The sequence below is a fragment of the Mesorhizobium alhagi CCNWXJ12-2 genome (assembly GCF_000236565.1).
In the GTDB taxonomy this organism is placed as follows: Bacteria; Pseudomonadota; Alphaproteobacteria; order Rhizobiales; family Rhizobiaceae; genus Allomesorhizobium; species Allomesorhizobium alhagi.
This window is the reverse complement of the sequence record NZ_AHAM01000168.1, coordinates 1-54,738: the sequence shown is the minus strand read 5'-3', so window position 1 is coordinate 54,738 and position 54,738 is coordinate 1. Positions and strand designations below refer to the sequence as shown.

Genomic DNA, 54,738 nt, shown 5'->3' with positions numbered 1-54,738 from the left:
CCGAAATCGTAGCCTTCGGCGGCTTTCACCGACGGCCCGATGTCCATCAGGACGCCGGCTTTCTCAAAGGTCGGCGCCGCGTCTTCCATCATCCAGCCGAGATCCGGCGGATTGCCGCCGGCGATCTGGAAGGTGAGCTTCTGGGTGTAGTCGGCCGCCGGGATGGTCTCGAACTTCACCGTGACGTCCGGGTGCGTGGCCTTGAAGCTTTCGGCAATGCCGTTCAGCATCTTCAGATGCGCCTCGTTGCCGGACCAGACGGTGAAGCGAAGCTCCTCCGCCAGTGCGGACGTCGACATCAGGCCGATCGCCAGTGCCGATGCTGTCAAATATGTTCTTGCGGCTTTCATGTGGTCTCCTCCCTGGATTCGATAGCCGTTTTTACGAACCCGCGGCGGCGGCTTGCCGTGCGGGCGTTCTCCTGAAATGCGGCTGGGCGAAGCCGCGCACGCCGGCCTCGACGGCAAGGACCGACCCGGCCAGCGGCTCGCGTGCAAGCTGGGCGGCATCGAGCCCGGCGCTCATCGAGGTGACGAAGATGGTCGAGAGATCATCGCCGCCGAAAACGGGCTTGGTCGGGCGCGATACAGGCAGGTCAATCGACGCGATCTCGTTGCCGCCGGAGTCGAGCCGAGTGATGCATCCGCCCTCGACAGCCGCGAACCAGTAGCAGCCGTCGGCGTCGACGCAGGCGCCGTCCGGCCGCCCGCGCGACGGTTTGTGGAAGACGCGGCGATTGGCGAGCACGCCCGTACTGGCATCGAAATCGAACGCCCAGATCGTACGGACCGCGGGGTGGCTGTCGGCGAGGTAGAACGTCTTGCCGTCTGGAGAGATCGCGCAGCCATTTTGCGTGCGAAGACCCTCGACCGTCGCCACGGCCTTGTCGCCGTCAAACGCGTAAAGGGTCCCCACCGGCTCGCGTTCGGGCGGCATGTGCATTGTGCCGGACCAGAATCGGCCGGCCGGATCGACAACGCCGTCGTTCATGCGCATTTCTGGACGCGGCGTGGTCACCTCGGCGATCAGGCTCAACGCGCCAGTCTTGGCATCAAAGCGATACCAGCCGGCGCCGGCCGCGACGATGACCGAGCCATCCTCATCGAGCGCCAGCGCCCCGGGCATGATATCCAGATCGAAGCTGGCCAGCCGTCCGCTCGCCACATGCTTGCGGCGCAGCGCCTTGCCTTCGATATCGACCCACCACAACGAAGCCGAGCCGGCATCCCAAAGCGGGCTCTCGCCGACCCGGTCGCGCCCGTCGTGGAAAACGGAGATTTTCGGCACGCCGGTCATGCCGTCTCTCCGGGCAGCGCGCCGGGCGCATCGCCTATCGTCCAGCCGCCATCGACCGGAATGTCGGCGCCGGTGACGTAGCTCGCGGCATCGCTGCAGAGGAAGACGAAAGCGCCGACGAGATCGTCCGGACGGCCCTGCCGCCCCACCGGAATTTTCGCCATCACGGCGCAACGGAACGCGGCATCGGCGTAGCGATGCGCCGTCGCTTCGGTTTCGATCGCGCCGGGCGACACGACATTCATGGTCACGCCGTGGCCCGCGACCTCGCGGCCGATGGCGCGTATGGCGACCAGTTGCGCCGCCTTGATGGAGGCGTACACCACGGTTTCCGCGCGCGGGCGCGTGGCCATCACGCTGCCGGTCGCAACCACCCTGCCCCAGCCGCGCTCCGCCATGGCCGGCACGAGCCGGCGCGTCAGCATCAGCAATGAAGTGAAATTCGCCGCGACATGCGCCGCAACATGTTCCAGCGACGTCTCCTGCCAGGGCATCCGCCGCTCGATGGCGGCATTGGCGATCAGGATGTCGATCGGGCCATGGTTCGCCAGCACGTCATCGGCGAACACCGACACGGCAGCGGTATCGGTGAAATCCGCCTCCACGACAGGCGTGCCTCGACCGATCTCATCTGCGACCTTGGCCGCGCCCTGCGCATCGCCGAAGTGGTGCAGCACGATGCCCGCTCCATGCTCTGCCAGGCCAAGCGCGATCGCCCTGCCGATGCCTGAGCTGGCGCCGGTCACCAGCGCCCGCTTGCCTTCCAGCGAAAAACGGTCCGCGCTCATCGTTTCGCAGCCGCAAGCTTGTCGGCGACTTCGAACGAGGCGATGTCGGCCGCCTCGAAATGAACCCTGATCTTCTGTTCGGCAAGATCGGCATCGCCTGCCACGATCGCCTCGTAGATCGCCTGATGGCGTTCGATCGTCGCGTTCCAGTCCGCGTCGGTGCGGTTGGCGCGGCGCGAGAAAAGCTCCGAGACCTCGCGCTGCACGGAGCGCAAGCCTTCCATCTGGACGCGGATCATCGAATTGCCTGTCGCCATGGCGAGACCGAGGTGGAACAGGATGTCCGCCTCGGTGAAGCCGGACGGTTCGCGAAGCGAGGCGCGCATGTCGGCCAGAGCCTGCTTCATCGCGTCCAGCCCGGCCTGGTCGCGGCGCTCCGCGGCAAGCCGCGCAATGCCGGTTTCGATCACCCGGCGCATCTCGTTGGCTTCGCGCAGCCGCTCCAGGCTCGATCGCACCGCATAGCCGTAGATGCGCTCGAGCGGTTCGCCGTTGAGCGCCTTGGCGCGTGCGACCTTGCCCTGTTGTGTGGAGATCAGCCCTGCGGAGGTAAGCTGGCGCAGCGCCTCGCGGGCGATCGGTTTCGAGACGCCAAACTCCCTTGCGATCTCGCCTTCCGGTGGCAGCGCCTCGCCAGGCGCGATCCGGCCGTCGAACAACGCGGCCGCGATCGCATCCGACACTGCGTCCGCCAGCCGCAGCGGGCTCGCGAGCTTGGCGGAGAAGATCGGCTTTCGTGTCGGACTTGCGGTCATTCGCATCCTCGATTGCGCAACAGCTAGCACAGCATTTTATAGCTTAGCAACTAAGTTTATCAGTTGCCAAGCTGCTTGGCGCTCGCTAGAAACTCCAGCGTCGGCCATCGGGGTGGCCGCGATGCGACACGCGGGAGAGAACGAGTTGACGGTTGGCGGCAGCGACAGGGCGGACATCCGCATCACCGATGTGATTGCGCATCCGCTGACGCAGAAGCTGCCGCAGCCGACAGTGACGTCCTGGGGGGAGTACACCGAGGTTTCGATCGTGCTTGTCGAGGTGCGCACGGACGCCGGCATCACCGGCGTGGGTGAGGCGCTGGCGCGATTTTCGCCGAAAGCCTACGCCGATCTCATCGAAACATCGCTCAAGCCTCGGCTCGTCGGCGGCAACCCCACCGATATCATGGCGCACTGGCGGACCATGCGCCGCGCCCTGTCCGGCCGCTCCGGAGGCATGCTGTTCGAGGCGATCGCCGGCGTCGACATCGCTCTATGGGACATTCTCGGCAAGATTGCCGGCCTGCCGGTACATCGCCTGCTCGGCGGCGTCGGCCGCACCGAAGTCCCGGTTTACGCCGCCTCCGTCAATTGGGGCAGCGACGAGTTCATGGATCGCGAGCTCGACCGCTATCTCGAAAAGGGATTTCCGCGCATCAAGGTCAAGATCGCCAACCCGGTGAAGGAAGCGCGGCGGCGGATCGAGCGATTGCGCAAACGGGCGGGCGATGACATCGAACTGTGCGTCGACGCCAACTGGGCCTACACGCTGGAGGAAGCGGTAGAGGTCGGCCGCGCGCTTACCGACAACGCCTATTTCTGGTTCGAGGAGCCGCTCCGCCCCGAGGACGAACGCGGCTACGAGGAGCTGCATCGCCGTTGCGCCACGCCGCTCGCGGCAGGTGAAAGCAATTACACCCTCGATCAGGCGATGCGGCTGGTCGAAAATCGCACGCTTTCCTACCTCCAGCCCGATGTCGCGCGCGCCGGCGGCATCACCGAGACGCGCCGCATGGCTGAATTCGCGGCGGCCCACGATGTCCAGTACGCGCCGCATATCGGCATGTCGGGCGTCGTGTGCGAGACTGCCAGCGTGCATCTCGCCGCTGCGATGCCGAATCTGCGCGCGATGGAGTGCGAGACAGATTCCAGCCCGTTCAAGACCGCGATCACTGGCGCGGCGCCGGGCGCCGACCGGCAGAAGAACGGCCTCCTGCCGGTGCCGACCGGGCCGGGCCTCGGCATCGAGATCGATTGGGACGCAGTGAAAAAATTGAGGGCCGGATGAAAGCACCTGCCGGTCTTGCCGCGGCCGACATGGCCGAAGCGATGCGCCTCGCTATATTGCGCGCCGATCCGGCTCTGAGCCGTTTCGATCCCCTCCCCCGGATCATCTCCTTCGACGATTTCTCGCGCGGGCATTGCGGCTGGTCGCAGCTTGTCGGCAATTACGAGGACGACCTCGATACGATGCTGCCGGGCTATGCGCAGCATTCCAGCGCCATGCTTTCCACGCTCGGCCATTGGGATGCCGGCTCGCACGGCGGCATGGACTCTTCCTACGCGCTGAAAATCGCGACGCGGGCCAGGCCCGGCGCGCAGAACGTCGCCATCAAGCGCCACACCTTCCGCAAGCGCGGGCCGATCCGCTTCGAGCTCTATTTCACCTTCAAGCCGGAAGCGAGCGAGCTCAAACTGTCGGAAACCGACGTGCGTTCGATCGGCTTCCTGTTCGATCTGCAAGGCGGCGACCGCGACGGCGACGGCGAGCGGGTGATGCCGCATCTGCGCTTTCTCAACGCCGCCGACGGCAAGCATCTGCAGAAATGGCAGTACAAGCGCGAGACGACGCGGTTCAAGCCGGTCGGCGCCGGCGAAAAGACGTTGAGCCATTATCACCTGGCGCCCGAAGGCTGGCTCGACCTGCCGGATGGCGGGCAGCGGCTCTGCTACAACGAGATAGCGACCAAGGTGAACTGGAGCTATCTGCGCTTCGATTTCGACCTGGAATCGATGCGGGCGCTGGGCCTCTACTGCAACGACCGAAGCTTCGACCTGTCCGGTTTCGAGTCCATCCGCATCCCGGCGATGAAGAACCTCTGGTGCATGCTGAATTTCTGCCTGTTCGCCGAAACCGACGTGGCAAAGCGCGCCTTCCTCTACGTCGATTCCATCTGCATATCGGGGGACTTCTGATGCTGCCCGAGAACATCACGGCAGTGATCGCCCGCAACGAACGCTGGACCGGCAACGCGGCCAGCGAACCTTACGAAGCCGGCTGGGCGCGCGAGGCGGTGTTCTTCATCCGGGCGCTCAAACAGCCGATCGGCGCGTCGCCGAAAGGCTGGATCGAGATATCGCCGGACGGCATGCATTGGCTGCGCGAAGGCGCCGAATTCCAGATGCCGAGCCAAAAGGACGCGATCGCGGCCGCTAGACTGACATGCTTCGGCAACTGGCTGCGCGTGGCGACGCAATTCGAGCAAGGGGCGGAATGTACCGTGCTCGTAACGGTTCATCTCAAAGCCTGAAATACGCAGTGAAATTTGAGTGTCGCACCATAGCGACCGCTTTCGCGGTTGGCGGCGAATCGAAAAAAATCGGGCGTGTATGTCACATTGGCAGATCCTGCCTCGTCATGATGTCGGAACCAACAGAAGGAAACGAACCATGACTGCCAAACTTGATCCCTTCGCCGTAGCCCCCTCGCTCATGAAGAGCTGGATGGGTACATCGCTCGCCATCCATTCGAGCCTGGAACCGAGCCTCGTCGGGCTCGTGGAGATCCGTGCCTCCCAGATCAACGGCTGCGCCAACTGCCTCAACATGCACACAGCAGCAGCGCGCGAGAAGGGAGAAACCGAACAGCGTCTCTACCTGCTGTCTGCCTGGCGCGAAGCTCCATGCTATACCGAGCGCGAACGCGCCGCGCTCGGCTGGACCGAGGCGCTGACGCGGCTCTCCGAGGGACACACGCATCAAAGCGCCTATGAAGCCTTGAGCCAAGAGTTTTCGGAAGAGGAGCAGGTGAAGCTCACGCTGATGATCAACATCATCAACGGATGGAACCGCCTCGCGGTCGGCTTCGGGCTGTTCGTCGATCCGGCGGCCGCAAAGTCCATTCAGGCTAAGGCGGCCGCCTGATGGAAGGCGTCAGGCACGAGGATGCAGCGGCGAGTTTCGACCCGCTGCGTCCAAAGCTCATGCGCGTCGCCTACCGCATGCTTGGCTCCGTGGCTGACGCCGAGGACGTTGTGCAGGAGGCCTTCATCCGCTGGATGAGGGCCGACCGCGGCGAGGTGCGTGAACCCGAGGCGTTCCTGCGCCGCACTGTCACGCGGCTTTGCCTCGATCAGCTCAAATCAGCGCGGCGCCAGCGCGAGACCTATGTCGGCCCCTGGCTTCCCGATCCCGTCATGGAAGAGCAGGAAGAGGAAGACGTCACCTTGCCGCTGATGCTTGCGCTGGAGCGCCTTTCTCCGCTCGAGCGGGCGGCCTTCCTGCTGCATGACGTGTTCGGGCTGGGGTTCGAGGAAGTCGCGGCCACCATCCAGCGCGACCCCGCCGCTTGCCGTCAGCTTGCCGCCCGCGCACGCACCCATGTCCGCGAGGCGAGGCCACGTTTCCAGGTGGAAAAACAACGCAGCCTCGAGCTCGCCGAGGCTTTCTTCAATGCCTCTCGTAGCGGCGACATGAAGTCGCTTGGTGCGATGTTGGCGGCCGATGTCAGCGTCCATGCCGATGGCGGCGGCAAGCGTCCAGCAGCCATGCAGCCGATCTTCGGCTTTGATGCCGTCATGAAGGTTCATGAAAATCTGGCGGCTCAGTTCCAGAAGAATGGCTCGAAACTTGTTCGTGCCGGTTTCGTCAACGGCTTGCCCGGTTTCATTACGCTGGAGGCCGATGGCGAACTCCAGACGACCGCGCTCGAAATCGAGAACGGAAAGGTTGCAGCAATCTATGTGGTGCGGAACCCCGACAAGCTTAAACACCTGCATTAAGGGGCAACGGCCTGGCGATCATCAGCGGGCGTGCCTCTGACGCAAGGCCATCTTCCGTCTCGATGCGGATCAGCAGATCGCCGTAGCCAAAAAACTGCCCAATATTGCACACCCCGCCTGCGACCCTGACGTGCCGGATACGGGCTGCCCATTACTGAGGCTATCGCCCGAATCCTGCGCTTGTCGGCAGCCAAAGCGACAGTTGCGGGAAGGCCCAGATCAGCACGAGCCCGCCGATCAGCAGCGCCACGTAAGGCGAGGAGCCGAGGATGACTTGCGACAGCGGCGCGTTGGTGATGCCCTTGATAACGAACAGGTTAATCCCGACCGGCGGCGTGATCAGCGCCAATTCCAGATTGATCATCAGCATGACGCCGTACCAGATCAGATTGACGTCCAGCGCCACCATGGCCGGCAGAACGATCGGCGTGGTGATCAGGATTATGGCGATCGTCTCGAGGAACATGCCGAGCACGAAGATCGCCAGCATGACCACCAGGATGAAGCCGGTCTGCGACAGGCCGAGCGCAGTCACGCCCTCCATGATCTCGGCCGGCAGGCGGATGATTGTCACCGCATGGCCGAACAGTCCCGCGCCTGCGATGATCATGAACAGCATGGCGCTGGTGCGCATGGTCTGCCAGGTGCAGTCCCAGAGATCCGCCATTGATACGTTGCGATAGACCAGAAGCGCGACGAGAAGCGCATAGACCGCGCCGACAGCCGCCGCTTCGGCCGCGGTGAAGATGCCGAGATAAATGCCTCCGAGGATTATGGGCGGCATCATCACGGCCCAGATCGACTTTACGAAGGCGGCAAGCACCACCCTCGTTCCGGGCCAGGCCTGCGTCTTCGTCTCGCCATGTGCGTTTGCCTGGAACCACGAGAATACGGCGAAGACGGCGGCCATGATCAGTCCGGGGATCATGCCCGCCAGGAACAGCGCGCCGATCGAGGCGTCGGTGACGATCGCATAGAGGATCATCGGCCCCGACGGTGGGATCAGGATGCCGAGCGTGCCGCCGGCGGCGATGATGCCGTAAGTGTCGCGCGGGCGATAGCCGAAGCGCTGCATCTGAGGGATCGCGGTCGAGCCGATCGTCAGGGCGGTCGCGACCGACGAGCCCGAAATCGTGGAGAAGATCGTGCACGACAAGATGGTTGCGAAGCCCAGCCCGCCCTTGATGTGTCCAACCAGCCTGTTGGCCATGTCGTAGAGATCGTCGACCACCTTCGCCTTGATCATGACATGCGCCATGAAGGCAAACATCGGGATCGTGGCCAGCAGCGGGTTGTTGAGGCTGGCGAAGATCGTGTCGGCGATCGAATCAATCCTGCCCTCGTAGATCATCAGGACAGCAGCGGAGGACAGGCCCAGCGCCGCGAAGATCGGCATGCCCGTCAGGAGCAGGAGGACGAGAAAGCCGAGGATCAGAAAGGTCGTCATGGCCGCGTCCCGCCGAACAGCCTGAGCATCGCGGCCAATGCGGCGAGCCCGAGCAACACGGCGCCGGCGACCATGGTCGATTGCGGGATCCACATAGGCAGGCTGAGATAGCCGGTCGAATAGGCGCCGAACTGGCGCGAGAACATGACGGTATGCCAGGAGGTGACGAGCAGCAGCGCGGCGAAGACGATCACGCTGGCGAGCGACCACAATTCGAGCCACCAGCGCGCCTTGGGCCTGACATGGGCGAACAGCACGTCGATCCGGATATGGTCGCCGCGTCTCAAGGCCTCGGCCGCTCCGAACATGACGATGGCGACCACCAGGAAGCCGGTCGCCTCGTCGACGCCCATGAGCGGCCTGCCGAGAAAGTAGCGGTTGAAGACGCCGACGGCGGTGATCGCCAGAACCACCAGGATCAGCAGTGCACTCAATGCTCCGCCGAGGCGCGAAATCGCCGCAGCGGCGCGTTCGGGAAACGAGGAGGCGCGCGGCGCCTCCCCGTCGGTAGACATGTCTCCCGACACGGCGACTACTGGATCTTCTCGATCAGTCCGAGCAGCACTTTGCCGTCCTCGCCTGTTTCCTCCGCGAAACCTTCGGCAAAGGCCGGCTGCATCGCCGCCTTGAATGCCTCGTTCTCGGCGTCGGTGGCGATGTGGACCTTGACGCCCTTTTCCTCCAACTGCTTCGGCGCGTCCGCCGCGGCCTGGATGGAGGCTTCGAGTGCCCATTGCGAGGCGGCTTCACCGGCCTGCTTCAGCGCCGCCTTGGACTTGTCGCTCAAGCCTTCATGCCAGGCCGGATTGACATAGCCGTGCAGATAGGCGGCCAGCACAGGCACCACCGTCATGTGATCCTGCACCTCGAAATATTTGCGCGAATAGGCGGCGGCGACGTCGGTTATGGCTGCGTCGATGACGCCGGTCGCCAGCGCCTGGTAGACTTCGCTGCCAGGCATAGCGGCGGTGGTCGCGCCCATTGCCGTCAGGCCGCGATCGAAAGCAGGCCCGATGCCGCGCATCTTGATTCCCTTGAAGTCGTCCGGCGTAACCAGGGCCTTACCCTTGGAGGTAAACACGCTCGTATTGGTCTGGAACATCCAGGCGATGTTCTTGACGCCCTTTTCAGCGAGCTTCTCCTCCAGGAAGGCGGCAGCTTCGGATGTCGGCCATTTCTTCCATGCCTCGATAGAGGACATTGTGTAGGGGCCGACCGTGACGTTCATGATCGGCAGCGTCTTGCCCCATTGGAAATTGAGCGAGAACGCGCACTCGATGTCACCCTTGGCGACGGAAAGAATGTTGTCGTTGGCCTTGACCAGGCTGTCGGCCCCGAACACCTGGACGTCGAGTTCGCCTTCGGAGAGCTTCTCGACCTCCGCAGCCCATTTGTCGACGACGATGGCGATATGATGCGCGGGCGGCAATTGATGGCTGCAGCGCATGGGCGTTGCCGCCTGCGATACGGTGACGGCCGAGGTCGAGAGCAGCAGCGTGGCTGCGAGCATTGCTGTGTAGCGGTTCATGGTATTTCCTCCCTTGGTTTCTTGGATGACGCTCCGGGCCTCACTCCCGGTCAGGCGCGCCAGTCGAGCGCGCGGGGCAGGCCCGCGCGCGCGATGGCGCCATAGAACTTCTCCTCCGGCATGGCGTGTTTCGGCACGGACCGGGCGGCGGCCAGCGCGTCGAGATCGATGCCGGTCGCGAATCCCTTGGTCTCGCAGAGGAAGACCAAATCCTCGAAGACAACATTGCCTGTCGCGCCCGGCGCGAACGGGCAGCCGCCGAGCCCCCCGAGCGACCCGTCGAGCACGCGGCAGCCGGCGTCGAGCGCAGCGGATGCATTGGCGATCCCCATGCCGCGCGTGTCGTGAAGATGGACGATGAAGGCACCGCCGGAAAGCCGCGCCATGGCTGCCGAGAGCTCCGCCACCTGGCGGGGCCCCGCGAAGCCGACCGTGTCGGCGATACCGACGATGTCGGCCCCGGCCTCAATGCAGGCCCCGGCCAGCCGCAACACTTCGGCCTGATCGACCTCGCCGGCGATGGAGCAGCCGAACGCCATGGCGATGCCGGCGTTCACGATCGCCTTGTGGCCGCGCTCATCGCGCATCCGCGCCGCCATGCGCACCAGGTCGATAGCCTCGGCGCGCGAGCGGCGCATATTGGCCTGGCTGTGCTCTTCGGTCGCCGAGATCACGCAGACGATTTCGTCCACTTCCGTCTCGAATGCATCGGCCACGCCACGCTCGTTGAGCGCCAGGGCCGCCGAGCGCGCGCCTTCGAGCCGCGAGACGGCGTCGACCAATTCGCGAACGTCCGCGAATTGCGGCATGCGGCTCGCCGGCAGGAACGAGCCCACCTCGAAATGGCGCACGCCGGCGGCATGCTCGCGCGCCAGCCATTCGCGCTTCTCGTCTGTCGACGGCCAGTTCTTCACCAATTGCAGCCCATCACGCAGGCCAACCTCGCGCAGGCTCACTCGATCGGCAGGATAGGCTACGGCAACCTGGCTCATGCCGCTTTTCTCGCTGCGCCCTGCGCCTTGCCGATCGCCTCAGCGTCGAGACCGAGCGATCCCAACACCGCGCCCGTATCCTGTCCCAGCGCCGGCACGTCGCCGCCGCCCGTCAGCATGATCCCATCGACGTCGAATGGCAGCGAAGGCGCTCGGAAGCTCTGGCCGTCCGGCAGTCTCGATGTCGCCAGTCCTCCCGGCCGCATCACGTGCGGGTCCGAATACATGTCCGACGGCTTGGCGATCGGCGAATATGGAATGCCGAGCTTTTCGAAGGCCTCAGCAAGCTGTTCCGACTGACGCGATGCGATGGCCCTTGCCACTATAGGGATCGTCCGGGCGCGCGCGTCTATCTGATCCATGCGCGCCTGCAGCCCGGGATCGGCGAGCAATTCGTCGAGCCCCAGCAACTGGCACAGCGCCGTCCATTGCCCCTCGGTGACGGCGCCGACGAACATCTGGCGGCCGTCAGCCGTATCGAAGATGTCATAGACCGGCCAGGAGAAGGTCCTCTCGGGCATCGGCGGCGGGTTGGTGCCCTCGAGTTCGAACTGCACCATGTGCTGAGCGACCAGAAGCAGGCAGTTCTCGAACAGGCCGACGCGCAGGCTGCGGCCCTTGCCGGTCTCCTTGCGCTCCATCAGCACCGCCAGCACGGAGAATGCACCGAACAGCCCGCCCATGATGTCGTTGGCCGAGGAGCCGACCCGCAGCGGCCGTCCGGTCGGCCCGGTCATGTAGGCGAGGCCCGTCATCATCTGGACTACTTCGTCGAGCGCCGTGCGATCCTGGTACGGACCGCTGAGAAAACCCTTGTGCGAGGCGATGATCAGGCGCGGATGGCGCGTACGGAGTTCGTCGAGATCGGCGCCCATCTTCGACAGTGAAGCGTCCCGGAAGTTTTCGACAAAGACGTCGGCAGTGGCGAGCAGCGCGTCGAGCGCGCGGCGCCCCTCCTCCGATTTGAGGTCGAGTTGCACAGACTTCTTGCCGCGATTGAACAGCGGGAAAAACGGACGGCCCATGCCGGTCAGGTTTCGCGTCTTGTCGCCCTCCGGCGGCTCGACCTTGATCACCTCCGCGCCGAGCATGCCGAGGAACATGCCACAGGACGGGCCCATGATCATGTGGCTCATCTCGACTACCCTGATCCCCTCAAGGGGCCGGAAGCTCTGGTCCATTTCATTCTCCTCGAACGCCGTACGCTAGCGTTGCGGACGCCGTCGGAAAATCATAATGTTTCTAAGCCACCTTTCGAAAATTCAGAAACCACCGATGGACTCGCGTCAGCTTCGCTACTTTGCCGCCATATACGAGCAGGGGACGCTGTCCAATGCGGCCGGGACCTGCCGCGTCGCCGTGTCCGCGCTCAGCCATCACCTCGCCAATCTCGAGGCGGAGTTCGGCGCGCCGCTTTTCGTGCGCAAGCCGCGCGGCCTGCAACCGACCGCGGCCGGCGAACGGCTTTATGTCCACGCCAAATCGATCCTCAAGGCCATGTCCGCTGCGGAGAAGGACATCCGCGAGGCCGGCACCGAGATTGCGGGTGAGGTCTCGGTGGGCATGGCCTATTCGGCGGTCAAGGCGATCGGTGTGGATCTCGCGCGGCGCATCGTGTCCGACTATCCCAAGGTCCGGCTTTCCCTGTCGGAGAGTCTGTCCGGTTCGACGCTGATGCATCTGATGGCATCGGAGGTCGACATCGCACTGGTCTACAATCCGCCTGCCGACCCGCGCCTGAAGACCCAGGCCGTGCTGGAGGAGCAGATGGTGCTGGTTGGCACTCGCGCCATCATCGGCGATAGAGATACGCCGGTCCGGTTCGCCGATATCCTCGACCTGCCGATGATCCTGCTCAGGCAGGGCATCTCGGCACGTGCTCTGATGGACGACACCAACCTTCTCAGGAAACTCGAAGGCCGCGCCAAGCTGCAGATGAACTCGGTCCACGCCATCGGCGCCTCGCTCGCCGCCGGCCTGGGCTGCGCCATCGGCACCAAGCTGTTCATGTACGAGCACATTGAGAGCGGCCTGCTGCATTATCGCCCGATCGTCGAGCCGGAATTGTCGCGCACGCTCTATGTCTGCGAGATGGCCGACCGCCCGGCGACCTATGCGCTGGAAGCCGTCCGCAGCCTGATCCTCGACCTCGTGCGCCGCTCTGTCATGGACGGGCGCTGGGAGGCGCGCATGGTAATGCCTTAGTCTCTCGACGAGCGCTGTTGCGATCTCTTGCTGGCCTAAGATGGGGTGTTCGTCTCTGGCTGAACGCCCGCTTCCGAGACGCCAATTGGCGGCCGGAATGTCCGATGACGGCTAAGCTGCTATCGACGCAGTCGCTGCCGTTCCATCCGCGACGCCATCCACCATTACGTGACCGATGCCCCGCGAGCATCGCTCGACCCGCGCCTCGACGCGATACACATCGCGCAAGAGCGCCGGCGTGACAACATCTTCCGGCGTACCGCAGGCGAACATCCGGCCCTCGGCGATGACAATGCATTTGTCGGCGAAGCGCAGGGCCTGATTGAGGTCGTGAAGTGCGATCAGCACGGCAATGCCGTGCGTGCGCGCAAGCCCGCGCATGAAGCTCAGCACCTCGACCTGCCGGTGCAAGTCGAGCGCGGACGTCGGCTCGTCCATCAGCAGGATTTCAGGTTCGCGGGCAAGGGTCTGGGCGATGCTTACCACCTGCCTTTGCCCCCCGCTCAGTTCTCCGACATTGCGAAAGGCGATATCCGAGATGCTGAGTGCGGCCAGGATGCCGTCTATGAGAGCGAGGTCGCCGTCGCCGACCGCCCAGGCCGAGCCCTGCTTGCGGGCGAGCAGGATCGATTCATAGACGGTCAGCACCGCGTTGGCTGCCGTATCCTGCGGCATGTAGCAGATGCCGTCCGGTCCCTTCGCCGCTCCCTCGAGACAGACGCTCCCGGGGCCCTTCAAAAGGCCCTGGATGCGCTTGAAGAGCGGCGACTTGCCCGCTGCGTTGGGCCCGATGACGGCGACCACCTCGCCACCTCGGAAGGTGGGAGTTGAAATGCCCGAAAGCACGAGCCGCGCCCCGTGAAAAGCTCCGAGACCATCGAGCCTGATCGTTACCATGAGCGTCTCACATTCGAGAGGATCAGCGAGATGAAGAAGGGAATGCCGACAAGCGAGGTGACGATGCCGATCGGGAAGATCGTGCCTGGAATGAGCGACTTGCTGACGACCGAACTCGCCGAAAGAATAAGCGCCCCCGAGAGAGCCGAGGCAGGCAGAAAGAAGCGCTGATCCTCGCCGATCAGCATGCGGGCAATGTGCGGGCCGACCAGGCCGATGAAGCCGATCGTGCCGACGAATGCGACGGGAATGGCGGCGAGCAGGCTCACCATCATCATGGTTTCGAGCCTCAGGCGCGAGACCTTGACCCCGAAGCTTGCGGCCTTGTCTTCACCCAAGCGCAGAGCCGTCAGCGCCCAGGCGCGGCGTGCGAATATCGGAAGCGTTGCGAGAAGGATGAGACTGGTGATGATGAGCTTGGGCCAGGTGGCCTTGGTGAGGCTTCCCATCGTCCAGAACACGACAGCGGCGAGCGCCTGCTCTGAGGAGAGATACTGGACGAGCGACAGCAGCGCATTGAAGGTGAATACGAGCGCGATGCCGAGAAGCACGATGGTTTCGACCGTCACGCCGCGCTTCAGGCTCAGCAGGTGGATGACGAGCGCGGTCAGCATCGCAACCACGAAGGCGTTGAGCGGCACGACATACTCGATTGCCGCGGGGACGAGCGCGACGCCGAAGGCGAGCGCCAGCGCGGCGCCGAAGCTGGCAGCCGCCGAAATGCCGAGCGTGAACGGGCTTGCGAGCGGATTGTTGAGGATGGTCTGCATCTGGGCCCCGGCGACCGAGAGCGCTGCGCCCACGACCACTGCCATCAGCGCGATGGGAAGCCGGATTTCCCACAGCACCACGCGTACCTGAAGCGGCACGCTGTCGGGAGAAAGGAGCGCCAGCACCACCTGGTCAAGGCTGTAGCTCGCGGGTCCGATCGCGAGGTCTATACAAAGGCTCAGGAGCAGCGCCAGTGCGAGCCCCGCGAGAATGAGTTGCTTGCGCAGGACGAGGGCGCGGTAGAGGCCCCGCCCTTCTTTAGCTGACAGTGCCGCAGGTTCACTGTTCATCGGAGAGCGAGACCCAATGGCCGGGCCTATAGTCTACCGGCAGGAACTTCTCGTGCAGTTCCTTGAAGGTCGCCTCGGCGTCCAGATCGGCGAACAGGTCGGGGTGCAGCCATTTGGCCATCTGCTGAATGGCGACGAACTGATACGGGCTGTTGTAGACCTGGTGCCAGATGGCGTGTATCTGTGCGTTCTCCACCGCCTTGACGCCCGTGAGGGCGGGCCGTTCCGTCAGGCCCTTGAGTTTCTTCAATGCTTCCGCTTTGTCCGCGCCGGGGCCGACGCCGACCCATTTGCCGCCCGGCACATAGGCGTCCCAATTACCGCCCGTCACAATCACCTGGTCGGGATTGCTTGCGATGATCTGTTCGGGATTAAGCGCGCCAAAGGTGCCCGGGATCAGCTCCGCCGCGATATTCCGGCCGCCGGCCATCTCGACGAACTTGCCGAAATTGTCGTTGCCGAAGCTCATGCAGCAATCGTCGGAATAGCCCCCGGCGCGCTCGATGAAGACGGTCGGGCGCTTTGGATCATTCTTTGCGATCACCTCGGTGACCCGTGCGATCTGGGCCGCGCGGTAGGCGATGAACGCCTCGGCCCGCTCTTCCTGGCCAAAGAGCTTGCCGATGAGGCGCATGCTCGGCTCGGTGTTGGTGAAGGGATGCTCGCGGAAGTCGACATAGACGACAGGAATGCCGACGGCGGCGAGCTTTTCGATGTATTGCGCGTCTTCGGTCGCCTGCTTGGACTCGATGTTCATGATCATCACGTCCGGCTGAAGCGCGATGGCCTGCTCGACATCGAGTGTGCCGTCCTTGAAACCGCCGAAGGTCGGGATTTCCGCCATTTTGGGGAATTTTTCGAGGTAAACGGCGTAATTGTCGGGGTCGGCTTGGGAGAAATCCTGGCGCCAGCCGACAATCCTTTTGAATGGGTTGTCGGTATCGAGCGCGGCGATCAGGTAGATCTGCCGGCCTTCGCCGAGGATGACGTTCTCGACCGGCGTCTTCACCTCGACCGTGCGGCCGGCGATGTCGGTGACGGTCTCGGCGTGCGCGCCGTAGGTTAGTGGCATGAACGCCGCGAGGGCGACTGCGGCTGCAAATATCGACTTCAAAATCATTTGTGCTCTCGCAAATTCAGTTTGCAGGCCCGGCTTAGAAAACATGAATTGCGTAATCAAGAATTATCTTTTAGAGCAATTCCAATTTACCGCTTTTGGGGAGAGCGTTTCGGGCGATGACGGCTCACGCAAACTATTCGTTGCGCGACGAAATCCGGGATTATTGGTCCGACCGCGCAGAGACGTTCGACCTGCAAGTCGGCCACGAGATTTTTTCCGAGCAGGAGCGCGCCGCCTGGCATGCGCTCATAAGCAGGCACCTTGGACCCGGCGCCGGGCGGGCGTCTCTGGATCTCGCCTGTGGGACAGGCGTTATTTCGCATCTGATGCACGATCTGGGATTTGTGGTGACGGGCCTCGACTGGTCGGAAGCCATGCTCGCCAAGGCGCGCGCCAAGGCACAAAAACGCGGCGCTGGTATACGCTTCATCATAGGGGATGCCGAGCGGACGCTTGAGGACAGAGCGAGCTACGATGTCATCGTCACTCGTCACCTGGTCTGGACGCTGCTCGATCCGAAGACCGCGTTTGCCGAATGGTTCTCGCTGCTGAAGCCCGGCGGCAAGCTGCTGGTGATCGACGGCGATTTTGCCAGCCGCAACTGGGCGACGAATTTGCGGGAACTTTGGGAGAAGCTCACAACCGGCAAGTCGCGGGTCGTGGACAATGAGGGCGCCGTCATGGCCAGGCGCCACCTGAGCATTCTTGCCCGTGTCTATTTCTCGGGCGGCGCACGGGCGGAAGAGATAGGTCGTTTGCTGACCGAAGCCGGGTTCGAGCAGCCCCTCGTCGACTGGAAACTGGGCGCGGTCCATCGCGCCCAGGCTCGACAGCTGAGTTGGCCCAAGGCTCTCGAACGTGCCACTCAACATCGCTTTGCAATCTGCGCGACGAAGCCGGGACAAAAATCAACAACCGTTCCATGCCATCGGGAAACGGCACCACCCGTTGCCGTCCCTTCTCCTGTCGAAGTAGAGCAGCATCGCAGCTCCACGCCCCTTTCGAGTGATTGCTATTCCTTGAGATGGCAAGGATGTCGCCCCGTTTGCGGATTTCCGGTCCGGCATGATCTCCGCCATCCGACCGGTGCTCCGGCAGTCCGTTCCCGTCGCCTCCAGTTGGCCGCAAGGCCAACCCGTGCGGATAGAGGTTGGAAATGGGAGCCGTCAGACCTCGACGGGTGACGCCATGGTTGTGCCGGTCGCCCCTCCCCGGTCAACCACTCGCGAGATCGAGGGCTGTTGCGGCCACCTCAGCAGCGCCTGGTGGCCCGCGGGGGCCAGCCCGTAAACGCCGCGCTCGACACAGACGAACCATCCATAGACGTTCCGGCGCAGGATCTTGTAGGCATTCGGCAAATCGGGCCGCAAATCCCGCGGCCGCCTCGGCCCGTCGGCCAGCGCTGCCGCGCACCGCAGGGCCTCCTGCCGATAGGCCGTCATGATCGGGTTGCGCGAGCCGCCGCCGGCGACGGGATCGCCCTGACGGCGTTTGTGCTCGTCGATCAGCCGCGAGCGCCGTTTGGGATCGCGTCGCGGCAAGGGCGCGGCCGGGCTCAGCAATATTTCGACACCGTCAGTGGCAGTGACGCCGAGCAGTCCTATTCCGAGGCGGCGACATAGGTTTCGAAATCTGGCATCGCTCTCGCGGCCTTTTCCGCGGGCCGACATCCTTGCCGCCAGCCAGACTTCGTCGGCGGCAGCCATTCGGTCGACGCCCTGCAGGATGAGTTCAAGATTGAATTGCAGCTTGAGTTCGCACACCACCACGATGGGCGGCGAATCCTCGCTCAGCGCCAACAGATCGCATCCGCCGATTTCGCCCTTTACGGTGTAACCCAGGCGTTCAAGGAACTGTTTCACCGGTGGGTAGAGCGACGTCTCAAGCATTAATCCACAATTCTCCCGTCTCGGCCCTTCTATTTCCAGTGGCCGCGCATCCTGGCGCCGAGATCGACCCGGATTTCCGGTTTTGCGGCCCCGGGTCTTGTTTCGCGGCGATCCGTCCAGGCCACCTGCTGGAAGTTCGACAGGGTCGAAGCAGGTATGAACCGCGTGCGCGATGCATAGACGTGGCGATCGCCACGCGACGCCTGACCGTGGGTGTAGAAGCGCTGCGGCGTGACGAGATGCAGGCTGTCTTTCGTCCGGGTCATCGCCACGTAAAGCAGCCGGCGCTCCTCTTCGATATCGGCCTCCTCGCCAGTCGCCAGGTCGATCGGGATGCAGCCATCCACGGCATTCAGGACGCACACGCTCTTCCATTCCTGGCCCTTCGCCGAGTGGATGGTGGAGAGGATCAGGTAGTCTTCATCGAGATGCGGCGGGCCGGCATGATCGCTCGTCGCATCGGGCGGATCGAGTGTGAGATCGGTCAGGAAGCGTTCGCGCGATGGGTAGCCCGAACCGATCTGCTCAAGCTGCAGAAGGTCGGCGCGACGGGCGGTTGCGTCTTCATGGATCCGCTGGAGATGCGGCTCGTACCATAGGCGGACCTGCTCGAGATCGGCGGGCCACGATGATTTTGTCCGCAAGTTGGTGAAGAGGTCGACGAAGGCCGGCCAGTCCGCTTCGGTTCTTTGCGGGATGCGGGCGGCCGACAGACCGATCACGGCGTTCAGAGTTTGCCCCAGGGTATCGATGACGTTGCCGGCGGTCGACGGTCCGACGCCCGGCAGCAGCTGGAGAACCCGAAAGCCGGCCACGCGATCGCGCGGATTTTCGGCGAAACGAAGCACGGCGAGCACGTCTTTCACGTGGGCAGAGTCCAGGAATTTCAGGCCGCCGAATTTGATAAACGGAATGTTTCGCCTTGTAAGCTCGACTTCGACCGGGCCGCTGTGATGCGACGCCCGGAACAGCACCGCCTGCGCCTTGAGCGCGGTCCCCCCTTCCCGTTCGGCCAGCACCGTCTCACAGACGAAATTTGCCTGATCGGCTTCATCCCGCACGGTCACAAGCCTTGGCTTCTCCGCTGACCTGCGTTCGGTCCACAAATCCTTGGTGAAGCGCTCCGCCGCCTCGCCGATGACAGCGTTCGCGGCAGCCAATATCGCGTCGGTCGAGCGGTAGTTCTGGTCGAGCGTCACCACCTCAGCCGGGTGGGCAAATTGCTGCGGGAAATCCAGGATGTTGCGGACCTCCGCGGCCCTGAACGAATAGATCGACTGGGCATCGTCGCCGACGACGGTCAGGCCCGAGCCATCCGGTTTCAAGGCAAGCAGGATCGACGCCTGAAGCCGGTTCGTATCCTGGTATTCGTCGACCAGGACGTGATCGAAGCGCGATGCGAGATGCTCTGCGATGGCGACCTCCTTCGCCATCTCGGCCCAGTAGAGCAGGAGGTCATCGTAATCCAGCACGCTTTCGGTCTGCTTGGCCTCGACGTAGCCCGCAAACAGCTGCTTCAGTTCCGCGCTCCAGCTCCGGCACCAGGGGAAGCTCCGGCGCAAGACCTCGTCGAGCGGCTCCTGCGAATTCACCGCCCGCGAATAGATCGCAAGACATGTACCCTTCGTCGGAAAGCGGCTCTCCGTTTTGGAAAAGCCGAGTTCGTGCCGGACCAGATTCATCAGGTCGGCCGAATCCTCGCGGTCATGGATGGTGAAGGCCGGATCGAGTCCGATATCGAGCGCGTAGTCCCGCAGCAGCCGTGCGCCGATTGCATGGAAGGTGCCAGCCCAGTTCAGCCCGTCCGTGACGATCGACGCCTTGTCGCCGAGCACCTCGCAGGCGATCCTCTCCACCCTGCGGGTCATCTCGGCCGCGGCGCGTCTCGAAAAGGTCATCAGCAGAATGCGCCGGGGATCGGCGCCGTTGACGATGAGATGCGCGACCCGATGCGCCAATGTATTCGTCTTGCCCGATCCGGCGCCGGCGATGATCAGCAGAGGGCCAGCGATCCCGCCACCGCCATGCTCCACGGCGGCGCGTTGCCCGGCGTTCAGCTTGGCGAGGTAAGGTGACTGGAAATTCGAATCACGGGTTGCGATGTTCATCTCGGCATGGAGCATCGTTTCCGTTTCGTTCGCAATGCCTTAGTTGATACGTTTCGACCAGACTCGCCCCCGCACCGGAGCATCCAATGTGCAGTGATGTGTCCACTGGCTAGGCGCCCCGCTCACCATCAGAGCGTTGATCGGCCGGCGCGGGCCGGCCCTGCCGGTTTGATCCTCACAGGCGATTGGACCGCCGCGCAGGGCATCGTCCATTGCGGGCTATACTTGCGTTTTTGAAGCTTCGTCCATGATCCATGTTCGGAAGGCAACGATGCGGGGATCGTTGGCCATGCTTTCGGTATAGACAAGAAAGTAAGCGAACTCCGGAGCCATCTTGATTCCCAATTGGAACGGCCTCACCAGCCTGCCTTCCGAAAGATCGTTGGCCACGATGGTAAAATCGGCAAGCGCGACGGCATCGCCGTCGATGGCGGCCTGCAGGGCGCCTGTGGACGTGTCGAAGACGATTGTGCGGCTATCGTCGAAATCGTCGATGCCGGCCGCGGCCATCCACATTTTCCAGTTCGGCCAGGTCACGCCGCGGCGAGACCATTCGATATGGGCGAGTGTATGCCTGAAGAGATCGCGTGGCTCTTTTAGCGGTGGCCCGGATATCAGCAGGCGGGGGCTGCAGACGGGAATTATGACGTTCTCAAACAGCCGGTCGGCGCAAAGTCTTGGATATTTTCCGGTGCCGAAACGGATGGCGATATCGATATCTTCGAGTTCCAGATCCCGCACTTCATAGGAAATATCGAATCTCAACTCGATGTCGGGATAGGCTTTCTTGAAACTGTCCACACGCCGCATCAGCCATTTTGCTGCGAACTGCGCGTCGGCCGTGACCTTCAACAGTGATGTACTGCGCACCATTTTCCGGGCGCGCGACACCGCGCCTGTCAGCCCTGTGAGTGCCTCTATCGTCGCCATGTGCAGGACCTCGCCGGCTTCCGTCAGCCGCATGGAGCGGCTGGTCCGGTGGAACAGCTGGACGCCAACCTGATCCTCGAATTCCTTGATTTGATGGCTGATCGCCGCCGGCGTCAGATGCAGCTCATTCGCTGCGCGCGTGAAACTCAAGTGCCGCCCCGCCGCTTCGAATGCCTGCAAGGCCCGCGTGCCAGGGATATGGAGCATGAATCATCTTCAAATAAAACTATCTGATGCTGTGAAAACTAGTCGTTTTTGACCAAAGCTTCAAGCGCGTAGAGTCCTTTCACATTCGAAACTTCAAATTCGCATTGAAAGGCAAAGATCATGACCTCTTGCGCCGAATTCGATCAAATCCGTGCTCCCGCAAGGCCGAGGGCCTCGTTGTTCACCTGGATATTGAACTTTTTTCATGTCCGTGAGCGCCGACGCCTGGCTCTCAAGGATCTGCAGCGCCTCGATGATCGTGAGTTGCGCGACATCGGCATCAAACGCCACGACATCACGGCGATCGTCGACCGCGAAATCGGCAGGTTGCGCCTGGATGAATTCCGCTCGCGCCTGTGACCGCAGTTTATCTCGAGCATGCCGGCAAAGTTTCGGCAGCAGGCGGCGCATCGCAGCGGTCAACGCCACAGGCAGCCTTGCGCCAGCGTGGCCAACGCCTCGCTCATGCCAATCTACGAATATCCCTTCATTTTGCCGATGAGAAATAGGCGGCAAGATCCTCTATGTCATCGGCTTCCAACGATCTTGCCGTCTGTTCCATGAGATGGGCGTAGGGAGTTCCGCCGCGCTTGCCTTCGGCAAAGAGACGAAGCTGTGTCTTCAGGTAGCTAGCGTGCTGGCCGTCGAGCTTTGGATAGACTGGGTTGCGGGGCGCGCCGCCATGGCAACTCAAGCAGGCTGGCACCTTTCTTTCGGGAATGCCGCGTTCGGCGATCTCGCGCCCGCGCGCGGCGTCGCTTGAGCCGGCGGCGGGCGCGGAAACGGGCGGTTGCGAAGCGAAATGGCGGGCGAGATCGGAAAACAGGCGAGGGTCGGCTTCGACGGCCGCAAGTTCCATGACGCCGCTCGGGCGCTTTCTTTCGGCGAACGCCTCAAGGCTTGCACGCAGATATTCCTGCCGCTGGCCTGAGATGATCGGCACGTGCTCGCTACGCCCTCGCCCGTCGCGGCCGTGACACCGCGCGCAATCCGCCAACGCCGTCTCAAAGTCGTTCGCGGGCATTGCCGCACCGCCCTCGCCTCCGATCGCCAGTTCGCGGTAAGTCGGGGCGTCCATCTGCGGCAACGCGCGCAGGAATGCGACCATCGCCCAGACCTCGTCGTCGCGCTCCTGGGTGGGCCAGGCCGGCATGCCGGTGAAGCGCACCCCGTATTTGACGATGCGGAACAGCTCGGCGTCGGACCAGGTGCCCATCACCGGCGCCAGGTCGGGCGGCCGCGGCAGCATCCGCAGGACCGACGGCGAGCGCGGTTCGCCCGGCGCGCCGTGGCAGATCGCGCAGCCGCGTGCGAAATGTCCCGCCGCCGGTTGGATGCCCTCGATGGGCAACCGTTCGGGAACCTCGACGGCGAGCGAGTAGGTGCGTACTGCCGAACGCATGGCCAAATGCAGAAACCACTCGGTGATCTTCCAGTGTCCCGTCGACGCGCCGATATTGAAGAAGCCTATCCAGGCGACGAACACCGCCACGAAGGGCAGAATCGCCAGCGCGATGGCGATGTGCTTCCAGTGGAACTTGATCATCGCGCGAGCCTCCGATCGGTTCGGCCGCGCGCGTCCTGCGCTGCCAAAAGCCGCGCAAGCAAGGCCAGCCCCCCGACAAGATAGACGGCCGCGCCAACCATGAGCATGATTACGCCGCCGAGCGCCTGGTCTTGGCCGGCGCTGAGCGTCAAGCCAAGGCAGGTTACATCGCCTGTCCCGTAAAGCGGGCGCGGCGTCAGCGCCAAAAGCGCGCCGAGCAGCGTCATGTGCACCGAAGTGAACAGGAGCCCGAACGCGCCGGCCGCACTTCTTTCGTTTCTGTCATAGCCGCTGTGGCCTACACAAGACAGCCAAAGGATCAGCCCTGCCGCAAGAAAGCTCGCCTGTTCGGCAGCAGCGGCGACCGGCGAAGTTTCGGCCACCGCGCGCAGGGCCGGCGCATGCCAGACCCAGACCACGACGAGTTCGAGGAGCGAGGCGGGCACAGGCGAGAAAAGCCGCGAGCGCCGTGAAAAATCCCACTCTGTTCCGGACAGGCCAAGCGCGACAAGCGGCGCGGCGACGGCGACGACGCCCATATGAACCAACATATGTGCGGTGAAGGAATTCTCGCCGGCGGCAAAGAGTGGACCGCCCCAGATGATTGCGAGCATCAGCAGGCCGACAATGAGCGCCGTGCGCTTCATTGGAAGCACCCGGAAATCATCAGCGCGGCCATGGCGGTGTAAACCACGGCGATGAAGCTCAGGCCCGAGAGCAGCAGCGTAGCGAATCCCTGGAAGCGTCTGCGGTCATGCGGGGTCGGATCGTCATGCGGCGGATCGTAGGTTCCGAATCCCCATTGCCGCCAGGCGAGAACAGCCGAGAGCACGATCATCGCCAGCGCTGCGACGGTGACGGCGCCGATGCCTGCCCGGACCACGCCGAAGCCGAAATCCACCGCATCCTGCTTGGCGCAGTAGATTGCCGCCCCGACATAGCAGACGAGGAAATGCAGCGCCCACACGACAGGCGCGGTGAACAGGGTCCAAAGCGTTTCGATTTCCTTGGGGAGGATCCGCATCGTCGCCTCACAACGCCAGCGGGAACAGGCCTACGACGGCGAAGGTCGTCACTGCCGTCACTGTCAGGAAATGCCAGAAGAGAACGACATTGTGGATATCGATGTCGTGGGCCGTCGTGAGCTTTCCCGCAAAGCTGCGCGCCAGACAGTAGAGCAGCATGACAATCCCCACCGCTCCGTGCACCGCCGTCCACGCCACGAGCACCCAGACGATAGCGGGATAGACATGCGCCGTCGGGTCCATCCCATGTACCCATGGACCGTAGAGGCCAGTTAAGCTCCCGACAGCAGTCAGCACCAAGGCTGCTCCGACCGCGAGCCGCATTCCGATGGCGGAGCCGCGCGCATTCACTCCGCGTGCCGCGAGCATCAGCAGCCACGCCGCCACGAAGCACGCCAGCGCAGCCATAGGCCAGAGCACTCCCGGCCCGGCTGTCCCGGCAGTGAAATCCTCGTGGATCGTCCAGTAGAAGAAATAGCCGAAAACGAGGCTGCCGAACGCCGTCCCGTCTCCGACCATGGTGATGAACATCGCCCACCAGCCGACCGATTCCGGTCCCGACCTGTAAAGCGGCAGGGTCAGGCCGAGGCCGATATCCTTTCCAGGCTTTTCGGGGATTTCCGCCGTTCCGGTCCAGGCCCAGAAAAGGATCGCGCCGAGCGTGACGAATGCGCTCACGGCCGTAGCAACCCACCATTCGAAGGTCAGTGCGATGAACACGGCGCCGAGCGCGAAGGCGGCGACGATCGGCGAGACGGCATTGCCGCCGACGCGCATACAGTAGATCGGTTCGGCGTCGAGCACGGAGGTCACCAACGTTTCGCGCCGCCCCTCCTCCGCGTCCGGCAGATAGAACCGTCCTTCGTCGGTATGGCGGATCAGGTCCTGCTGGTCCCAGGCGGGATAGCGGCTTTCGATCAGCGGAATCGAGCGCACCCCCCAATTCTCGTCCGGCTCGTTGATCCATTCGAGCGTGCCGGCGTTCCACGGATTGCGCTCCAGCGCGGGCTGACGGCTCTTCGGCCGCAGCACGTCAAAAACGACGACCAGAAAACCCGCCGCGAAGACATATGCGCCGATCGTGGAGATGAGATTGAGCCAGTCCCAGCCCAAACCTTCGGGATAGGTGAACACGCGGCGCGGCATGCCACGCAGACCGGAGAGGTGCATTGGGAAGAAGGCGACGTTGAAGCCAACGAACATCAGCCAGAAGGCGATCTTGCCCAGCCGGTCCGACAGCTTTCTTCCGTCGACGAGCGGATAGAAGTAATAGAGGCCGGCGACGACCGGAAACAGCATGCCGCCGATCAGCACGTAATGCAGGTGCGCGACGATGAAATAGGTGTCGTGCGCCTGCCAGTCGAAAGGCGCGAGCGCCACCATCACCCCTGTCAGCCCGCCTATGATAAAGATGGCGAGCCCACCTGCCCCGAAAAGCATCGGCACGCCGAAGATGACGCGGCCCGCAAGCAGCGTGGCAATGAATACGAATATCTGCACGCCGGTCGGGATCACCACCGCCTCTGACGCCGCCGAGAAGAAGGCGAGCGAAATCTGCGGCAGGCCGGTTGCGAACATGTGGTGGACCCACAGGCCGAAGGACAGGAAGCCGGTCCCTACCGCGGCGAGCACGATCCAGGAATAGCCGACGATCGGGCGCTGCGCGAAGGTCGGCACGATCATCGCCATCAGCGCGATAGCCGGCAGGAAGATGATGTAGACCTCCGGGTGGCCGAATATCCAGAACAGGTGCTGCCAGAGGATCGGGTCGCCGCCGCGCGCCGCGTCGAAGAAAGGCCAGTCGAACATCCGCTCCAGTTCGAACAAGAGGTCGCCGGCGATCAGCGGCGGAAACGCGAAAAGGATCATGCCGGCGACGATCAGCAGGTACCAGGCAAAGAGCGGCATCATGTTGACGCGCATGCCGGGCGCGCGGCACTTCATCGTCCCGACGATCAGTTCGACCGCGGCGGCGATCGAGGCGACCTCGATGAAGGACAGTCCGAGCAGCCAGATGTCGGCGCCGATGCCGGAATACTGCTTGTCGGTGGCGAGCGGCGGATACATGAACCAGCCCGCATTGGGAGCGGCGTCGAAGAAGATCGAACCGCAGACGAAGGCGCCGCCGATCAGAAAGCTCCAGAAGCCGAAGGCCGACAGCCGCGGAAACGGCAGGTCGCGCGCGCCGAGCATCGGCGGCAGGAGGTAGATCGCGACCGCCTCGAACATCGGCACGGCGAACAGGAACATCATCACCGTGCCGTGCAGTGTAAACGCTTGGTTGAAGAAATCCGCCGAGAGGAAGTCGTTGTCGGGAACGGCGAGCTGCGTCCGCATCAAAAGCGCCAGAACGCCGGCAAACAGCATGAAGGCAAAGGCGGTTGCGGTGTACCAGACGCCGACCTGGGTGTTGTTGACCGACGTCCAGTAGCGCCAGCCGCTGGGCGTTTCCCAGACGTCGCGCAGCCGCTTTTCCTGGGCTCGGCGGACTTCCTCCGGGGCAATTGGAGGCGGCTTCATTTGAGCCCCTCCAGATAGGCGGCGATAGCGGCGATGTCGGCCTCGGGCAGCATCCCGAACGCGGGCATCTGCGCGCCGGGCTTGATCGCATCGGGTTTACTTATGAAACTGGCGATGGCCTCGACGTCGACAGGCATGATGCCGGCGGCGAGCGTCTCGCGCGAACCGACATGCGACAGATCCGGGCCGACGGCGCCAGTGGCTTCCGTGCCTCTGACCGTGTGGCATGCCGGGCAGCCATTGGCGATGAACAGTTCGCCGCCCGGAGCGCCGGCGCCTGGTGAGGGCCTGGCCTCGTCGGCGAGCCAATCGCGGAAGGCGTCCGGCTCCATCACCACAACAGAAAACGCCATCAGTGCGTGCGACGTGCCGCAGAATTCAGTGCAGGGGCCGCGATAGGTCCCGGTCTTGGCTGCCCTGAGCGTCAGGCGATTGGTGCGGCCGGGGATCATGTCCATCTTGCCGCCGAGCACGGGAATCCAGAAGGAATGGATCACGTCGCTGGAGGTCAGGGTGAATTCGACACGTTCGCCGACCGGCAGCCTGATCTCGTTGGCGGCGTCGACGGGCGGGCCGTCGGCAGGATGGTAGCGGACCCGCCACCAGAACTGCTCGCCTTCGACCTCGATGCGAAGGCCTGCCGGCTCGCCCGGCGCGGACCACGGCCTGATGTCGGGCATCAGCCAGAGCGCATAACCGAGCAGAAGCCCAAGCAGCAGTGCGGGTATGATCGCGCCGCCCCAAAGGATCAGCAACCCTGCGGCGTGCTCACTCTGGACCCGCCGCCGCTCTCGCGTGGCGTAGATCAGCGTGCCTATGACTGCAGCCCAGATCAGTGCGCCGGCGATGGCCATGACCCAGAAAAGCCGGGCGACGGCCACTGCCTCGTCGCCCGCTGGATCGAGCGCCGACTGGATGCCGGAACAGCCGCAAAGCGCAAGGGGGGGCAGCGCGAGGCCGCAGCGTCGCGCCTGCGAATATTGCCGGCCGCTCCGTTTCGCCGCTTCCGGAATGTCGGCCCTCCCTCTCCAGATCGCCTAAGGCTTGCTATCGCATTGCCGCGGGCGCACGGAATCTGCCGGGCCACGCATTAAAATGCTCCCAAGCGACAACGGCGGCCGGACGAGTTTGTTCCTGGAGGGGAGCGTCAGCGCTGGCGGAGAGGATGCGGCCGCGGGGCTTCCGAGATTCTTCCGCTGTTCGGTGTCTGGGCGCTTATTCCGGCAGCGAAATCCTGCCTTCCGCGTCGATCGGGAAGTCCGGATTGTGCGCCACTTCCCAAAGATTGCCCTCGGTGTCGGCGAAATAGCCGTACCATCCGCCCCAGAAAGCGCGCTGCGCCGGTTTTATCACCTGGCCACCAGCCTTTTCAGCCGCAGCCAGAACCTCGTCGACTTCAGCATCGGAGCGCGTGTTGTAGGCGAGGTAGACGCGCGACGGCCCATCGGCGAAACCGATGCCGGAATCCTGCTCGGCGCTTTCGCGCGGAAACAGCGACAGTATCGCGCCGCCCATCTGGAAAAATGCCACGCCGTCCGTGATGCGATGGCGCTTCAGCCCCATCTCCTCATAGAATTTCGCCGCACGATCGAGATCGTCGACCGCGATCGTGATGATCGAGATACGCGGCTCCATCCTATTCCCCCGTCCATTTCGGGTCGCGCTTGCCAATGAAGGCGTCGATGCCCTCCTCGGCGTCGCGGGCGAGCATGTTCTCGACCATCATCCGCGAGGCATATTCGTACGCTTCGGTCAGGCCCATCTCGGCCTGCGCGTAGAATGCTTCCTTCCCGATCTTCAGGGTCAAAGGTGATTTCGCTGCAATGGTTTGAGCGTACTTCGTGACAATCTGCGTCAGGTACTCGCGCGGCACCACGCGGTTGACGAGGCCAAAGTCCCTTGCCGCCGACGCATCGACCATTTCGCCGGTCAATAACATTTCCATTGCATGCTTGGGCTTAAGTCCGCGCACAAGCGCCACGCCCGGCGTCGTGCAGAACAATCCCACATTGATGCCGTTGACCCCGAACGTCGCCTGATCCGAGGCGATGGCAAGGTCGCAGGACGCGACGAGCTGGCAGCCTGCCGCCGTGGCGATGCCGTCCACTTCGGCGACAACCGGCTTCGGATGCCTGACGATCGACTGCATCAGCCGTGAGCATATGGCAAAGGTTTCCTCGAAGAACGCCTTGCCCTTGTCGGCATCGGTTCGACGCGCGTTCATCTCCTTCAAATCATGGCCGGCGCAGAAAAGCTTGCCTGTCGCGGCAAGCACGATGACGCGCACCGCCTTGTCGTCTCGCGCGCGATCGAGTTCCCCCTGCAGCGAGGTCATGGCCGCGATCGACAGCACATTGGCCGGCGGGTTCGCCAGCGTGATGCGCAGGATGCCGTTTTCCAAATCAGAGAAAACCGGCCCTTCCGGAGCGCGCTTGATCGCTACTACTTCCGCCATTTCAACCTCACGCTTTCCTGTCTCGACGAATAAATATCACGCACCGGGTTGATGAACAGGGGCGGCGCGTGTTTTCTGGCTTCCGTTTACGCGAACGGAAGCGGCGCAGCCGCTCTCATCTAAGCAGACGGAGACGCGAAATGCCGGTTCAAGCAGGCCTGACACCGATGATGACGGCCGGCGAGGTCAACGAGCTGCTGAAATCCGTCTATCCGCAACTGAACGACAAGTTTCCCTTTTACGAGACCGTAGATGTTTTTCCTGGCGGCTGCACCGTCCGGCTGAACGCCGACGAGCGGCACCTGCGCCCAGGCGGCACGGTTTCAGGCCCCTCGCTGTTCACGCTCGCCGATATTGGCGGCTATGTCTGCGTGCTCTCGCATGCCGGACCCGATGCACTATCGGTCACGACGAACCTCAACATCAACTTCGTGCGCAAGGCCGAGGCCGGACCGATCGACGGCCATTGCCGCATCCTGAAACTCGGAAGGGCGCTGATGGTGTTCGAGATAGACATCGTTGCTGGGCCGGACGGCCAGACGGTGGCGCACGCCACGGGAACCTATTCGATTCCGCCGAAACGCGTGGGTCAGGTCTGATGTCGACCAGCTCTAGCGATAGCCGACGACTGTGACGAACTCGCCAGGGATGCGGTAGCTGCCGTCGGAGGCGCGGTGGTCCCTCACCGAATCGAGAAACTCGCCTTCGACCTCCCTCATCGTGTCAGGCGTGAAACGTTTGACGGCCAATGCGACCGGCCCTCCCAAAAGCATCGCCGACAACAGCGATCTTTCGTTCAGAAACAGCAGAATTTCCTGCTGCCTGTGCTCCGCGAGGTCACGAAGTCCGGCCTGCTCGAAATCCCGGTTCAAGGCACCGGGCGCACCGCTGGCGAAGAACAGCGGACATACTTCGGAAACAACGCGCGCGTCGACGATCGGAAATATCTCCGCCCATCCGCAATTCTTGCGCTGTCCCCACACCGTCGCCACGACCCGACCGCCAGGCCTGGTTGCCCGCGCCATCGAGGCAGCTGCACGGCCGGGATCCGGAACATACATCAACCCCAAGGCGCAGACCGCCGCATCGAACCTATCCGGCTCTACAGCCAGCTCGTCGGCGCTCATCCGCGCCGTCACTACGCAGTCATGGCCTGCATCCGCGCAGGTCAGTGCGGTCAGCTCGACCATTTTCTGCGACAGGTCGGTCGCAAGCACCTCGCCCTTTTGACCAACAGCCCCGGCGAGCACTCGCGTCACCAGCCCGCTTCCACAGGCAGCCTCGATCACCCGTTCGCCTGGCTTGAGGTCCGCGACACGCAGCAGCGTCCGTTGGGCCGGCGCCAGCGGACCGCGCCAGCCATCCTCGTACAGTTCTGACGCGGCGTCCCAGCCATAGCGTTGAACGCGGATCTGGAGCTTCGGGTCCACCGGCTAGCCCCTCGAAGGAACGAGATTGGTCTTCACGGACTGCGCATCGCGCAGCGCCAGGAAATATGGATCGCATTTGAGTGCTCTCTCGACCATCGCGGTGACCTCTTCCCACGGCGCAGTGCTTTCAATCGCGATGGTCACCCGCGTTTCCAGCGGGGCGGCCGAGTTGTCGCCGACGCCGAGCAGCGCTCCGTCATCGAAGTCCATTTCTACATCGACTTCGACAATGCCGATGTCGAGGCCCTCGCGCACGGCCGTCAGCTTGACGCCTATGGCGATGCAACCGACCAGTCCAACCCTGATATGGAACCCCGGCGGCGGCGCCGATCCCTCGCCTCCCACCGGCTCGGGCATGTCCATCGTAGCCGTGTAGTTGTCCTGCCGCGCGTGGCAGACAAGGCCCTGCTCGATGCGCCCGCTCGCGCGCTTGGTGCTCATCGCCGCGCCTGGTTTCCTGCGGAAAACGTCCGAAACCCGCTCCACGGCAGAGCGAATCTTCGCGTTGTGGCTCATGCAGTCCCCCTCGCCCAAAATTGCATTGATGCGATACTAGCAAACCCCGCGTTCGGCGGGTAGTTCAGCATGTGTACTGGTTGAACGCCGCGCTCTCGCCCCCGAAGCTTATGTGGTAAAATAATACCTAATGACCAAGCCATTGTAATTGCTTAAGCTTTTCGACCAACGTCAACTTGACTGCAGGAGCCGCACTCGCGTATATCCACCGTCGAAACAGCGGCCACCGGCCGCGGTTTCTTTTTGGCGGACCGGAAACAGCCGGCCCACCAAATCCAAGCAACAAGAAACGCCTTCTCCGGAAGGTCCCTGAAGAAAGCAAAGTCCATGAAAACCTTTTCGCAGAAGCCTGCGGACGTGGTGAAGAAGTGGGTGCTGATCGACGCCGAGGGTCTCGTCGTCGGCCGTCTCGCCACCGTCGTCGCCAACCGTCTCCGCGGCAAGCACAAGCCCTCCTTCACGCCCCATGTCGATGACGGCGACAACGTCATCATCATCAACGCTGACAAGGTCGTCTTCACCGGCAAGAAGTACACCGACAAGGTGTATTACTGGCACACCGGCCACCCCGGCGGCATCAAGGAGCGCACCGCGCGCCAGCTGCTCGAAGGCCGCTTCCCGGAGCGCGTGCTTGAAAAGGCCGTGGAACGCATGATCCCGCGCGGCCCGCTCGGCCGCCGCCAGATGAAGAATCTCCGCGTCTATGCCGGCGCCGACCATCCTCACGTCGCCCAGCAGCCCGAGACGCTCGACGTCGCCGCGCTGAACGGCAAGAACAAGAAGGTTTCCTGATATGGCCGATTTGAATTCGCTCGCCGATCTCGGCACGGTCGCGCCGACCGCGCAGCCGGCCGCGCCCGTCTACGTCCAGAAGCTGGACAAGCAGGGCCGCGCCTACGCCACCGGAAAGCGCAAGGACGCCATCGCCCGTGTCTGGGTCAAGCCGGGCTCCGGCAAGATCCTCGTCAACGACAAGGAATTCGCGGCCTATTTCGCGCGTCCTGTGCTGCAGATGATCCTGAAGCAGCCGATCGTGGCGGCAGCCCGTGAAGGCCAGTTCGACATCATCGCAACCGTTGTCGGCGGCGGCCTTTCGGGCCAGGCCGGCGCGGTTCGCCACGGCATCTCCAAGGCGCTGACCTATTACGAGCCCGGCCTGCGCGGCGTGCTCAAGAAGGGCGGTTTCCTGACCCGCGACAGCCGCACCGTCGAGCGCAAGAAGTACGGCAAGGCGAAGGCCCGCCGCTCCTTCCAGTTCTCGAAGCGCTAAACGTCATCATTTTCGAATGCAAAAAGGCCGCCTCCGGGCGGCCTTTTTGTTGGTGCTCAGTGCGTCCTTCGAGGCTCGCTTTACTCGCACCTCAGGATGAGGAAGGGTAGGCGCAATGCTCCTCAAATTAGCTGCGAACGATGTGCTACCCGCGCCATTTCATGAAGTGCGCTCGACCCTCCTCATCCTGAGGTGCGAGCAAAGCGAGCCTCGAAGGACGCACCAATACAATCAGGCAATCAATTGATGCTGGCGGTGTCGGCGGGCTCGATCCGCTCGGAATAGGGAACGCGGTAGCCGTTCTTCTCCAGCCATCCGATCGCCGCCTTGGGTTCGTCGGTCTGGATGATGGTCGCGCCCTGCTCGGCCCAGAAGCCGAACGTCTCCTGCGGGTAATCCGCTTGCACCAGTTCGTCGCCGCGCCCGCCGGCAAGATAGCCGCCAGGCTTGTTGACGATCGTGAAGGTGTTGACCCACAAATGCCAGTCGCCGCGCGTCGAAACGGCCCGGCTGCGGGCGCCGAACAGCGCGCCGCCATTCGCTGTCATGCCCTGGTTCTCGCCGCGCCAGGCGATCATCTCGACCACATCGGCCGAAAACGTCCGGCCCACCTTTTCAATAAAGCGTACATCGTCGACCGCATCGTCTGCGATGATCGGCATGAACCGGACGCCGTCGCCGATTGCGGTCATCGCCTCCGTCATCGCGCCGAGCTTCTCGGAATTCCAGAGGTTCTGCTTGATGATGACCTGATCGGCCATGTTCATCTCGCGGGCGATTGCGGCGACGCCGGCAAGATCCTCGACTTCCATCTTGTTGTCGATGTTGACCATCACGCGGTCCTTGGTGACGGCAAACATATCGCGCAGCGCCGGCACGCTTTCGGCCGTTACCTCGCCGGTTCCTTCCACCACCAGCCGGCAGCCCTTCAGCTCTTCGAGCGTCCGTTCCACCGCCCTGCCCTTGCAGGTCGTGGTCCGGTCGAGCCAGCTGTCGTGCAGGACGATGTACTCGCCGTCCTTCGATTTCTGCACGTCGAGTTCGACGATCTCGACGCCGAGTTCGATCGAGCGCCTGACGCCAGCCATAGAATTTTCGGCGTTGCGGATGCGGCCGCCTTCCTTCCAGCCGCCGCGATGGGCGACGATCATCACATGGTCGCGCCACTGGTTGGCGTTTTCGAGCCGGTCCAAAATCTGCTGCATCCGCGAATCCTGCGCGGCGGCAGGAACAGCGAGCAGCCCGATCATGATCGCGCTCAGGGAAATGATGCGCATGCGAATCGCTCCATGGCCGAGTGGTTGCGCGACGCATTAGCGGCCGGTCATGACAGGCAAATGAAATCGGAAAATCCCCGCAGAACCGCCCGACTGGGCGGCAGCGGCCGTCTTTTTTGTTGCGCCTGCGTCATATCCGGCCAATAGCTTGCCCTCCGCAAAACAGAGGGGAACCCCGCACGATGCCCGCCAGCTCCATCGATCACGCCTTCACTGCGCGCGGAAACACAGGCGCGGCGGGCGATCCGACCTATGCCGGCGCGCTGTCCTTCATGCGCCGCCGCTACACGAAAAACGTGAAAGGCGCGGATGTCGTGATCTGGGGCATTCCGTTCGACGCGGCTGTGACCAACCGGCCCGGCGCGCGTTTCGGTCCGCAGGCGATCCGCCGCGCCTCGGCGATCTTCGACAACGATCCGCAATACCCCTTCCATCTCGACCTGTTCGACACGCTCGGCGTCGTCGACTATGGCGATTGCCTGCTCGACAACGGCAACCATCAAAAGACGCCGAAGACGATCGAGCGCGAGGCCGCAAGGCTGATCTCCTCCGGCGCCTTCCTGCTTTCGCTGGGCGGCGATCATTTTGTCACCTGGCCGCTGCTCAAGGCGCATGCGGCGCTGCACGGGCCGCTGGCGCTGGTGCAGTTCGACGCCCACCAGGACACCTGGTTCGACGACGGCAAGCGCATCGACCACGGCTCCTTCGTCGCCCGCGCGGTGCGCGAAGGCATCATCGATCCCGGCCGCTCGATCCAGGTCGGCGTGCGCACCCATGCGCCCGACACGTTCGGCATAAAGATTCTTCACGGCTATGAGATCGAGGAGATGCGTGCGGCCGACATCGCCTACGCCATCGCCGAGCGCACCGGCGGCAGGAAGACCTATGTGACCTTCGACATAGACTGTCTCGACCCGGCCTATGCGCCCGGCACCGGCACGCCGGTCGCGGGCGGCCCGTCCTCGGCCAAGATACTTTCGGTGCTGCGGCAGATGACGCAGATAGACATTGTCGGCGCCGACGTAGTAGAGGTTGCGCCCGCCTACGACCATGCCGATATTACGGCGATTGCCGGTGCGTCGGTGGCGCTGCACTATATCGGGTTGCTGGCGGAGCGTAAGGCGCGGCTCGACGGACTGAACAACAACAGTGTTACGGCGCTGAACCAGGGCAGCGGCATATAGATTCGGACGGAACGGCAGGATGAAACCAAAGATATTCATCGACGGCGAACACGGCACCACGGGCCTGCAGATCCGCAGCCGCCTCGCCCGCCGCGCCGATCTGGACATCCTGTCGATCCCGGAGGCGGAGCGGCGCAACATGGACATGCGCGCCGACTTCCTGAAATCGGCCGACATTGCAATGCTGTGCCTGCCCGACGATGCCTCGCGGGAAGCCGTCGCCATTCTCCAAGGCCACAACTCCACCCGCATCATCGACACGTCGACGGCGTTCCGCGTCCATCCCGACTGGGCCTACGGCTTTGCCGAGTTGGATTCTGAACAGCGCGACAAGATCGCCGAGGCGCGGCTGGTCGCCAATCCCGGCTGCTATCCGACAGGCGCGATCGCGCTGATCCGCCCGTTGGTAGCGGCCGGCATCCTGTCCGCCGACCATCCGGTGACGGTCAACGCCGTGTCCGGCTATACGGGCGGCGGCAAGCAGATGATCGCGCAAATGGAAGACACCTCGCGCGAGGACCATAACGCGGCGCCGCATTTCCTCTACGGGCTGACACTGCAGCACAAGCACGTGCCCGAAATGCAAAAGCACGGGCTGCTGGAGCGCCGGCCGATCTTCTCGCCCAGCGTCGGCCGCTTCGCGCAGGGCATGATCGTGCAGATGCCGCTGCATCTGTCGGACCTCAACGGCGCGCCGTCGCTGGGCGATATCCACGCGACGCTGGAGGCGCATTATGCCGGTCAGGACATCGTGCAGGTTGTGCCTCTGGCGGAAAGCGCGAAGCTCACACGCCTTGATCCGACGGAACTCAACGACACCGACCTGATGAAGCTCTATGTCTTCGGCACGGAAGGCCAAGGCCAAGTCAATCTGGTCGCTCTGCTCGACAATCTCGGGAAGGGGGCCTCGGGCGCCGCGGTCCAGAACATGGACATCATGCTGGGCCTGAAGCACTGAATGGATCAGCCTGACTTTCCAGCGCGCTGGAAAGTCAGCGATCCCATCCTCATTGCCGAAACTTTCTCGAGCCGTATCTGGAAAGTGCGGCTCGGCGGCGGCAAGCCGGCCATTGTCAAGGACCTGAAGCCTTTCGATGATGTCGAGGATGAACTGCGCGGCGCGCATTTCCTGGCCTGGCGGAACGGCGAAGGCGCGGTAAGACTGCTCGGCTTCGACGGCAACCGGATGCTTCTCGAACATGCCGGCGAACGGCATCTGCTTGACGACCTCAACACCTACGGCGACAGCGCCGCCACCGAGATCGCAGCGGAGGCGATGGCACGGCTGTTCGCGCCATCGGACCGCCCGGTTCCGGGTGATCTGCAGCCGCTTCGCGAGCGTTTCGCCAGCCTGTTCAAGCGGGCGGAGGCCGATCGCGCAGCAGGCGAGGAAAGCGTTTACGTCGATGCCGCCGGAATAGCGGAAAGGCTGCTGGCCAATCCGCGCGACGTTCGCCCGCTGCACGGCGATCTGCACCACGAAAACATCATGCACGGCCCGCGCGGCTGGCTGGCAATCGATCCGAAGGGCGTGCTCGGCGATCCCGGCTTCGACGCGGCGAACATGTTCTACAATCCGCTCGACCGCGACGATCTCTGCCTGGATCCGGAGCGCATCGCCTCAATGGCGGAGATCTTCGCCCGAACGCTCGGCCAGGATGTCCGCGCCATGCTCGATCACGCCATCGCCTATGGCTGCCTGTCCGCCTCATGGCATGGCGAAGACAAGAATGCAGTGGATGAAAGCGGCGAACTGTCAGTCGCGGCGGCGATCCGCGACGTGCGCGCTAACTTCTGACCACGTCGCCCGGCAGCGGATAAGCGCCCTTCGTTCCGCGCCAGTGGGCGGCGGCGAAGCCGAGCACGATCAGCGCGAAACCCTGATGCAGCAGCGCCCAGTGCAGCGGCACCTGCATGACCAGCGTGGCGATGCCGATCAGCGCCTGCGCCAGCACCAGATGGAACAGCACCAGTGCCCGGCGGGCATGCGTCGTTCCAGGTTCGCGGCGGCGGACGGAAATCATGTGCCAGAGAGCGGCGGCAAAGACGATATAGGCGCCGAGGCGATGGACGAACTGCACCGTCTTCGGGTTCTCGAAGAAATTGCGCCACGCGGGTTCTAGAATGAACATGTCGCCCGGAATAATCTTCCCGTCCATCAGCGGCCAGGTGTTGTAGCTCATGCCGCCGTCGAGCCCGGCGACCAGCCCGCCGAGATAGATCTGGACCAGCGTCAAGATCACAAGCAGGCCGGCGAAGCGTTTTGTCGCCCGCCCGGCTTCAGCCTCCGAATGAGGCGCCAGCCCGCGCGCCACGATCATGGTCGCGGCGAAGATTGCCGCCGCCAGCGTAAGATGCATGGCCAGCCGATACTGGCTGACGTCGGTTCGCTCGACCAGGCCGGAAGCCACCATCCACCATCCGATCGCGCCCTGCAGGCCGCCGAGCGCCAGTATGCCCAGAAGCTTCGGCGTCAGGCCGCGCTCAATGCGCCCGGTCGCCCAGAAGAACAGCAGCGGCAGCGCGAAGATGAAGCCGACGCCGCGCGCCAGGATGCGGTGCGCCCACTCCCACCAGAAAATGCGCTTGAAGGCGTCGAGGCTCATGCCCTGGTTGATTTGCTGATATTCCGGAATCTGCCGATATTTTTCAAACTCTTCTTGCCAGTCGGCGTCCGATAGCGGCGGGATGACGCCGTGGATCGGCTTCCATTCCGTGATCGACAGGCCGGAATCGGTAAGCCGCGTCGCGCCGCCGACCAGCACCAGTGCAAACAGCACGACGAGCACGCAGTAGAGCCAGCCGCGCACCAGCGCGCGGTTGCGCAGTTCTCGGTCGCGCGTAGCGATCGGTTCGCCGCCTGTCGTGATCGATGCCATCGAGCCCATTTCCGGAATGTTTTCGGCCGAGTGGTGGACCAACGGCGCGGCGCTTTCAAGGCTTTGCCGGGCGCGGCACGCCGTCGCGCCGGGCGCGGGAGGCCGCCGCCGGCTTGTGCGCGGGCCTGAGAGGTCTTATTGCGAACCCGGCAGAGAGACCGAAAACATGCCCGTCCGCCTGAAGAAACTTATCGGAACAGTCCTGCTGATCCTGCTGGTGATCGTCTATGCGCTGGTTGCGACGGCGGTGGCGGTGGCGCAGCTAGCCGAATCCGGGCCTTTGACGCATTTCGTCTTCTTCCTGGTGACCGGGCTCCTCTGGATCCTGCCGGCCATGGCGATCATCAAATGGATGGTCCTTCCGCCGAAGGCGGAGCGATAAGGGCAGCGACGGTCAGCGGATACTCACTGTCCGACGCCGATGTCCTGCCGACTACCCCTGTTCAACGAGACTCCGATTGGACCCCGTGCGGAAGATGCGTAAGCTGCCTTATCTCTAGGCGAACAGAGGATCGGCATGGGCGGATATATGGAACTGACGGCCAGGTCAGCCTGCGACATCGTCGATCTGCTGAATCGGGGCGAAGTGACGCCGCTCGATTGCCTCGATGCGCTCGAGACTCGCGCGGCGACTGTCGACGGCGCCGTCAACGCACTTCCCACCCTCTGCTTCGACCGAGCCCGCGATCAAGCCCGCCGGCTGATGCAACGCCCCCTCGGCAGCCGCGGCCGTTTGGCGGGATTGCCGGTCCCCATCAAGGACCTGACGGACGTGGCCGGTGTGCGCACCACCCACGGCTCGACCATCTTCGCCGATCACGTTCCCCAGACATCCGATATTCTCGCCGAGACGATAGAGGCTGAAGGCGGCGTCATTTACGCAAAGTCGAACACGCCGGAATTTGGCGCCGGAGCCAACACATTCAACGATGTCTTCGGCGTGACACTGAATCCCTGGAACACAAACCTGTCCGCAGCGGGTTCGTCGGGCGGGGCAGCGGTCGCGCTTGCGACCGGCATGGCCTGGGTGGCGCAGGGCTCCGACCTTGGCGGCAGCTTGCGCAATCCCGCAAGCTTCTGCGGCGTGGTGGGACTGCGGCCAAGTCCCGGCCGCGTTGCCAGCAGTCCGGGAGCCACAATCGATCGCCTGCTTAGCGTCAGCGGGCCGATGGCTCGTTCGGTCGAAGACACGGCCCTGCTTCTCGACGCCATGACGGGCGACAATCCTGAGGACCCTATGTCGTTGCCGAGAACCGAAAACTTCCTTGCTGCTGCGCGCTCCGGCTGGCGGCCTACCCGAATTGCCTTCTCCGCCGATCTTGGCATCACGCCGGTGGACCCGGAGGTGGCCGCGATCTGCCGTACAGCAGCCGCACGTTTTGGCGAGATCGGCGTCGTTGTGGAGGAGGCGCAGCCCGATCTTTCCGAGGCTCACGATACATTCCAGGTTCTGCGGGGCCTGTCCTTCGCCACGAATTATGCGGGGCTTCTGGAACGCCATCGAGACAAGATGAAGCCGGAAGTCGTCTGGAATATCGAGAAGGGCCTCAGCTACTCCATGCAAGATGTTGTTCGAGCGGAAAATAATCGCGCCGCGATGTTCCGCAGGATGAGCGCCTTTTTCGACACCTATGACCTGCTTCTTTGTCCGGCGACCATCGTTGCCGCCTATCCCGCGAGCGAGCGGTACGTCAACGAGTGTGCCGGCTACACCTTCTCGAATTATGTCGAGTGGCTGGCGATTGCATACGCGATCACGTTGACGACTTCGCCAGCGCTCAGTCTTCCCTGCGGATTCACCGGCGATGGACGCCCGGTCGGGCTACAGATCGTCGGCCCGGCGCGTGCCGAGGGGAGTGTCCTCGCGGGAGCGCGCGCGCTCGAACTCATCCTTGATTTGCGTTCCGGCACGCCGATCGACCCACGCTCGCCTGGCTAACGCCCGAGCAAATGCCGGTTTCCACCATCAGTGGAATTTAGGCTCGTCAGACCGTCACCACCATCTTGCCAGCGTTGGCGAGCGACGCCGCCCGACGCCCGACCTGGCCAGGGGCGCCAATCCGGTAAACCCGGCACGTTGAGGCAGTTTGCGGATCGCCTCGCCCCGTCGATCATTCCTTCACTTTTTGCGGCTATTCTCGTCCCATCAATGGAACGCTGTGACGCGAAGCCCCACGGGGCAATGCTTGCGCCCGAAGGATTGAAGGATGGTTGACGCGGCCCGGTCAATTGGCGCCAAGAGGGCCGTGGCCTCATCCAGCCGCGAGACGGCCGCCCCGGCCTGTTCCATCATGGTGGCCAGCGCCACGCCGGAAATCCTCGGACAATACGCGGAGCTTTGCCGGACGAGCGTCTTCGCACCCGCGCAGAGCCCGGAATGGGCTGCTACATGGACGGCGAAAGCCGAGGTAGATCACGTCGTTGCGACGGTTTTCTCCAGCGGCCGTCCGGTATTTGCGCTGGCACTCGAAATCGTGCGCGCCGGGCCGGTGCGGATTGCCCGCTTCATGGGCGGCTCGCACGCCAACGGCAATTTTGCCGCCGCAGACCCGTCCTGGCTGGCGACAGCCGGCGGAGCGGAGATGCACGCGCTGACGGCCGAGATCGGCCGGACACGACCCGACATCGATATCATTGCGCTGGAGCGCCTGCTCCCCGACTTCGAGGGCCTGGCCAACCCGCTGCTGGCGCTGCCTCATTACCCCAGCCCCAATCTGTCGCTAGCCGTCTGCCTCGACGGCGGCTTCGAGGCGCTGCTCGACCGGGCGAGCGGCAAGAGGAAGCGCAAGAAGCACCGCTCGCAGACGCGCAAATTCGAGGCAGCGGGCGGCTTCAGGCGCGTCGAAGCGACCTCCCCCGCCGAGGTGGAACGCATGTTCGACGCCTTCTTTATCATGAAGGAAGACCGGTTCCGCCGCGCCGGCATCGGCAACGTCTTCGGCGACGCCAAGGTGCAGGTGTTCTTCCGCGCGCTGTTCGCCGACGCGCTCGCCGCCGCACCGCCCCCTTTCGTGCTGCACGGGCTGGAGGTCGACGGCAGGTTGCGCGCGGTCACCGGCTCCAGCCGCTCGGGAAAGCGCCTGATCTGCGAGTTCGGCGCTATCGCCGAAGACGAGCTGGCGCATGCCAGCCCCGGTGATTTTCTGTTCTTCGACAATATACGCGAGGCCTGTGAGCTCGGCTTTGCGGTCTATGATTTCAGCGTCGGCGACGAGCCCTACAAGCGGCTCTGGTGCGATATCGAGACACGCCACATGGACGTGGTCGTACCGCTGACGGTGAAGGGGCGCGCCTTCGCGGCCCCGATGCGGATCAAGGCGCGCCTGAAGGCCTTCGTCAAGACAAGCCCACTGATCTGGAAGCTGACCAAGGCTCTGCGCAGGAAGGCTGCGGGACAGCCGGCGTCGCCTTCCGCTGACGACTAGGCGGCGCTGCGCCCCGGAACCGGCGACATCGGGCTCTCGCTCCCCTCGGGCGTGACCAGCGTCGGGCTACCGTAGCCGCCGGCCTCAAGGTCGTCGCGGGCAGCCAGCACCTCGTCGGCCGGCGACAAGACGGAGACCAGTATCTCCGTTCCTTCCGCCACCAGCCGCCCTATGCTGGCGGCGTCGGCGGGGCCGCATTCGACGATCACGACATCATAGGCTGTGGTCAGCGATTCCAGGATGATCGGCAGCCGGTCGGCGGCGCGCATGGCGTGCACCGGATCGGCGGTCCCGACGGGAATGATGTGGCAATCGGAATAGTGGTCGGCGTGGATCACGTCGGTGAACTGCGCCTCGGAGGCGAGCAGATTGGTGATGCCAGGGAAGCGGCCGCTGTCGAGCATCGGCCGCGACGCGGCTCCCGAAGCCGTCAGGTCGAGCAGCAGCACCCGCAGGCCGGCATCCGCGACTTCACGTGCGACCAGCACGGCGGTCGCCGCCGCCTCGTCGCCCTCGGGCGAAATGAACAACGCCCGCGTCGCGCCGCCAGCGATCAGCTTTTCGGCTGCACCCGCTATATCAATCTCGCCGAGTCCCGTAACGGGCTGCGGCTCCGGCTCAGGCTCCGGTTCGAAATCGCCAACAACCGACTGCGGCTCAACGTGCTCGGCAACGGCCACTGCCGGTTCGGCCGGAACCGGCATCGCCACCTCTTCGACCGGTGCGAAGCGCGCGCCGGAAGCCGGGCGCATCGCGCGTCCCGAAAACAGCTCCTGCAGCAGAGTGATCACCGCCATGACCATCAGCGAGGCGACGAAGCTCGCGATCACGATCGGAAGAATCTTCGGAAAATACGGCTCCGACGGCGCGATTGCGCGCGAAAACACCCGCGCATCGGCCGGCAGATAGTTGCCGTCGCGACGCGACGACGCCTCGCGATAGCGGGTAAGATAGGACTCCAGCAGTTCGCGCTGCGCTGCGGCTTCGCGCTCCAGCGCCCGGAGCTCGACCTCTTCCTCCCCGGCACGCGAGGATTCGGCCTTCAGCGTGTTCAAATCGGCTACAAGCTGCTGCTCGCGCGCCTGCGCGGTCTTGGCCTCGGCCGAAAGCCCCTTCAGCACGTTTTCCGCTTCCTGGCGGATCTGCCGGTCAAGATCGGCAAGCTGCGACCGCAGCGCCCTGATGCGGGGGTGATTGTCGAGCAGCGTGGTGGACAGGTCGGCAATGTCGGCCTGAAGCTGCACCTGCCGTTCGCGCAGCCGCTGGATCAGGCTGGAGGAAAGCACTTCCGGAAATGCCTCAAGCGAGCCGCCGCTCTCGAGCGCGATCCGGACCGCCTGCGCGGTCGCTTCGGCCGCACCACGGCTGGCGCGCACGCGCGACAGTTCGGTCGAGAGTTCGGAGAGCTGCTGTGTGGCCAGCACCGAATTGTTCTGGCCGACCAGCAGGTCGGATTGCGAACGGAATTCAGCGACGCGTGCTTCCGCCTCCTTCACGCGCCTGCTCAAATGGGCGATTTCAGGCTCGAGCCAGTCGGTCGCGGCCGAGTTGGACTGCAGCTTGGCGTCGCGGCTGACCGCCAGATAGGCGTCGGCGACGGCGTTCGGCACGGCGGCCGCAAGCTTCGGCTCCTCGGACGAGAATTCGATGACGATGACGCGCGAATTCTCGACACGGTAGACCACGAGCTTTTCCCGCATCGCCTTGAGCACCCGCTCCTCGGGCGGCACCTCGGCCGGGTCGCTCTTCAGCCCGACTATGACCATGAGCCTGCCGACCAGCGACATGTTCAAGGCCGGGTCGAATTCCGGCAGATTTGCAAGGTCAAGTTCCTTCGCCACCTGCTTCAATATGTCGGTCGACGAGATCACCTCGACCTGGCTGGTGACGCCCTCCTCGTCGAGAACCGGGCGCTCGTTCTCGCTGCTGCCCTGCGGCCGCGTGAACACGGATTCGCGCGTCTCGATCAGAATGCGCGTCTCGGCGTTGTAATGCGGCGTCGCCGTCCATGCGAGAACGAAGGCCAGCGCCGTCACGGTGAGCGTTGCGGTCAGTATGCGAAGCCAGTTCCGCGCCAGGCTGGAAAACAGCCGGCCCAGATCGACATCGACATCGCTGGCGGTAGATTGGACGCCTGACATGCATTCCTACTCCGGGACGTAACGGAAGGCACCGTAAACAAGTATGGTAACTCAGGGGTTAAGACGGCGGTGCGGGTAGCCTCGCCAGAGCGCCCAGACAAATGAGAGTGCCCGCCGCAAGGAAGGACGCCGCAATTCCCGCCTGCAATGTGTCCCGGACAAGCACCCTTTACCGGCCATTAACCCTAACAGGACGATAACGGCTTCGAGCAAAGGTTACCGGCGCCAGTCTCCGGGGAAGATTCGTCAAAGGTACGTGTAAGGCCATGAAAAGACCCCTGCCCGTCTTCCACGCGCTTGCCGTTGCACTGCTGGTCGCCGGATGTTCGAGCTATCGGCCGGCGCCTGCCGCATTCCACGAAGTGCTGGATCAGCCCTACATCCTCGGCGCGGGCGATCGCGTCCGCGTCACCGTCTTCGAGCAGGAAGGCCTGACCAACACCTATGCCGTCGACCAGTCAGGCTACATCGCCTTCCCGCTGGTCGGATCGGTGCCGGCGCGCGGGCACACTGCCCAGCAGGTCGAGGCCGCCCTTGCCGCCAAGCTGCGCGAAGGCTTTTTGCGCGATCCAGACGTCTCAGTCGAGGTCGACCGCTACCGTCCGATCTTCGTCATGGGAGAAGTGGGCGCTGCCGGACAATATTCCTACGTGCCGGGCCTGACGGCCCATCAGGCGGTAGCAATCGCCGGCGGCTTCACCCCGCGCGCCAACCAGGCCAACGTCGACATTACCCGCACCATCAACGGCAAGGTGATGACCGGGCGGGTTTTGACCTCGGACCCGCTTCTCCCCGGCGATACCGTCTTCGTCCGCGAGCGCCTCTTCTGATGCAGCCAGCGGGCCGACCGTGACTGAAAAATTGCGCATCGTCCATTGTTTCCGCTCACCGGTCGGCGGCATCTTCAGGCATGTGCGCGACCTGGCGCAGGCACAGGTGACGGCAGGCCACGCGGTCGGCATCGTTTGCGATTCGACCACCGGCGGCGATTTCGAGGAGCATCTGTTTGCGCAGATGAAAGAGATGCTGGCGCTCGGCGTATCGCGCACGCCGATGCAGCGCCATGTCGGGCCGGGCGACATCGCCTCGGCCTGGCGAACCTACAGGATCATCAAGGAATTGAAGCCGGACATTCTGCACGGCCACGGCGCCAAGGGCGGCGTCTATGCACGGATGTTCGGCTCACTGTTGCGGGTATCAAGGTCTCGCGTAGCCCGCCTTTATTCGCCGCATGGCGGCAGCCTTCACTATGACGAAGGCACGCTGACGGGAAAGCTGTTCTTCGGGCTGGAACGCCTGATGGAGCGCTTCAGCGACCACCTGCTGTTCGTCTCCGACTATGAGCGGCGGACCTTCATTCGCAAGATCGGGCCGCCAAACGTCGCCAACAGCCTGGTCTATAACGGCCTCACCGCGCCGGAATTCGACCCGGTCGTAGCCGAGGCCGATGCCGCGGACCTCCTCTATATCGGCATGATGCGCGACCTGAAGGGTCCGGACCTGTTCATCGCCGCACTGCCGGAAGTGGAAAAGCGGCTTGGCCGCGAAGTCGGCGCGGTGATGGTCGGCGATGGCGAGGATCTGCCCCGCTACAAGGCCGAGGTCAGCCGGCTGGGATTCGCCAGCCGGGTGAAGTTCCTGGATCCGATGCCGGCGCGCCGCGCCTTCGCGCTGGGCAGGCTGATCGTCGTTCCCTCCCGCGCCGAGGCAATGCCCTATATCGTCCTCGAAGCCCTGGCCGCCGGTCTGCCGATGGTGGCGACCGCGGTCGGCGGCATTCCCGAGATTTTCGGGCAGAACTCACCGGCGTTGGTCTACCCCGACGCAGGCGAACTCGCGGAAAAGATGGCCGAGGCGCTGGCCGATCCGGCATCTTACCGGATGCTGATGCCCACCCCCGCCGAACTTCAGGCGCGGTTCGGCGCCGGTGTGATGGCGGCGGCGATCGAGAAGGCCTATTTCGCCGCGCTGGGCAGAAGCTGACCCGAAAACCGATCCAAAGCGACCATCGATCTAAAAGGTTTCTTAGCTGCTCTTCGCTAAAGCTGCGGCAACTACGGATCATGGTCAAATGAACGAGATCGACCCGGCAAATCGTTTTTCGCTGGACGCGGTGAGGAAACTCGACGGCGCGGGCGCAGAACCCGCCGGCCGGCTGAACAAGGTCGCGCGCCAGGTCGCGTCGCAATATCGCCGCGACACCATGTCTCCGGTGATGGTCAGCGGCGTGCTGCGGCTCGTCGAGTTCGCGCTGCTGTTCGCCTCCGGCTTCGTGCTGTTCGCCTACCGCGTCGGCCTCAACACGCACCTGTTCTGGCAGTATGCTGCGATCATCGCAGCCGTGTCGCTGGCCACAATCATCCTGCTCGAACTGAGCGACTGCTATCAGGTCCAGGCGCTGATGCGACCGGTGCGCAATCTCGGCCGCATATTGCTCGTCTGGTCAGGGGCTTTCGCGCTGCTGGCGCTGGCCGGCTTCTTCATGAAGGTTTCGGAGGATTTTTCGCGCCTCCTCTTCGGCGGGTGGTTCGTCATCGGCTTTGCACTGATCTTCGGGCTACGGCTGGTGCTGTCGAACATGATCCGCCGCTGGGCGCGCAATGGCGCGATGGAGCGGCGCGCCGTCATCGTCGGCGGCGGCAAAAGCGCCGAAGCCCTGATCCGCTCGGTCGAGCAGCAGCCCTACAATGATATCCGCATCTGCGGCATCTTCGACGACCGCGACGACAAGCGCTCGCCGCCGATCGTCGCGGGATATCCGAAGCTCGGCAACATCGCCGAACTGATCGAATTCGCCCGCATCGCGCGCATCGACATGCTGATCGTGGCGCTGCCGATCACAGCCGAGACGCGGGTTCTGGCGCTGCTCAAGAAGCTCTGGGTGCTGCCGGTCGACATCCGCCTGTCGGCGCATTCCAACCAGTTGCAGTTCCGCCCCCGCTCCTATTCCTACATCGGCTCGGTGCCGATGCTCGACATTTTCGACAAGCCGATCAACGACTGGGATTCGGTCGCCAAGCGCGCTTTCGACATCGTGCTCAGCCTGGTCGGCATCGCCCTTTTTTCGCCGGTAATGCTGATCACGGCGATCGCAATAAAGCTCGATAGCAAGGGCCCGGTGATCTTCCGGCAGAAGCGGCATGGCTTCAACAATGAGGTGATCGAGGTCTACAAGTTCCGCTCCATGTATACTGAGCTGTCGGACCCCAGCGCGAAGCAGGCCGTCACCAAAAACGATCCGCGCGTCACCCGCGTCGGCCGCATCATCCGCAAGACCTCGATCGACGAGTTGCCGCAATTCTTCAACGCCCTGTTCGGCTCGCTGTCGCTGGTCGGCCCGCGTCCGCATGCGATCGCAGCACAGTCGCACAACCTCCTCTACAATGAGGTGGTCGACGGCTATTTCGCCCGCCACAGGGTCAAACCCGGCGTGACCGGCTGGGCCCAGATCAATGGCTGGCGCGGCGAGATGGATACCGACGAGAAGATCCGCAAGCGCACCGAATACGACCTCTACTACATCGAGAACTGGTCGCTCTGGTTCGACCTGAAAATCCTGCTGCTGACGCCGGTCCGGCTACTCGATACGGAAAACGCCTATTGACCGCGATCCCGCATGAGCTGCCGCGCGAGGCGGTCAACGCCAAGCTCGTCGCGCTGATCTCGGCGGGCGCGATCTCGCTCGGCGTCCTTTTCTCCGGCTTCGTCATCCGCGAGCCGGCTCCCTACGAACTCTACATGGCCGGGCTGATCGCGTTATGGGCGCTGTTCGGCCTCAGAATTTCCCGCACCGTCGCGCCGCTTCTGGTCTTTCTCGTCACCTTCAACATAGGCGGCATGATCGCCATGACGCAGATGGCGGCCCTGAAGGACGCGCCGCTCTACATCGCCGTGTCGCTGTTCCTGGCGCTCACAGCGGTGTTCTTCGCCGCCGCAGTCGAACGGCAGCCCGGCCTCTACCGCGTCATCTTCCTCGCCTGGGTCACAGCCGCTATCTGCACCGCCGCACTCGGCATTCTGGGCTATTTCCACACCTTCCCCGGCGCGGAGATATTCACCAAATTCGAGCGCGCCGCCGGCGCCTTCCAGGATCCCAACGTGTTCGGGCCGTTCCTGACACTCCCCGGCATCTACCTGCTCTATCGCCTGTTGACCGGCAGCCCCGCCAGGATGGCCCTCTACGCAGTGCCGCTGCTGATCATCGTCGGTGGCATCTTCCTGTCCTTCTCGCGTGGCGCATGGGGTCTGTTCGGCGCCTCGGCCGTGCTGCTGACGGCGACGCTGTTCCTGCAGAGTTCGAGCGGCTCGTTCCGGCTGCGCATCGTCGCCATGAGCATCGCCGCCGCCGTGCTGCTGGCCTTCGCTTTGCTCGTCGCGCTGCAGATCCCGGCTGTCTCGGAGCTATTCACCGCCCGAGCCCAACTCATCCAGGATTATGACAGCGCGCGCCTGGGACGCTTTGCCCGCTTCGGCATCGGGTTCCTGATGGCGATGGAACACCCGTTCGGCATCGGCCCGCTCGTATTCGGCCAGATGCTCGGCGAAGACACGCACAACATCTGGCTGAAGGCGCTGCTCGACTATGGCTGGCTGGGCTTCGCTTCCTACGTCATCCTGATCGGCTGGACGCTTGCCGGCGGCTTCCGCATCCTTTTCCGCAACCGGCCGTGGCAGCCCTATGTGCTCTGCGCCTATGTCGTGTTCGTCGGTCACATCGCGCTCGGCACGGTGATCGACACCGACCACTGGCGGCATTTCTACCTGCTTCTGGGCCTGATCTGGGGCGGCATGGGACTGGAATACCGCCACCAACGCGGCATGGTTCGCAGCTAGAATAGCCTCTCCGCGCGCCCTTTCTCGGTTCGATAGTCGCGTACTTGCATCTCGCGATACGAAAACCGGTTTCTGATAGCGTCGTTGAAAAATCTGCCTTTTGAGAAGGCCTGCCGAAACGCGGCGTAGATCTCTGGCGGCACGTCGTCGTAGTCGTACCGCTTGCCACTGGCCACGAACCAGACCGAAAGCGTTCGCGTCGCCGGGTCGTAATCTATCTTTCGTATCGAGGTCGAGGGCATGTCGTCGTTTAGCTCGCGGACGGCTAATGACGACAACCCCACTTCATAGGCCGAAGTTCCCAAGTAGGGATGGGCGAAATTCCGATTTTCCTCAATCAGAGCCACTTTGGCCTTGCACTGCAAACCTTGAGAATATAGGGGTTTTCGCGGTCCGGAGTGTAGCGCAGCCCGGTAGCGCACTTGACTGGGGGTCAAGGGGTCGTCGGTTCGAATCCGGCCACTCCGACCAAAATTTCCCCGACAATCCCCAGTTCCATCAAAGCCAAAACAGCCGAATGTCAGGGAGTTGTTTTTCTATCTATGGAAACGACTTCTTAACCATATTGCGCGCACTTTGCGGGTGCGCGGCTTGTTTCTCGTCGGCGCGTCTCAGGCAACACCCCTGCACCCTGGCCGGCCATCGTCGATGGCATGTCACGGCGACGTGTAGGGCGGAGACGAAATCGGCACGGCGCTGCGGGATATTGGGTTGTTCCTGCATCCCGTGTGTCCACGTCGCGTCGCGACTTGGCCCAATTTCATCGCTGCTTACTGCGGACCTCAAAGCCCCAGCCGCTCCACCTCTTCGCGGCGCAAATGCAGGTCATAGTCGAGCAGGAACTCGTAGAGCTGCGGCGGCGCAACTGTCGTGCCGGAAAGCATCGCATGCACCTGCCCGCGATGGTGGCTGTCGTGCAGGAATACATGCGCGAGCAGGTCGCCGATGCGTTCCGGAATCATGCCGTCCTCGCGCCGGTCGGTGTCGACGCGGCGATCGAGAGCGCTTTCCGACAGCGCGTCGCAGAAGGCGATAAGCCGCCAATCGACAGCAGCCTGCGCATCGGCGAGCTTTGCCGGATCGTCATAGCCGGCGAAATCGTCGTAGGCGGCGGCCCCTACGCCGCTTTCTTCCAGGAAACCCAGGTAGAGCAGGTCGACCGCCAGCATGTGGTTGAGCGTTTCCCTGATCGATGGGAAGAAGCTCGTCCGCGCAGCTTCGAACTCGCCCGGCTGCAACGCGAGAACGGCGCGATAAATCCGGTGGTTGGACCAGCGATTGTTCCGCGCCATGTTTCGGTTATGGCCGATGAGGTCCATCCCGCGACCTCCTCCCAATTCATTAACCTTCGCGTCTCTGCACCGTCTGCTCGATCGCGCCGAAGATCGAATGGCCGGCCTTGTCCTTCATCTCGATGCGCACCGTGTCGCCGAAGCGCATGAAGGGCGTTGTCGCTGTCCCTCCGGCGATGGTTTCCAGCATGCGCAATTCGGCGATGCAGGAATAACCAGCGCCGCCTTCCGAAACCGGTTTGCCGGGACCGCCTCCGAGCTTGTTGGAAACCGTGCCCGAGCCGATGATCGTGCCCGCGCCGAGCGCTCTGGTCTTGGCCGCATGCGCAATGAGCTGCGGGAAATCGAATGTCATGTCGACGCCGGCATTGGCGCGGCCAAACGGCTTGCCGTTGAGATCGACGCAAAGCGGCAGGCTCACCTTGCCGCCGTCCCAGGCGTCGCCCAGTTCGTCCGGCGTGACCGCGACCGGCGAGAAGGCCGAGGCCGGCTTGGATTGATAAAAGCCAAAGCCTTTCGCCAGTTCGGCCGGGATCAGTCCGCGCAGAGACACGTCGTTGACCAGCATGACCAGCCTGATCGCGTCGCGCGCTTCGTCGACGCTCGCGCCGATCGCGACGTCGTCGACGATCACCGCGACCTCGCCTTCCATGTCGACGCCCCAGGCTTCGTCGGCCGCGACGACCGGATCGCGCGGCGCCAGAAACGCATCCGAGCCGCCTTGGTAGATCAGCGGGTCGGTCCAGAAGCTTTCGGGCATATCCGCGCCACGCGCCTTGCGAACCAGTTCGACATGATTGACGTAGGCCGAGCCGTCGGCCCACTGATAGGCGCGCGGCAGCGGCGAATGGGCGTCGTGTTCATGGAAGCGCGAGGCGGGAACCGCGCCGGCCTCCAGTGATTCGGCCATGGCCGCCAGATGCGGCGAAATCCGTTTCCAGTCGTCGAGGGCAGCCTGCAGCGTCGACACAAGAAAGGACGCGTCGGTAAACCGCGTCAGGTCGCGCGAGACGACGACGAGTTTCCCGTCGCGAGTGCCGTTCTTCAGCGTTGCAAGCTTCATGCAGTCCTCCCGTTACGCGGCTCTGTCTCCGCATTACCCCCATGAAAAGTCTTCAACTTTTCGGAGCCATGCGCGGAGCGTCCGCCAGAGCCACAACAAGGCCATCGCGGCCGATCGTCAAGGCTCCATCCCATGTTTTCCTGACTGCCTCGATCCAGTCGGCCTCGCCGACCCCGGGATCGTCGGCCGGAATGAGATGGTTGAGCACCAGCCGGCCGACATTTGCGGCCGCGGCGATCCGCCCGGCGTCGCTTGCCAGCGTGTGGCTCGCCATCAGATGCTCTTTCAGCCGCGCGCCATTGCCGGTGCGGGCGACCAGCCGGTCGACACCCTCCTCCAGCATCGCTTCATGAACCAGAACATCCGCGCCGTCCGCAAAGCCGGCCAGCGGAGGTAAGTATGCGGTGCCGGCCGAGAACACGCCGCTCCTGCCGCCATGATTGAAGCGCAGTGCGAAGCAGTCTGTCACCGGCGGATGGTCGACACGCAGAGCCTTTGCGACAAACCTGCCCTCCTCCAGCACAGTGCCCTCGCCGAATTCCGCAATCGAAACCAGATCGCGAATATCCGGCCTGCCTTCATCGACGATGCGCGTGTCGATGTCGAACGCCATCGCCCGCAGAAAATTCCGCCAGTAATCCCGCGTGCCGGCAGGCCCGAACACCCTGACCGGCGTCGCCAGCCCGGCAGTCCAGGCAGTGTGGATGAGCGGACCCAACTCGAGAATGTGGTCGGAATGGAGATGCGTGATGAAGATCAGGTCGAGCGCTTTCAGGCTCATGCCGGTATCGGTCAACGCCCGCGTCACGCCGAGCCCGCAATCGACGACGATGGTCCGGCCGCCGAATTCCAGCAGCGACGATGTCGGCCAGGGACCGCCCGGCCTGATCGCCGGGCCGCCCTTGGCGCCGAGCAGAACCAGGCGATCTTCCGCCAAATCGGCGCTCAAGACCAGTCGCCTTCCGGCGTGCCGTTGAAGCGTTTTTTCAGGCCGGCCCAGCAGTCGATGTAGTCCTTCTGCAGCGTCTCCAGTTCGGCGGCGTAGCGGGTGACCATCTGGGGAAAGCGCGTCTCGAACATGAAGGCCATGGTGTTTTCGAGCTTTACCGGCTTCAGCTCTGCCGTCGAAGCCTTCTGGAAGCCGCTTGCATCCGGCCCGTGCGCAAGCATCAGATTGTGCAAGCTGATGCCTCCGGGGACAAAGCCCTCCTCCTTGGCGTCGTACTGGCCGTGGATCAGGCCCATGAACTCGCTCATGATGTTGCGATGGTACCACGGCGGCCGGAAGGTATTTTCGGCCACCAGCCAGCGCGGCGGAAAGATCACGAAGTCGATATTGGCCGTGCCCTCCTCGCCGCTCGGCGCGGTCAGCACGGTAAAGATCGAAGGGTCGGGATGGTCGAACAGGATCGCGCCGACCGGCGAATAGGTAGCAAGATCATATTTGTAGGGCGCGTAGTTGCCATGCCACGCCACCACGTCGAGCGGCGAATGGCCTAGCTCGGTGACATGGAATTTTCCGCACCATTTGACGATCAGCCGGCACGGCGTCTCCTTCTCCTCGAACCAGGCCGCCGGCGTCTTGAAGTCGCGCGGATTGGCGAGGCAGTTGGCGCCGATCGGGCCGCGGTCGGGCAGCGTGAACTTCGCGCCGTAGTTCTCGCAAATATAGCCGCGCACGGGCCCGTCGATCAGCTCGACCTTGAACACCAGCCCGCGCGGCAGCACGCAGATCTCGCCCGGCCGGATTTCCATCACGCCCATCTCGGTGACGAAGCGGACGCCGCCGACCTGCGGCACGACCAGCAATTCGCCATCGGCGTTGAAGAAGTGATCGTCCACCATATCGGTATTGGCGGTATAGACATGCGCCGCCATTCCCGCCTGGCCGAGCACGTCGCCGGCGGTCGTCATCGTTCGGACGCCGGATATGAAATCCGTCGGCGTGCTCGGCATCGCCACCGGCCCCCAACGATACTGGCCGAGCGCCAGTTCATGGTCGGGAAGGTTCGGCGCGGTCTTCCAGTCGGAAAAGTCGGTCCGCTTGAAGCGGCCGGTGTGTTTGACGCTCGGCCGGATGCGGTAGAGCCACGAGCGTTCGTTGGTGCCGCGCGGCGCGGTGAAGGGAGAGCCGGAAAGCTGCTCGGCATAAAGGCCGTAGGCGGGGCGCTGCGGCGAATTGCGGCCCTGCGGCAGCGAACCGGGAAGCGTCTCGGTTTCGAAATCATTGCCGAAGCCCGGCATATAGGAATAGCTCATGGCACGCCTCGTCGATTGACAGCAGATGGTTGCGTTTGTAACCATCCGGAATGTAACTATCAAGGACGCACGACAACCCACCCGGCCGGAACAGCCATGGAACATGAAATCCTCGCTCTCGAATCCTTCCTGCCCTACCGGCTCAATCGGCTGGCAGACGCCGTCAGCCGGGAATTTTCAAGAATCTATCGCGATCGCTACGGCCTGACCCGGCCGGAATGGCGGCTTCTGGCGACGCTCGGCCAGTACGGTACGATGACCGCCACCGCGGTCGGCGCGCATTCCGCCATGCACAAGACCAAGGTTTCGCGCGCCGTCGCGGCTCTGGAAAAGCGCAGATGGCTGACTCGGTCGGCCGATGAAGGCGATCGGCGAGTGGAGCATCTCGCGCTGACCAAAGCCGGCGAGACGGCTTATCGCGAGATGGTACCGCTGGCGAAGGCGTTTGAAGCTGCGATACTGGCAAGGATGAGCGAGGTCCAGCGGAAGGCCGTGTTGACAGGCCTCGACGCGTTGGAGAAAAGTCTCCGTTGCAACGAACTCTTCGCCGAACGCAAAAGCTGCGCGGATTTCGACGCCTTTGACCGAATTATGGACCGCAAGGGCGGACAGAAACACACGCCCGAGGACGGGCTATGATCCCATGAAGCGGCAGGATCTTTAGCGACCTACCAGTCCATCACCACCTTGCCGGAACTGCCGCTCCGCATGGCGTCAAAGCCGGCTTGGAAGTCGTCAATGCCGATGCGGTGCGTGATCAGGCCGGTGACATCGAGGGGCCCCTGCACCAACGCGATCATCTTGTACCAGGTCTCGAACATCTCGCGCCCGTAGATGCCTTTCAGGATCAGCATCTTGAAGATGACCTTGTTCCAGTCGATCTCGAAGCCCGTCGGCGCGATGCCGAGAATGGCTATCTTGCCGCCATTGTTCATCGTGTCGATCATGTCGCGGAAGGCCGCCGCCGAGCCGGACATTTCAAGGCCGACGTCGAACCCCTCGGTCATACCCTCCTCGCGCATCACGTCGCGCAGCTTTTCCTTGGAAGCGTCAACGACATGATGGACGCCCAGCTTCCTGGCCAGCGCCAGTCGCGCCGGGTTGATGTCGGTGATCACGACCTTGCGCGCGCCGACGCATTGCGCCACCAACGCGCCCATGATGCCGATCGGCCCGGCGCCGGTGACCAGCACGTCCTCTCCGACCAGATCAAAAGACAGCGCCGTGTGTACGGCATTGCCCAGCGGATCGAAGATCGCCGCCACCTCGTCGGGAATGTCGTCGGGGATCGGAACGACATTGTGCTGCGGGATCGCCAGATATTCGGCAAACGCGCCCGGCCGGTTGACGCCGACGCCAAGCGTGTTCCGGCAGAGATGCCCCCTGCCCGCGCGGCAGTTGCGGCAGTGGCCGCAGACGATGTGCCCTTCACCCGAGACGCGCTGGCCGATGCGGTATTCCGTCACCGCCTTGCCGAAATCGGCGACCTCGCCCACGAATTCGTGGCCGGTGACCATCGGCACCGGCACCGTCTTCTGCGCCCACTGGTCCCAATTGTAGATGTGGACATCGGTGCCGCAGATCGCGGTCTTCTTCACCTTGATCAGCACGTCGTTGGGGCCGATTTCCGGTACCGGCACCTGTTCCATCCAGATTCCGGGCTCGGCCTTCGCTTTCACGAGGGCTTTCATCATATTGGACATCGTATTCTTCAGCCTCTCATGATCTGCGCGGCCCGATCAGCGACTCCCTCAAGGTGTCCGTGAGCCCACTTGGACCACTTGTTGAATGCCGGCGGAGCCAAGCTAGGGATCACGAATATGGTTGTCGCGTCTATTTCGGCAAACACCGGTTTGCTGCCGGGCGCAGACGGCGGTTCCGGTAGGGCTCGTCCAAGCAATTTTCCAAGTTGTTTGGCGGTGTCTGACCCATGAGAGATCAAGACCCGCGGCTTAACGATTTCTATGAGAACTTTGAAAATCTCGGTGCCGCGATCAACTCCCTGCAGATGTCTTGCCTGACGAAGGTCGGCACTCATCGGAGTCGAATAGCAGACTACGTTGGTCTCGAGAATCCTGGTCACACCTCGTTGGGCGAGTAGTGAAACCAATGCGTCGGTGTTACGACGCGTTGGCGAGGGCGTCCCTACCATGCGATCGTAGAGTCCCCGACAAGTCTCCGGCCCTCGGTTGAAAAGCGTATCGATGAAGTGATGGTGCGATCCAACGAGTTCTACGTCATAGCCGTTGCGCTGGTTTTTCCCAACTGTGAACAATTCCGCCGTCGTAGGGTCCGTGAGGTTTGTCATCCAAGGTCTTGGATACTGGCCGTTGACCGGTTTCGTTAGCTCCCGCATGTCGGCTTCTAGCTGAGACAGCGCGTCGGACATCAAATGACCC

The 54,738-nt window shown here is 63.4% G+C and carries 54 protein-coding genes, 1 tRNA gene and 2 pseudogenes (1 of these 57 only partly in view); 22 read left to right on the top strand and 35 right to left on the bottom strand.

Going from position 1 to position 54,738, the window contains the following annotated elements:
• The 4 genes in view from MAXJ12_RS19350 to MAXJ12_RS19335 are tightly spaced (at most 31 nt apart) and all read right to left on the bottom strand, a layout consistent with a single transcriptional unit that may run on beyond the window.
• A protein-coding gene (locus MAXJ12_RS19350; protein WP_008837657.1) for an ABC transporter substrate-binding protein crosses the window boundary here: on the bottom strand, positions 1-350 show its start. Its footprint begins 898 nt before the window's first position; 350 of the gene's 1,248 nt are visible here — the first part of the coding sequence; its start codon is at positions 348-350; its stop codon lies beyond the left edge, outside the window.
• A 31-nt stretch (positions 351-381) separates the two neighbouring features.
• Positions 382-1,296 carry an SMP-30/gluconolactonase/LRE family protein gene (locus MAXJ12_RS19345; protein ID WP_008837656.1) on the bottom strand — a complete coding sequence of 305 codons (915 nt, stop codon included), beginning with the start codon at positions 1,294-1,296 and terminating at the stop codon, positions 382-384.
• Complete coding sequence (locus tag MAXJ12_RS19340; RefSeq protein WP_008837655.1) at positions 1,293-2,084, bottom strand: SDR family NAD(P)-dependent oxidoreductase; 792 nt, start codon at positions 2,082-2,084, stop codon at positions 1,293-1,295. The genes MAXJ12_RS19345 and MAXJ12_RS19340 overlap by 4 nt, the downstream gene beginning before the upstream one ends.
• Positions 2,081-2,839 carry a FadR/GntR family transcriptional regulator gene (locus tag MAXJ12_RS19335; protein WP_008837654.1) on the bottom strand — a complete coding sequence of 253 codons (759 nt, stop codon included), beginning with the start codon at positions 2,837-2,839 and terminating at the stop codon, positions 2,081-2,083. Before MAXJ12_RS19335 ends, MAXJ12_RS19340 begins: the two co-directional genes overlap by 4 nt.
• A gap of 121 nt (positions 2,840-2,960) precedes the next feature.
• On the opposite strand from MAXJ12_RS19335, the gene MAXJ12_RS19330 reads away from it, so the two are divergent.
• From MAXJ12_RS19330 to MAXJ12_RS19310, 5 genes are all read left to right on the top strand, one after another.
• A complete protein-coding gene (locus MAXJ12_RS19330) occupies positions 2,961-4,127 on the top strand; it encodes a mandelate racemase/muconate lactonizing enzyme family protein (protein WP_050898858.1) in 1,167 nt (388 codons plus the stop codon).
• Positions 4,128-4,168: 41 nt separating this feature from the next.
• Positions 4,169-5,035 carry a DUF6772 family protein gene (locus tag MAXJ12_RS19325; RefSeq protein WP_040586949.1) on the top strand — a complete coding sequence of 289 codons (867 nt, stop codon included), beginning with the start codon at positions 4,169-4,171 and terminating at the stop codon, positions 5,033-5,035.
• On the top strand, positions 5,035-5,370 hold the full coding sequence (locus MAXJ12_RS19320) for a hypothetical protein (RefSeq protein ID WP_008837651.1): 336 nt from the start codon (positions 5,035-5,037) through the stop codon (positions 5,368-5,370). The genes MAXJ12_RS19325 and MAXJ12_RS19320 overlap by 1 nt, the downstream gene beginning before the upstream one ends.
• A gap of 139 nt (positions 5,371-5,509) precedes the next feature.
• Positions 5,510-5,983: a carboxymuconolactone decarboxylase family protein gene (locus MAXJ12_RS19315; RefSeq protein ID WP_008837650.1), complete on the top strand. Its 474-nt coding sequence runs from the start codon at positions 5,510-5,512 to the stop codon at positions 5,981-5,983.
• The gene (locus MAXJ12_RS19310) at positions 5,983-6,840 is read left to right on the top strand and encodes a sigma-70 family RNA polymerase sigma factor (RefSeq protein ID WP_008837649.1); all 858 of its coding nucleotides are present in this window, start codon (positions 5,983-5,985) and stop codon (positions 6,838-6,840) included. The genes MAXJ12_RS19315 and MAXJ12_RS19310 overlap by 1 nt, the downstream gene beginning before the upstream one ends.
• A 160-nt stretch (positions 6,841-7,000) precedes the next feature.
• Here the strand turns inward: MAXJ12_RS19310 and MAXJ12_RS19305 are convergent, their stop codons facing one another.
• From MAXJ12_RS19305 to MAXJ12_RS19285, 5 genes are read right to left on the bottom strand one after another with little or no spacing between them, the layout of a single operon-like run.
• Positions 7,001-8,287 carry a TRAP transporter large permease gene (locus tag MAXJ12_RS19305; RefSeq protein ID WP_008837647.1) on the bottom strand — a complete coding sequence of 429 codons (1,287 nt, stop codon included), beginning with the start codon at positions 8,285-8,287 and terminating at the stop codon, positions 7,001-7,003.
• The gene (locus MAXJ12_RS19300; RefSeq protein ID WP_008837646.1) at positions 8,284-8,802 is read right to left on the bottom strand and encodes a TRAP transporter small permease subunit; all 519 of its coding nucleotides are present in this window, start codon (positions 8,800-8,802) and stop codon (positions 8,284-8,286) included. Before MAXJ12_RS19300 ends, MAXJ12_RS19305 begins: the two co-directional genes overlap by 4 nt.
• 17 nt (positions 8,803-8,819) lie before the next feature.
• Positions 8,820-9,815 (bottom strand): TRAP transporter substrate-binding protein, encoded by a 996-nt coding sequence (locus MAXJ12_RS19295; RefSeq protein ID WP_008837645.1) that lies wholly within the window; start codon positions 9,813-9,815, stop codon positions 8,820-8,822.
• Between the two features lie 50 nt (positions 9,816-9,865).
• Positions 9,866-10,807, bottom strand: coding sequence for a beta/alpha barrel domain-containing protein (locus MAXJ12_RS19290; protein WP_008837644.1), 942 nt, complete (start codon positions 10,805-10,807; stop codon positions 9,866-9,868).
• Positions 10,804-11,988 (bottom strand): CaiB/BaiF CoA transferase family protein, encoded by a 1,185-nt coding sequence (locus MAXJ12_RS19285; RefSeq protein ID WP_008837643.1) that lies wholly within the window; start codon positions 11,986-11,988, stop codon positions 10,804-10,806. Before MAXJ12_RS19285 ends, MAXJ12_RS19290 begins: the two co-directional genes overlap by 4 nt.
• A 94-nt stretch (positions 11,989-12,082) precedes the next feature.
• Between MAXJ12_RS19285 and MAXJ12_RS19280 the strand changes: the two genes are divergently transcribed.
• Positions 12,083-13,012, top strand: a complete 930-nt coding sequence (locus MAXJ12_RS19280; RefSeq protein ID WP_040586948.1) for a LysR family transcriptional regulator — start codon at positions 12,083-12,085, stop codon at positions 13,010-13,012.
• Between the two features lie 111 nt (positions 13,013-13,123).
• Here the strand turns inward: MAXJ12_RS19280 and MAXJ12_RS19275 are convergent, their stop codons facing one another.
• From MAXJ12_RS19275 to MAXJ12_RS19265, 3 genes are read right to left on the bottom strand one after another with little or no spacing between them, the layout of a single operon-like run.
• Complete coding sequence (locus tag MAXJ12_RS19275; protein ID WP_008837641.1) at positions 13,124-13,909, bottom strand: ABC transporter ATP-binding protein; 786 nt, start codon at positions 13,907-13,909, stop codon at positions 13,124-13,126.
• The gene (locus MAXJ12_RS19270; RefSeq protein ID WP_008837640.1) at positions 13,903-14,970 is read right to left on the bottom strand and encodes a FecCD family ABC transporter permease; all 1,068 of its coding nucleotides are present in this window, start codon (positions 14,968-14,970) and stop codon (positions 13,903-13,905) included. The genes MAXJ12_RS19275 and MAXJ12_RS19270 overlap by 7 nt, the downstream gene beginning before the upstream one ends.
• Positions 14,960-16,090 (bottom strand): ABC transporter substrate-binding protein, encoded by a 1,131-nt coding sequence (locus MAXJ12_RS19265; protein ID WP_008837639.1) that lies wholly within the window; start codon positions 16,088-16,090, stop codon positions 14,960-14,962. Before MAXJ12_RS19265 ends, MAXJ12_RS19270 begins: the two co-directional genes overlap by 11 nt.
• 116 nt (positions 16,091-16,206) lie before the next feature.
• Here MAXJ12_RS19265 and MAXJ12_RS19260 point away from each other — a divergent pair.
• Positions 16,207-16,992: pseudogene (locus MAXJ12_RS19260) on the top strand (class I SAM-dependent methyltransferase); the annotation flags it as partial.
• A 264-nt stretch (positions 16,993-17,256) separates the two neighbouring features.
• Here the strand turns inward: MAXJ12_RS19260 and MAXJ12_RS19255 are convergent.
• The 11 genes from MAXJ12_RS19255 to MAXJ12_RS19205 form a co-directional block, all read right to left on the bottom strand.
• On the bottom strand, positions 17,257-17,979 hold the full coding sequence (locus MAXJ12_RS19255) for a DUF2161 domain-containing phosphodiesterase (RefSeq protein WP_008837637.1): 723 nt from the start codon (positions 17,977-17,979) through the stop codon (positions 17,257-17,259).
• Positions 17,980-18,008: 29 nt separating this feature from the next.
• The gene (locus tag MAXJ12_RS19250; RefSeq protein ID WP_040586937.1) at positions 18,009-20,087 is read right to left on the bottom strand and encodes an ATP-dependent helicase; all 2,079 of its coding nucleotides are present in this window, start codon (positions 20,085-20,087) and stop codon (positions 18,009-18,011) included.
• Positions 20,088-20,306: 219 nt separating this feature from the next.
• Positions 20,307-21,224: a transcriptional regulator GcvA gene (gene gcvA / locus MAXJ12_RS19245; RefSeq protein WP_008837635.1), complete on the bottom strand. Its 918-nt coding sequence runs from the start codon at positions 21,222-21,224 to the stop codon at positions 20,307-20,309.
• Positions 21,225-21,317: 93 nt separating this feature from the next.
• Complete coding sequence (locus MAXJ12_RS40345; protein WP_420891351.1) at positions 21,318-21,647, bottom strand: hypothetical protein; 330 nt, start codon at positions 21,645-21,647, stop codon at positions 21,318-21,320.
• Positions 21,648-21,711: 64 nt separating this feature from the next.
• Positions 21,712-22,770 carry a c-type cytochrome gene (locus MAXJ12_RS19235; protein WP_008837633.1) on the bottom strand — a complete coding sequence of 353 codons (1,059 nt, stop codon included), beginning with the start codon at positions 22,768-22,770 and terminating at the stop codon, positions 21,712-21,714.
• Positions 22,767-23,417 (bottom strand): cytochrome c oxidase assembly protein, encoded by a 651-nt coding sequence (locus MAXJ12_RS19230; protein WP_008837632.1) that lies wholly within the window; start codon positions 23,415-23,417, stop codon positions 22,767-22,769. Before MAXJ12_RS19230 ends, MAXJ12_RS19235 begins: the two co-directional genes overlap by 4 nt.
• On the bottom strand, positions 23,414-23,794 hold the full coding sequence (locus MAXJ12_RS19225) for a hypothetical protein (protein WP_008837631.1): 381 nt from the start codon (positions 23,792-23,794) through the stop codon (positions 23,414-23,416). The genes MAXJ12_RS19230 and MAXJ12_RS19225 overlap by 4 nt, the downstream gene beginning before the upstream one ends.
• 7 nt (positions 23,795-23,801) lie before the next feature.
• Positions 23,802-26,315, bottom strand: coding sequence for a cytochrome c oxidase subunit I (gene ctaD / locus MAXJ12_RS19220; RefSeq protein ID WP_008837630.1), 2,514 nt, complete (start codon positions 26,313-26,315; stop codon positions 23,802-23,804).
• Positions 26,312-27,196, bottom strand: a complete 885-nt coding sequence (gene coxB / locus MAXJ12_RS19215) for a cytochrome c oxidase subunit II (RefSeq protein WP_008837629.1) — start codon at positions 27,194-27,196, stop codon at positions 26,312-26,314. Before coxB ends, ctaD begins: the two co-directional genes overlap by 4 nt.
• 334 nt (positions 27,197-27,530) lie before the next feature.
• Positions 27,531-27,950 (bottom strand): VOC family protein, encoded by a 420-nt coding sequence (locus MAXJ12_RS19210; protein WP_008837628.1) that lies wholly within the window; start codon positions 27,948-27,950, stop codon positions 27,531-27,533.
• Between the two features lies 1 nt (position 27,951).
• On the bottom strand, positions 27,952-28,770 hold the full coding sequence (locus tag MAXJ12_RS19205) for an enoyl-CoA hydratase (protein ID WP_008837627.1): 819 nt from the start codon (positions 28,768-28,770) through the stop codon (positions 27,952-27,954).
• Between the two features lie 140 nt (positions 28,771-28,910).
• Here MAXJ12_RS19205 and MAXJ12_RS19200 point away from each other — a divergent pair, with 140 nt between their 5' ends.
• Positions 28,911-29,369: a PaaI family thioesterase gene (locus MAXJ12_RS19200; protein WP_008837626.1), complete on the top strand. Its 459-nt coding sequence runs from the start codon at positions 28,911-28,913 to the stop codon at positions 29,367-29,369.
• A gap of 12 nt (positions 29,370-29,381) precedes the next feature.
• Here the strand turns inward: MAXJ12_RS19200 and MAXJ12_RS19195 are convergent, their stop codons facing one another.
• Positions 29,382-30,200 (bottom strand): class I SAM-dependent methyltransferase, encoded by an 819-nt coding sequence (locus tag MAXJ12_RS19195; protein ID WP_008837625.1) that lies wholly within the window; start codon positions 30,198-30,200, stop codon positions 29,382-29,384.
• Between the two features lie 3 nt (positions 30,201-30,203).
• Positions 30,204-30,716, bottom strand: a complete 513-nt coding sequence (locus MAXJ12_RS19190) for an OsmC family protein (RefSeq protein WP_008837624.1) — start codon at positions 30,714-30,716, stop codon at positions 30,204-30,206.
• A gap of 327 nt (positions 30,717-31,043) precedes the next feature.
• Here MAXJ12_RS19190 and rplM point away from each other — a divergent pair, with 327 nt between their 5' ends.
• Together rplM and rpsI are read left to right on the top strand one after the other, a co-directional pair.
• On the top strand, positions 31,044-31,508 hold the full coding sequence (gene rplM, locus MAXJ12_RS19185) for a 50S ribosomal protein L13 (RefSeq protein WP_008837623.1): 465 nt from the start codon (positions 31,044-31,046) through the stop codon (positions 31,506-31,508).
• Position 31,509: 1 nt separating this feature from the next.
• Entirely contained in the window at positions 31,510-31,986 is a 477-nt protein-coding gene (gene rpsI, locus MAXJ12_RS19180) for a 30S ribosomal protein S9 (RefSeq protein WP_008837622.1), read from the top strand.
• 239 nt (positions 31,987-32,225) lie between these two features.
• On the opposite strand, the gene MAXJ12_RS19175 is transcribed toward rpsI, so the two are convergent.
• Positions 32,226-33,263 carry a glycerophosphodiester phosphodiesterase family protein gene (locus tag MAXJ12_RS19175; protein WP_008837621.1) on the bottom strand — a complete coding sequence of 346 codons (1,038 nt, stop codon included), beginning with the start codon at positions 33,261-33,263 and terminating at the stop codon, positions 32,226-32,228.
• Between the two features lie 182 nt (positions 33,264-33,445).
• Here MAXJ12_RS19175 and speB point away from each other — a divergent pair, with 182 nt between their 5' ends.
• From speB to MAXJ12_RS19160, 3 genes are read left to right on the top strand one after another with little or no spacing between them, the layout of a single operon-like run.
• Complete coding sequence (speB, locus tag MAXJ12_RS19170) at positions 33,446-34,447, top strand: agmatinase (RefSeq protein ID WP_008837620.1); 1,002 nt, start codon at positions 33,446-33,448, stop codon at positions 34,445-34,447.
• Positions 34,448-34,466: 19 nt separating this feature from the next.
• Complete coding sequence (gene argC / locus MAXJ12_RS19165) at positions 34,467-35,405, top strand: N-acetyl-gamma-glutamyl-phosphate reductase (RefSeq protein ID WP_008837619.1); 939 nt, start codon at positions 34,467-34,469, stop codon at positions 35,403-35,405.
• Positions 35,406-36,245 carry an aminoglycoside phosphotransferase family protein gene (locus MAXJ12_RS19160; protein WP_008837618.1) on the top strand — a complete coding sequence of 280 codons (840 nt, stop codon included), beginning with the start codon at positions 35,406-35,408 and terminating at the stop codon, positions 36,243-36,245.
• Here MAXJ12_RS19160 and MAXJ12_RS19155 read toward each other — a convergent pair.
• Positions 36,235-37,326 carry a COX15/CtaA family protein gene (locus tag MAXJ12_RS19155; protein ID WP_050898856.1) on the bottom strand — a complete coding sequence of 364 codons (1,092 nt, stop codon included), beginning with the start codon at positions 37,324-37,326 and terminating at the stop codon, positions 36,235-36,237. The genes MAXJ12_RS19160 and MAXJ12_RS19155 overlap by 11 nt on opposite strands.
• 166 nt (positions 37,327-37,492) lie before the next feature.
• Between MAXJ12_RS19155 and MAXJ12_RS19150 the strand changes: the two genes are divergently transcribed.
• The 3 genes from MAXJ12_RS19150 (at position 37,493) to MAXJ12_RS19140 (ending at position 40,751) form a co-directional block, all read left to right on the top strand.
• Complete coding sequence (locus tag MAXJ12_RS19150; RefSeq protein ID WP_040586933.1) at positions 37,493-37,708, top strand: DUF2842 domain-containing protein; 216 nt, start codon at positions 37,493-37,495, stop codon at positions 37,706-37,708.
• A gap of 135 nt (positions 37,709-37,843) precedes the next feature.
• Positions 37,844-39,265 (top strand): amidase, encoded by a 1,422-nt coding sequence (locus tag MAXJ12_RS19145; RefSeq protein ID WP_008837615.1) that lies wholly within the window; start codon positions 37,844-37,846, stop codon positions 39,263-39,265.
• Positions 39,266-39,533: 268 nt separating this feature from the next.
• Positions 39,534-40,751, top strand: a complete 1,218-nt coding sequence (locus tag MAXJ12_RS19140; protein WP_008837614.1) for a GNAT family N-acetyltransferase — start codon at positions 39,534-39,536, stop codon at positions 40,749-40,751.
• Here MAXJ12_RS19140 and MAXJ12_RS19135 read toward each other — a convergent pair.
• Positions 40,748-42,892 (bottom strand): GumC family protein, encoded by a 2,145-nt coding sequence (locus MAXJ12_RS19135; RefSeq protein ID WP_008837613.1) that lies wholly within the window; start codon positions 42,890-42,892, stop codon positions 40,748-40,750. The genes MAXJ12_RS19140 and MAXJ12_RS19135 overlap by 4 nt on opposite strands.
• Positions 42,893-43,158: 266 nt before the next feature.
• Here MAXJ12_RS19135 and MAXJ12_RS19130 point away from each other — a divergent pair, with 266 nt between their 5' ends.
• From MAXJ12_RS19130 to MAXJ12_RS19115, 4 genes are all read left to right on the top strand, one after another.
• The gene (locus tag MAXJ12_RS19130) at positions 43,159-43,722 is read left to right on the top strand and encodes a polysaccharide biosynthesis/export family protein (RefSeq protein WP_008837612.1); all 564 of its coding nucleotides are present in this window, start codon (positions 43,159-43,161) and stop codon (positions 43,720-43,722) included.
• 19 nt (positions 43,723-43,741) lie between these two features.
• Positions 43,742-44,875: a glycosyltransferase family 4 protein gene (locus MAXJ12_RS19125; RefSeq protein WP_040586917.1), complete on the top strand. Its 1,134-nt coding sequence runs from the start codon at positions 43,742-43,744 to the stop codon at positions 44,873-44,875.
• 88 nt (positions 44,876-44,963) lie between these two features.
• Entirely contained in the window at positions 44,964-46,496 is a 1,533-nt protein-coding gene (locus tag MAXJ12_RS19120) for an undecaprenyl-phosphate glucose phosphotransferase (RefSeq protein WP_008837610.1), read from the top strand.
• Positions 46,493-47,725 carry an O-antigen ligase family protein gene (locus tag MAXJ12_RS19115; protein WP_008837609.1) on the top strand — a complete coding sequence of 411 codons (1,233 nt, stop codon included), beginning with the start codon at positions 46,493-46,495 and terminating at the stop codon, positions 47,723-47,725. The genes MAXJ12_RS19120 and MAXJ12_RS19115 overlap by 4 nt, the downstream gene beginning before the upstream one ends.
• On the opposite strand, the gene MAXJ12_RS19110 is transcribed toward MAXJ12_RS19115, so the two are convergent.
• Positions 47,722-48,072, bottom strand: a complete 351-nt coding sequence (locus MAXJ12_RS19110) for a KTSC domain-containing protein (protein ID WP_341872540.1) — start codon at positions 48,070-48,072, stop codon at positions 47,722-47,724. The genes MAXJ12_RS19115 and MAXJ12_RS19110 overlap by 4 nt on opposite strands.
• Before the next feature lie 47 nt (positions 48,073-48,119).
• On the opposite strand from MAXJ12_RS19110, the gene MAXJ12_RS19105 reads away from it, so the two are divergent.
• Positions 48,120-48,196, top strand: a tRNA-Pro gene (locus MAXJ12_RS19105).
• Positions 48,197-48,507: 311 nt separating this feature from the next.
• On the opposite strand, the gene MAXJ12_RS19100 is transcribed toward MAXJ12_RS19105, so the two are convergent.
• The 4 genes from MAXJ12_RS19100 to hmgA are packed head-to-tail and all read right to left on the bottom strand — an operon-like array spanning position 48,508 to position 52,339.
• A complete protein-coding gene (locus MAXJ12_RS19100; RefSeq protein WP_008837607.1) occupies positions 48,508-49,044 on the bottom strand; it encodes a DinB family protein in 537 nt (178 codons plus the stop codon).
• 22 nt (positions 49,045-49,066) lie between these two features.
• The gene (locus tag MAXJ12_RS19095) at positions 49,067-50,080 is read right to left on the bottom strand and encodes a fumarylacetoacetate hydrolase family protein (RefSeq protein WP_008837606.1); all 1,014 of its coding nucleotides are present in this window, start codon (positions 50,078-50,080) and stop codon (positions 49,067-49,069) included.
• A 52-nt stretch (positions 50,081-50,132) separates the two neighbouring features.
• A complete protein-coding gene (locus MAXJ12_RS19090) occupies positions 50,133-51,029 on the bottom strand; it encodes an MBL fold metallo-hydrolase (protein WP_008837605.1) in 897 nt (298 codons plus the stop codon).
• Complete coding sequence (hmgA, locus tag MAXJ12_RS19085; RefSeq protein ID WP_008837604.1) at positions 51,026-52,339, bottom strand: homogentisate 1,2-dioxygenase; 1,314 nt, start codon at positions 52,337-52,339, stop codon at positions 51,026-51,028. Before hmgA ends, MAXJ12_RS19090 begins: the two co-directional genes overlap by 4 nt.
• Positions 52,340-52,435: 96 nt before the next feature.
• On the opposite strand from hmgA, the pseudogene MAXJ12_RS19080 reads away from it, so the two are divergent.
• Positions 52,436-52,867 (top strand): annotated as a pseudogene (locus MAXJ12_RS19080) (MarR family winged helix-turn-helix transcriptional regulator); the annotation flags it as partial.
• Positions 52,868-53,007: 140 nt separating this feature from the next.
• On the opposite strand, the gene tdh reads toward MAXJ12_RS19080, so the two are convergent.
• Together tdh and MAXJ12_RS38550 are read right to left on the bottom strand one after the other, a co-directional pair.
• The gene (gene tdh, locus MAXJ12_RS19075; protein ID WP_040586912.1) at positions 53,008-54,042 is read right to left on the bottom strand and encodes an L-threonine 3-dehydrogenase; all 1,035 of its coding nucleotides are present in this window, start codon (positions 54,040-54,042) and stop codon (positions 53,008-53,010) included.
• Between the two features lie 8 nt (positions 54,043-54,050).
• On the bottom strand, positions 54,051-54,738 hold a 688-nt coding region (locus MAXJ12_RS38550), incomplete at its 5' end, for a hypothetical protein (RefSeq protein ID WP_008837601.1).

What these genes read in the sequence shown, in the direction of transcription:
- rplM (WP_008837623.1), top strand. Translation starts at nt 31,044, where the DNA reads ATGAAAACCTTTTCGCAGAAGCCTGCGGACGTGGTGAAGAAGTGGGTG.
- argC (WP_008837619.1), top strand. Translation starts at nt 34,467, where the DNA reads ATGAAACCAAAGATATTCATCGACGGCGAACACGGCACCACGGGCCTG.
- MAXJ12_RS19160 (WP_008837618.1), top strand. Translation starts at nt 35,406, where the DNA reads ATGGATCAGCCTGACTTTCCAGCGCGCTGGAAAGTCAGCGATCCCATC.
- MAXJ12_RS19250 (WP_040586937.1), bottom strand. Translation starts at nt 20,087, where the DNA reads ATGAACATCGCAACCCGTGATTCGAATTTCCAGTCACCTTACCTCGCC.
- MAXJ12_RS19315 (WP_008837650.1), top strand. Translation starts at nt 5,510, where the DNA reads ATGACTGCCAAACTTGATCCCTTCGCCGTAGCCCCCTCGCTCATGAAG.
- gcvA (WP_008837635.1), bottom strand. Translation starts at nt 21,224, where the DNA reads ATGCTCCATATCCCTGGCACGCGGGCCTTGCAGGCATTCGAAGCGGCG.
- rpsI (WP_008837622.1), top strand. Translation starts at nt 31,510, where the DNA reads ATGGCCGATTTGAATTCGCTCGCCGATCTCGGCACGGTCGCGCCGACC.
- MAXJ12_RS19255 (WP_008837637.1), bottom strand. Translation starts at nt 17,979, where the DNA reads ATGCTTGAGACGTCGCTCTACCCACCGGTGAAACAGTTCCTTGAACGC.
- MAXJ12_RS19325 (WP_040586949.1), top strand. Translation starts at nt 4,169, where the DNA reads ATGCGCCTCGCTATATTGCGCGCCGATCCGGCTCTGAGCCGTTTCGAT.
- MAXJ12_RS19340 (WP_008837655.1), bottom strand. Translation starts at nt 2,084, where the DNA reads ATGAGCGCGGACCGTTTTTCGCTGGAAGGCAAGCGGGCGCTGGTGACC.
- MAXJ12_RS19330 (WP_050898858.1), top strand. Translation starts at nt 2,961, where the DNA reads ATGCGACACGCGGGAGAGAACGAGTTGACGGTTGGCGGCAGCGACAGG.
- MAXJ12_RS19310 (WP_008837649.1), top strand. Translation starts at nt 5,983, where the DNA reads ATGGAAGGCGTCAGGCACGAGGATGCAGCGGCGAGTTTCGACCCGCTG.
- MAXJ12_RS19095 (WP_008837606.1), bottom strand. Translation starts at nt 50,080, where the DNA reads ATGAAGCTTGCAACGCTGAAGAACGGCACTCGCGACGGGAAACTCGTC.
- MAXJ12_RS19135 (WP_008837613.1), bottom strand. Translation starts at nt 42,892, where the DNA reads ATGTCAGGCGTCCAATCTACCGCCAGCGATGTCGATGTCGATCTGGGC.
- MAXJ12_RS19205 (WP_008837627.1), bottom strand. Translation starts at nt 28,770, where the DNA reads ATGGCGGAAGTAGTAGCGATCAAGCGCGCTCCGGAAGGGCCGGTTTTC.
- MAXJ12_RS19300 (WP_008837646.1), bottom strand. Translation starts at nt 8,802, where the DNA reads ATGTCTACCGACGGGGAGGCGCCGCGCGCCTCCTCGTTTCCCGAACGC.
- MAXJ12_RS19175 (WP_008837621.1), bottom strand. Translation starts at nt 33,263, where the DNA reads ATGCGCATCATTTCCCTGAGCGCGATCATGATCGGGCTGCTCGCTGTT.
- MAXJ12_RS19210 (WP_008837628.1), bottom strand. Translation starts at nt 27,950, where the DNA reads ATGGAGCCGCGTATCTCGATCATCACGATCGCGGTCGACGATCTCGAT.
- hmgA (WP_008837604.1), bottom strand. Translation starts at nt 52,339, where the DNA reads ATGAGCTATTCCTATATGCCGGGCTTCGGCAATGATTTCGAAACCGAG.
- MAXJ12_RS19225 (WP_008837631.1), bottom strand. Translation starts at nt 23,794, where the DNA reads ATGCGGATCCTCCCCAAGGAAATCGAAACGCTTTGGACCCTGTTCACC.
- tdh (WP_040586912.1), bottom strand. Translation starts at nt 54,042, where the DNA reads ATGTCCAATATGATGAAAGCCCTCGTGAAAGCGAAGGCCGAGCCCGGA.
- ctaD (WP_008837630.1), bottom strand. Translation starts at nt 26,315, where the DNA reads ATGAAGCCGCCTCCAATTGCCCCGGAGGAAGTCCGCCGAGCCCAGGAA.
- MAXJ12_RS19150 (WP_040586933.1), top strand. Translation starts at nt 37,493, where the DNA reads ATGCCCGTCCGCCTGAAGAAACTTATCGGAACAGTCCTGCTGATCCTG.
- MAXJ12_RS19130 (WP_008837612.1), top strand. Translation starts at nt 43,159, where the DNA reads ATGAAAAGACCCCTGCCCGTCTTCCACGCGCTTGCCGTTGCACTGCTG.
- MAXJ12_RS19320 (WP_008837651.1), top strand. Translation starts at nt 5,035, where the DNA reads ATGCTGCCCGAGAACATCACGGCAGTGATCGCCCGCAACGAACGCTGG.
- MAXJ12_RS19140 (WP_008837614.1), top strand. Translation starts at nt 39,534, where the DNA reads ATGGTTGACGCGGCCCGGTCAATTGGCGCCAAGAGGGCCGTGGCCTCA.
- MAXJ12_RS19235 (WP_008837633.1), bottom strand. Translation starts at nt 22,770, where the DNA reads ATGATCAAGTTCCACTGGAAGCACATCGCCATCGCGCTGGCGATTCTG.
- MAXJ12_RS19265 (WP_008837639.1), bottom strand. Translation starts at nt 16,090, where the DNA reads ATGATTTTGAAGTCGATATTTGCAGCCGCAGTCGCCCTCGCGGCGTTC.
- MAXJ12_RS19100 (WP_008837607.1), bottom strand. Translation starts at nt 49,044, where the DNA reads ATGGACCTCATCGGCCATAACCGAAACATGGCGCGGAACAATCGCTGG.
- MAXJ12_RS19280 (WP_040586948.1), top strand. Translation starts at nt 12,083, where the DNA reads ATGGACTCGCGTCAGCTTCGCTACTTTGCCGCCATATACGAGCAGGGG.
- MAXJ12_RS19155 (WP_050898856.1), bottom strand. Translation starts at nt 37,326, where the DNA reads ATGGCATCGATCACGACAGGCGGCGAACCGATCGCTACGCGCGACCGA.
- MAXJ12_RS19305 (WP_008837647.1), bottom strand. Translation starts at nt 8,287, where the DNA reads ATGACGACCTTTCTGATCCTCGGCTTTCTCGTCCTCCTGCTCCTGACG.
- MAXJ12_RS19335 (WP_008837654.1), bottom strand. Translation starts at nt 2,839, where the DNA reads ATGACCGCAAGTCCGACACGAAAGCCGATCTTCTCCGCCAAGCTCGCG.
- MAXJ12_RS19230 (WP_008837632.1), bottom strand. Translation starts at nt 23,417, where the DNA reads ATGAAGCGCACGGCGCTCATTGTCGGCCTGCTGATGCTCGCAATCATC.
- MAXJ12_RS19295 (WP_008837645.1), bottom strand. Translation starts at nt 9,815, where the DNA reads ATGAACCGCTACACAGCAATGCTCGCAGCCACGCTGCTGCTCTCGACC.
- MAXJ12_RS19345 (WP_008837656.1), bottom strand. Translation starts at nt 1,296, where the DNA reads ATGACCGGCGTGCCGAAAATCTCCGTTTTCCACGACGGGCGCGACCGG.
- MAXJ12_RS19120 (WP_008837610.1), top strand. Translation starts at nt 44,964, where the DNA reads ATGAACGAGATCGACCCGGCAAATCGTTTTTCGCTGGACGCGGTGAGG.
- MAXJ12_RS19275 (WP_008837641.1), bottom strand. Translation starts at nt 13,909, where the DNA reads ATGGTAACGATCAGGCTCGATGGTCTCGGAGCTTTTCACGGGGCGCGG.
- MAXJ12_RS19200 (WP_008837626.1), top strand. Translation starts at nt 28,911, where the DNA reads ATGCCGGTTCAAGCAGGCCTGACACCGATGATGACGGCCGGCGAGGTC.
- speB (WP_008837620.1), top strand. Translation starts at nt 33,446, where the DNA reads ATGCCCGCCAGCTCCATCGATCACGCCTTCACTGCGCGCGGAAACACA.
- MAXJ12_RS19145 (WP_008837615.1), top strand. Translation starts at nt 37,844, where the DNA reads ATGGGCGGATATATGGAACTGACGGCCAGGTCAGCCTGCGACATCGTC.
- MAXJ12_RS19270 (WP_008837640.1), bottom strand. Translation starts at nt 14,970, where the DNA reads ATGAACAGTGAACCTGCGGCACTGTCAGCTAAAGAAGGGCGGGGCCTC.
- MAXJ12_RS19285 (WP_008837643.1), bottom strand. Translation starts at nt 11,988, where the DNA reads ATGGACCAGAGCTTCCGGCCCCTTGAGGGGATCAGGGTAGTCGAGATG.
- MAXJ12_RS19290 (WP_008837644.1), bottom strand. Translation starts at nt 10,807, where the DNA reads ATGAGCCAGGTTGCCGTAGCCTATCCTGCCGATCGAGTGAGCCTGCGC.
- MAXJ12_RS19190 (WP_008837624.1), bottom strand. Translation starts at nt 30,716, where the DNA reads ATGAGCCACAACGCGAAGATTCGCTCTGCCGTGGAGCGGGTTTCGGAC.